Raw genomic sequence first — 56,991 nt, 5'->3', positions numbered from 1 at the left:
TTGGATGTATTTTCGGGTAATTTCAGAGAAAACCACCGTTTTTCCACCTCCCGTTGGTAGTTGGTACAGGATGTTGGTGCCTTCGGGGAGGTCATTCAGGTGCTTGAAGATTTTTCTGAGATCTTCTTGCTGATAATCGTATAATGTTTTCTTTCCTACTGCTCTTTTTACCTCCAACTGAAACGGGTTATAAAGTTATCAACTAACAAACCTTGCAAAATTAGTAGATTTTTAAACTACCGAAAGTAGATATTGTTGGATTTCTATTAAGATTCTATCAACAATGTTCCGAATATAAAATCTTCTTGGAAAGATGCTAATAACATTTTGATAACAATAACATTTCCCACTTGGAAAATTATCTTTTATGCAGTATAATGTATGCTATAATCACCTGAAACTAAATATACAAATGAGGCAGTTAAAAATCATTAAGCAAGTAACCAACCGAGAATCCAAATCCCTAGACAAATACCTGCAAGACATTAGTAAGATTGATTTGATCACTGCCCAAGAAGAAGTTGAACTGGCCCAACGTATTAAAGCTGGAGACCAAGCTGCCCTAGAAAAATTGACCAACGCGAACCTACGTTTTGTGGTTTCCGTTGCGAAACAATATCAGAACCAAGGACTAAAGCTCCCAGATTTGATCAACGAAGGGAATTTGGGATTGGTGAAGGCTGCGCAACGCTTTGATGAAACCCGTGGGTTTAAGTTCATTTCCTATGCGGTATGGTGGATCAGGCAATCCATTCTGCAAGCCTTGGCAGAACAATCGAGAGTGGTGAGGCTGCCTTTGAACAAAATTGGTTCCATCAACAAAATCAAAAAAACATTTTCCTATTTGGAACAGGCACATGAGCGCCCACCTTCTGCCGAAGAAATTGCAAAGGAGTTGGACATGACCATTTCAGAGGTGAAACAATCACTTTCCAATACCGGTAGACACGTTTCCATGGATGCACCTTTGAAAGAAGGGGAAACTTCCAGTCTTTATGACGTTTTAAACTCTGGGGATTCACCAAAACCAGACAATGGGTTGATGCATCAATCCTTAAATACTGAAATCAATAGGGCCTTGGATACTTTGTCGCCAAGGGAAGCTGATGTGGTGCGTTTGTATTATGGTATTGGAGACCAACCCTCCATGACCTTGGAGGAAATTGGTAGTGCTTTTGACCTTACGCGCGAGCGTGTGAGACAGATACGGGAAAAGGCGATCAGGAAATTGCGGCATACCTCAAAAAGCAAGATTCTGAAATCCTATTTGGGATAAGCAAACAAAAAAGGGAATGTTTCAAAAACATTCCCTTTCTCATGATATCTTAATGCAACGCAACTGTTATGGACGGCTCAGTTGGTTGATTTCGTAGTTCACCAAGATGTTGTTCAAATCCTGGATAAAATTTAAATACGCTGTGTTTTCGTTATTCATATTTTTCATGGGATAAACGTTTTGGGGTGGTTTAAAGGTAATCCAGTTCAACAAGTTCATTAACGCTTAAAATCTCATTTAAGTCCTGTAGAAAGGCCAAATATTCTTCTCCGTAGGTGTCGTATAACATGATCTTATTGGGTTTACTGTTCGGGTCTTAATTACTAACGTAAACCTATTAGAAACATTATAGTTTGGCAATAAATTGTGGTGAAATGGCCTGATTTGGTTGTGAAAAAGATGAAACACAAATTGGTTCGATGAACGGACTACTCCTCAGATTCGAAAATATCAAGGCCTACTTCAAAATCCACTTCCAAATCATCATCAACAGCCGTGGGGCGTATGTTGAATTCATCATAAATGAAGCAGAGACTCATGGGATAACGCTTGTTTTCATCGCTAACAGGAAGCTGTAGTTTTTCCAGCAGTTCTTTTTTTACCTGGGTAGCAAGTTTCTGTATTTTTTGATGCTCGTGGGACTGCAACAACTCTAAAAGAGGAATGTCTTTTTCATCTCCCAATTCCAAAATTTGTTCTAGGAGTAAAAGTTGGCAATCTAAATCAGAGGCGTGTTCAAACAACTGATGAAAGATACTTTGATGGTATGCCGGCAAGGTTTGATCTTCCATGTGTTTTAATTTTTACCTACATTTCTTTGAGTGCTTTGATTTCAAAATCCACCAAAGCTTCCACATTGGGATATTCATTCAAAAATTGTTGGTAGAGAAATTCTAGGTATTTGACATCCTTATCGTTTTTACAGGTAACATCAATTTGTTGAAGAATGTTCAACAATTCAATGGTGTTCATCATCCTAAGACTTGGAATCACTTTTTGGCAGCAAACCCGTATTGCTTTAAAATCTTCTAGTTGCAGATGTATTTTCATGCCACCAATGAACTCCATGATATTGAGTTTATAGATTTTCACGAATTCTTCCAACAGTTCCATTTGCCCAAGACACTCTTCCAAAACGGGTTTTAGATTCACCTTTTGTGTGGAAAAATTAGATTCCAATGCCTTTTCCTTGTCAATATCATCCGTGTTGGAGAGGCTGGATTGCAATTCTTCTCCCATCAACTTCAGCTCATTTATAATCCCTTTCTGAACTTGTGAGAGATCGGTTTTTTCCAAAGTTTCGATGAGCTTGAGCAGTTGTTCGGTTTTATCCAAATCGGTTACAACTGAATCTTCATCTTGTCCGGTGCTTCCTTCAATGCCCACGTGATCATAAATGACCTGCAATTGTTCCATTTCTGAAATACCAAAAACTTTGTTTTCAAGTCCGTTCTTAAAAATCTCAAATGACTTTTTGAGTTCTCCAGCTTCTACCGTTCCCAGTTCTTCATAGGAGAAGCTGCTCAGTCCGATTTCCAATTTTTCCAAATAGCGAAGTAGTTCCCTTGCCTCCAAACTTCCTTTTTTAAGGTTATAATCCTTCTAAAATGTGGATTAAAGGAAGTGCACACAATTTATTGTTCTGTAAGTCTCATATTTTGTTGTCAAATGGCCTAATCTGTAGGTGTAAAAATCGATTGGTAAAAATTTGTATAAATCTAGTGCGGCAATCTTACAAATTTTCGACTGTCTGAAGAATTAGAGCATAGTAAAATTATGCCTTAAATACAGCAAATAACATAGGGTTTATTCCCTGCAAATTAGGAGCAGATAACGAATAGGTTTAGTGGCCTAAAAACTATTGACGAGGTATTTGGAATTGCAACTAGCGTTTTCCTTCTTCTTCCTCCTTTTCTTTTTGGGCCAATCGGTCCTTTACGTACTCAATCTTGGTCTTTCCATGGGCTTTGGGATTCCCTTTATCGTCCAAGTTGACCATTATAATATCATCCACAGTGACAATACTTTCGTGGGTCATTTTATTTCTAACCTCGCAATTAAGAGAAATTGAAGTAACCCCAAACTTGATGACATCTATACCAATTTCAATAACATCACCTTCTACGGCAGTGCTCATAAAATTGATTTCGGACATATATTTGGTCACTACTTTTTTGTTCTCCAACTGTATGATGCTGTATAGTACGGCTTCTTCATCTATCCACGCCAGCACCTTTCCTCCAAACAAGGTTCCGTTGGCATTTAAATCCTCTGGTTTAACCCATTTTCTTGTGTGAAATCTCATCTTGGAATTTTTTAGCAAATAATTTTGGTGCAAAGTTACGTTATATGCGCAATGAAGGTCTCATTTTGAGCTGGTTCTTCATCGAATTATGAAATTAAGATAATTGAACCTTTGAGAGTGCCAAGAATTAAATTTTGGGCAGCTTCAATCAAAAAAGTAGAATTTTACAGCCTCAGAATAACGTATCTTGTGATTTATTAAGAGTTTTGGGTATTACAAGGTCAAAATTCAACTCTTTATTGAGCACATCAATAAAATATGCAGATAACAAGGGGGATTCCAACTCCACATTTTGATGCACAAAAAAATGGATGTTCTCCAATCCCATTGCTTTCCATGCCGATAATCGTTGTACCCAGTCGTCCAAACGCGGATAATCTGATTGATGATTTGCACCAACATATCGAACAAAGGCTTCATTAGTGGTCAATCGCATATGCATAAGGTCCCTCCTACCTGCAGTATCCACCAAAACATTGGTGATACGGTTTTCCTGTAATAAATGATACAGTTCTTGGGCAACTTTTTCATCATTGAACCAATCTGTGTGTCTAAACTCCATGGCCAGAGGAAACTCTTTGGGCCAATATTGGACAAATTTCTCCACTCTGTCCCAATTCTTTGGTCCAAAATTATTGTGCATCTGCAAAAATATGGTACCCAACTTCTCCTTTAGTAAGGAAGTGACTTCCAAGTAACGATCCGCTACTTCATAGACCTTATCGTTAAGCCTTCTCAAATGGCTGACCTCATTGGTCATTTTGGGAAAGAACTTGAATCCTTCTGGTGTTTTGTCCCGCCACTTTTCATATTGTTCTGCAGGAAAGATTCTATAAAAAGTAGCATTCAACTCAATACAATTAAATTGTGTGGAGTAATAAGCCAGTTCATCTTTGGTGCCCCTTGGGTAGAAATTCTTTAAATCTTGTCGGTTCCATTTGGCACAGCCCACAAATGCTTGTGTAATTCCATTGGTTTTTTGTTCGGAGAGCACCACACTAGTATCTGGATGATCTTTTGGGATGGTGAAATCTATATGTTCAGGATGGTCAACTTTTCCGAATTTCATAGGATTAAATTAGTAGGTTATTTTCATCTTTATCCTCTCATAACAAAATTCCATGAAAGGTATTTGATATTTTACAGCTCCCTGATTTTAATATTCCTGAACCAAACATCAAAATACCAGTTTTGCAGCGCTATTTTTCCTGCCGTTGATTTACCAAATTCTGGATGCTTTTTAAATCCGGAAGATGCTACTTTATCTTTCCATGCTGGCGATGTAAAGTCTTCTGTTGACGTAAGGACTCCGTTTAAATAGAACTCAATTTTCCCATTGAGTTGTTTGATTCTGGTGTGGTTCCACTGCCCCCCTTGTTTGGTTGTGGCCTTGTTGGTTTGTGGTGAGAAGCCATATAAACAACCTGATTGTTTCGTTGCCACATCGGAGTCCATATGGTCGGGATCCAACAACTGGTATTCAGGTCCACTTTGCCATGCAGCGGTCAATTCTGGTTTTTCTTGTACATTAATGAAGATGCCACTATTGCCACGACCAGAGATTTTCCAATCTAAAGTCAACTCGTAGTTTTCATAGGCTTTGTCGGTGATCAAATCCCCATGTTTTCTAGTTTCATCCTTAGCATTACAATACAGGATTCCATCATCGACTTTCCAAACCGATGTAGAGTCAGGATAGTTATACAAATGCCAACCATTGAGGGTTTTACCATCAAAAAGTAATTTCCAACCTTGTTTTTCTTCGATTTTGAGCAATTCGTTGTGTTTGGCATTTTCTTGTGCCAATTTTTTTGTTCGCCAGATTTTGGATTCCTTTTTATCGCTCATGTCTTTACAAGCGTATACAGAAAAAATCAAAAACATGTAGCACAAATATTTTAAATACATTGGTATTGGGTATGATTATGTTGATTCTGAATAAAAATACTCAAATTGAATTTCAATCGGATAAGATAAAAGTTAGATTTTAAATCCTTGATCAAATGTCATTTCGATGGGAGATGTTCATAACATCGTTAAAAACTATTGTCGTAGTGAAAATTGCACAATTTTTGATTGTGTAATTTTATTAAAACTCTATGACCATGGATTCACGATCCAAAAGTCTTCTGGACATTCGTCCGGAAGTAAATCAAGCCGTTTTGCATATAAATATGAGTGATGAAGAACGTTTTCAAAACGAAACGTTGCGTCCAGTCATCAAAATGCAAAATCTCTTATTGGTAGAAGCTTTCAAGAATTACGTAAACAAACACAAAGGTGTTTTTTATGAACTTTCACTGGAAAAGCGACTGGAATATATAGAACGAGCCATTCAGAAGGATATTAAATTCCGAAACTCTTTGAAGGGAATGGTAATCGGTCAATTTACCATTGAGGAATATCAAGTTTACATTCAAAATAGTTCTGCGCTGAACAAACGAATGATGAATATGGTTATTGAACGGCTCAAAGACCAAGTACAATTATTGGAAAACGGAATTTTAATCCAAGATAGACTCTCCGTTTAAATTGGTCGTCAAAATATCACTCATCAAATCAAAATAGGGTCTAATGGCCTTAAAGGCATTATCCACTTCAGATAAAAATGAGCTGGATAAGACTTCTTTGTCAGTGAAGTTTTTTACAAAGATGAATTGTTTCTTTTTGATCAAATCAATATCGGGATGTTCTTTGCTAAAACCTTTAGGAGCAGTTTTCACCCCCTCGCCTACTAAATCTCCCCAAGTTTTCTTAAAAGAAGGTTCGTTAATTACATTTCTAAAGTCCGAAGCATCCATTTCAAGTTCTTTTCGAATTCGGAACAAATCCTCTTTATTGGGTTCCCAAAACCCAGTGGCCAAAAAAGATTCTCCTGGTTTAATATGGATATAATAACCTCCCCGTAAATGGGCTCCCAATCTTGAAAATGAGGCAGCCAAATGTGTTTTATAAGGGGTTTTATCTTTGGAGAACCGAACATCCCTATAAATCCGGAACATTTTCATTTTTTCTATCTCATCGTGTTGGTTCAAATGTTCTTGAATGTTCTCGAAAAAGGATTTTACATCAGCCTCATGAGCTTTAAAAGTAGTTTTGTGCTCATGAAACCATTCTTTATTATTGTTTTTAGATAGTTCTTTAAGAAAATCTATAGCACCTTTAGAAATTGTTGAATTGCTCACGGCTTTATGTTGATGTGTTATTTTTAAGCTAAAGTTAGCCATTTATATGAGCGTGTGGTAAGGATTTGGCTAATTTTAAAACATTATTCAACAGCATGGACAAACAAAAAATCATTGCCGAACTACGTAGGCATAAAAAACAACCCTATTTAGACTATAGGTTAAAGCAAGAAACAGAAAGCTTTACCGATTTACTTTTTTACACTTTGTTTGATGTGAACACTCCGGTAGAAGAAAATTTGGATGTTTTGGAGAAGAAGTTCAACAGATTGGTGGATTTGGCTTGTTGGGAGTTGGAAAGACCTTGTACCAAGGTTTGGGAAAACTATGTTGTGTTGTTGCCTCAAATTTTGGAAAAGCTCAATTTGGATGCTGAGGCCATTCTTAGTTGTGATCCTGCTTCATTGTCCATTCAAGAAATTTATATGGCCTACCCTGGATTTTATGCCATTGCTATTTATCGTTTGTCCCATGAGCTTTATGTTCAAGGTTTTCCGTTGGTTCCCCGTTTGATGACAGAATATGCGCATAGACAAACAGGCGTGGATATCAACCCCGGAGCACAAATAGGAAAGTCAATTTTTATTGACCATGCCACTGGCGTAGTCGTTGGTGAAACTGCGGTAATTCATGATAATGTCAAAATTTATCAAGGGGTTACTTTAGGAGCACTTTATGTGGATAAAAACCTGCAAAAGATAAAAAGGCATCCAACCATAATGTCCAATGTTACCATTTATGCCAATGCCACTATTTTGGGAGGAGAAACTGTGATTGGAGAAAACTCTGTAATTGGGGGTAATGCTTGGGTAACTGATTCAGTGCCTGCTAATTCCACCGTTTTTCATACTCCAGAAATTAAAATAAAAACCGCTTCCAGCGATGTCCAATAGCATACTCGATCTTATAGGCAATACTCCTTTAGTGGAATCCAAAGTATTGAACACAAATCCCAATGTAAAACTCTTTTTTAAACTGGAAGGTCAAAATCCAGGAGGTAGTGTCAAAGACAGGCCCGCTCTAAACATGATAAAAAGTGGTTTGGAACGTGGTGAAATCACCAAGGAATCAAAATTAATAGAAGCTACTAGTGGAAATACAGGTATTGCTTTGGCAATGATTGCTGGGATTTATGGGTTGGACATAGAGTTGGTCATGCCAGAAAACTCAACAAAAGAGCGTGTACAAACTATGAGAGCGTATGGTGCAAAGGTAACATTGACCTCTTCTGATGTTGGTATTGAAGGTGCTAGGGACTATGCTGAAGCCAAAGTAAATAACGAAGGCTATCAAATGATCAATCAATTTGCCAACGATGACAATTGGAAAGCCCATTATAAAAGCACAGGCCCTGAGATTTGGAATGACACGGAAGGACAAATCACCCATTTTGTTTCAAGTATGGGTACTACGGGAACCATAATGGGGACATCGACCTTTTTGAAAGAACAAAATCCAGAAATTCAAATTGTTGGGGTTCAGCCAACAGATAACTCAAGAATTCCAGGAATCCGTAAATGGCCCGAAGCGTATTTGCCAAAAATCTTCAATCCTCGTAAAGTTGATACAGTTATGGAAGTCAGTCAACAAGATGCTGAGCAGATGGCCAAAAGGTTGGCTAAAGATGAAGGCATTTTTGCGGGAGTAAGTAGTGGTGGTGCAGCTACTATTGCCTTAAGACTGGCTGCATCCTTACAACAAGGCACTATAGTCTCAATTGTTTGCGATCGTGGCGATAGATATCTTTCGTCCGATTTGTTCGACTAGTTATTGCAAAATAGCTTTTATATTTTTCCAATACGCATCAAAAGTATTGAGATTGTTGTGCTCGCCATTTGTAATGGTAAACATTTTTTTATTGTTATGCGGGATTGATTCAAAGAGTTTTTTCCCTGATTCATACGATACTACTTCATCAGAAGTGCCATGAAAAATATAAATGGGCGTTTTGACTTCTTGGAGAAATTCAAAAGAAGGAATTTTATATTTTAGAAGATATTTTGTGGGTAAAAAAGGAAAACGTTCGTCTGCCACATCTTTTAAACTGTAAAATGGGGTTTCCAAAATCAAGAGTTTACAATTTTTGACAGAAGCCAATTGTGAAGCAATACCAGTTCCCAATGAACGACCATAGATGATAATGGTAGTATGGCCAAAATCTTTCATTGCTTTTTCATAAAGGAGTGATGCATCTTGGTAAAGTGCTTTTTCACTGATTTTTCCCGTACTTTTCCCGTATTTGCGATAATCCATTATCAAAACGTCATATCCTAAATCCGTAAATGGGACAACAATTTCTCCCCACCTGGAAAGATTTCCAGCATTACCGTGGAAATATATGATTAAACCTTTAGGGTTTTCAGCATGAAAATGAAGAGCATTCAATCTTGCACCATCAGTAGTATCCAAAAATAATTCGGTAAACGGTGTTTGAAAAGAATAGCTATAGTCTTGGGGCAATTTTGTAGGTAGAAAAATGAGTTTTTCTTGTAAAAAGTAGAACATAACTGTTATCAGTGCTAAAAAAAATAGGCAGTAAGAGACAATACGTTTAAGCTTTTGCATTCGCTCTTTTTGAAGAATGTCTCACATTGATGCTGGAACCTTCCAAATTCACTTTCTTAGGCCTTGTTGTCATAATTTCTTCCAACATTTTGTGATAAGATTCAAAATTGTTCAGGTTTTTATGCCCCCCGCCAATTACCGTATATAGCTTTGTAAGTTCGGGTTTTATTTTGGATAGTTTCACACTGGTTTTATAAGGAATCAATCGATCATCTGTTCCATGAATAATATGAATGGGGCAATTGACATATTTTAACCATTTATACGTAGGCATCGGGAATTTTATGAGTAGAGAAAGAGGCATAAAGGGAATATATTTTTTGGCAACCTTGCTCAAACTATAATAAGGCGCGTCCAAAATGAGCATTCGCGGATTGTTCATGGAAGCTAACTTGGCAGCAAAACCTGAGCCCATGGAACGCCCGTAGAGAATGATGTATTTTTCGGCCACTTTTTCTTTGATTTTGTTGTACACCACCTGCATGTCCCGTTTTACAGCTTTTTGGGTTCTTCTGCCCGTGCTTTTTCCAAAGCCTCGGTAATCCACCATGATCACATCATAGCCATGCCGGGTGAAATCTACAGCAAATTTGCCCCACCCTTTTATACTTTTGGAATTACCTTTTAGATAAAACACCACTCCTTTAGGGTTTTGGGATTTAAATCGAAGTCCATTGATTATGGCCCCATCCCGAGTTTCAAAATTATATTCCTCAATTGCCTGATTATCATAATAAAATTGAAAGTCCTTGGAAAGCTTCTCAGGTTTGAACAAAAAATAATCCTGAAGAAAATAAAGCAATACACTAATTAGAATGTAAATTCCTATTACAAGCAATACTATGTAAAGCCAATTTGGCATGAGTTCAGCGTTTCATCCAAAATACAAAAAATCCGAAGATGTCAAAGTATGATCATAATAATCAAATAATTAAGTGTGTGGGAATAACCTGAATTCTAACAATTACCTGCTTATCCAACTTTGTTGAGCTTTTATCGAATAGTTAAATAATGAACAAAAAAAAGTTACGTTCTTTGAAGCGAAATATTTAATTCCCAAATCAAATTAAATAGACATGAACCTACTATCTAAAATACTTACCTGGAAATTAAACGGTATAGTTATCTTAATTACTCTTTTGGCTTTGGTTGTATTGAATTTCTATGGAATCTACACCAATAGATTCTATTTCTTCAAACCGGATAATTACATTTTTCCAATTTTAAGCTTGATTCATTTTGTATACCTCTATGTAGTTTGGTTTAAGATTACGGAACAAGAATTGCCCGATCCGAAGATGAGGAATTTGGAATATGGACTATATGCTGTAACGGTGGTCTACCTGTATAAAATTTATGACAGTGTTCAGGTATATGCTTCTTTTTCAGAATATGAGCAACATGTAATTCCACCATCGTTTGAGCCTATTGCTATCGTCACCATTGTATTGTACAGCTTGTTGGCCGTCCTAACTATATTCTCTTTCTGGCAGCGAAAGCAATATGTAGGAGTTTATAATTTTGAGGATTATAACAACAATCTTAATATTTGGCAATAAGTGACGGTACTACGGTCTATAGTCCACTGATATAACTGCCGTACAAATCCTTAAATTGAAACCCTTGAACAAAACGTTGTTTGCTCAGTTTATTGTGGGCAACCAGTCCCCAGAGCAATAATTCTTTCATAAAATAGGAATCTTCTTTTGAAATATCTGATTGGTGTTCGTTCAATAAATCTTGCAATGGACGTACGGAATCCAATTTAGATTTATATTCAGCATCGGTGTCATCATCCAGAAGCTCAAATCCTTCACCATTGAAGAACCAACTTATTACATCGTCGTAAACTGTTTCAGCATCTTTGCGTTGTAGTTTATCAATCTTTGGGAAATAGTTGGGAAACAAAGATTTTATGGCGTCCTCAATGAGCGTTTGGGCCACAAAACCAGCTCCCTCCTGCTCTCCTTCATATACCAATTCAATTTTTCCAGTAATGGATGGGATTACCCCCATAAAATCACTTAACCGTAATGTGGTTTTGGATTCACCCGCGAGCATGGCCCTTCTTTCCGCAGTACTTAGCAAATTTTCAAATGCGGTAATGCTCATACGTGCACTTACGCCACTTTTGGCATCTACATATTCACTATTTCTAGCTTCAAAACTGATTTGCTCCAACAAATCCATGGCAATATTGGGCACATACACGGCATCTGACTGGCGTTGGTCCAATTGAGCCTCTTGTAGGGTTATCTTCTTGGCGATTTCAATACTTTCCGGGTAATGAGTTAAAATTTGAGAACCAATCCTATCTTTTAAAGGGGTTACAATACTCCCACGATTGGTATAATCTTCAGGATTTGCTGTAAACACAAATTGAAGGTCCAGCGGAAGTCTCAATTTAAACCCACGAATTTGAATATCACCCTCTTGCAAAATATTGAAAAGTGCCACTTGAATCCTGGCCTGAAGATCAGGAAGTTCATTGATGACGAAAATACATCTATTGGCTCGGGGGATCATACCGAAATGAATGACCCGGTCATCTGCATACGACAATTTTAGATTGGCAGCCTTAATTGGATCTACATCACCAATTAAATCAGCAACGGTTACATCTGGTGTGGCCAATTTTTCATAGAATCGCTCATTTCTATGAATCCATTTTATTGGAGTTTCATCTCCTTTTTCCTGAATCAATTCCATGGCGAATCTGGAAATTGGGTTCAATGGGTCATCGTGAACTTCAGAACCATCAATAATCGGCATCCATTCATCCAAAAGTTGCACCATCAATCTTGCCAACCGGGTTTTGGCCTGCCCCCGCAATCCTAATAAATTGATATTATGGCGAGATAAAATGGCACGTTCCAATTCTGGTATCACCGAATTTTCATAACCCCAAACACCGTGAAAGGTCTCTTTACCACTAGCTATTTTTCCCAAAAGATTTTCACGCAGCTCATCTTTGATACTTTTACTTTGGTATCCAGCTGCTTTTAAATCTCCAAGTGTCTTTATTTTATTTTGATTCAATTTCATGTTTAAAAATTGCTATCCTTTGATTCGTTTTCTTCTATTTTGTTCGTAATCTTCAAAAATCATTTCCCCCAACCCTTTTAATCCGGTGTACAAAGCTTTTCCCTTGTTGGCCTGAGTAAATTCCCGTACAAATTGCATGAGGTAAGGATCTTGAGCAATCATAAAGGTAGTAATGGGGATATGCAGTTTTCTGGCTTGTTGGGCCATGGCATAACATTTCTCTACAATATAATCATCCAGGCCTACACTATTTTTGTAGTATTCCCCGTTGGGAAGCCTCAAACATGAAGGTTTACCATCGGTGATCATAAAAATTTGTTTATTGGTGTTCCGTTTTCTGCGGAGCATATCCATGGCCAATTGCAACCCTGCAACTGTATTGGTATGATAGGGCCCTACCTTTAGATAGGGCAAATCTTTAATGGGAATGGGCCAAGCATCGTTGCCAAAGACCAAAATATCCAAAGTGTCTTTTGGGTATCGAGTGGTAATCAATTCAGCTAATGCCATGGCTACTTTTTTGGCGGGGGTAATTCGATCCTCACCATATAGAATCATGCTATGGCTGATGTCGATCATCAAAACCGTGCTCATTTGCGCTTTGTGCTGGGTATCTTCCACGACCAAATCATCTTCATTCAAGGAAAATCCATCCAAACCATGGTTGATCTGGGCATTCCGAAGACTTTCCGTCATGGAGATGTGTTCTAAAGAATCTCCAAAACGATATTCCCTAAAATCCCCTGTATGCTCATCTCCTCGCCCTGACTTTCCCGTCCTATGGGTACCAGAACCACTTCTTTTGATTTTGCCAAAGATTTGGTCTAGAGCTCTTTGACGCAGCATCCTTTCCAATTTGGCAGTAATGGAAAATGTTCCATTACCGCTACCATCATCGTCTTCTCCTTCTTCACCTTCGCCAAGTTCTCCATCATCCATATCAAATTCCTCTCGAATAAATCCTTTGGCCTTTAAATCTTCAATAAAGTCATCAATGGTATAATCGTCATCAGTAAGTTCATACTCCTTGTCCAATTCCCGGAGCCAATCCAGTGCTTCTTCCACATCACCAGAAGTATGTGTGATGAGTTCTTGAAAAATCTCGAAGAGTTTTTCGAATGGAGTTTGGTCAGGAGCTTCGTAGGTGGTAAACCGAAACCCTTTTCTTGTGTTCATAGCCATTACATAAAATTAAGGTATTTCCCTGTAAAGGCTGGGCATTTAAAAAAAACTTAACGCTCTTGTTTAAGTTGTGCTATTTGTGCCGCTTTTGTAGTGTTTGTACTATATCCTCCAATTTGAACCCCTTGGCCTGTAGCAAAATCAAATAGTGGAACAATAGATCGGCACTTTCGTTCAAAAACAAGGCATCATCGTTATCTTTTGCCTCAATAACGGTTTCCACAGCTTCCTCCCCTACTTTTTGTGCAATTTTATTGATTCCTTTTCTAAACAAAGAAGCCACATAACTATCTTGGTTTTCAGGATTGCTTTTTCTTGATTCGATTACTTTTTCCAAATCTGAAAGGAACCCATACTCCTGAACATTTTCTTGTGCCCAACACGTATCTGTTCCTGTGTGACACGTTGGGCCAATAGGATTCACGGAAATCAATAAAGCATCACTGTCACAATCACTTTTAATGTCGATCAATTCCAAAAAGTTGCCGCTTTCCTCTCCTTTGGTCCATAAGCGGTTCTTAGATCGACTAAAAAATGTCACTTTTTTGGTTTGTTGCGTAACATTCAATGCCTCTTGGTTCATATAACCCAACATCAAAACAGTTTTGGTCTTTGCATCTTGAATAATGGCAGGAACAAGTCCATCCGTATTTTTCGAAAAATCTACTTTCATGGTTACAGTCTTACAGGAATTCCTTCCTTTTTCAATTCTTTTTTCAAATAATTTATTTCTATTTCCTTAAAGTGGAACACACTGGCCGCAAGAGCGGCATCAGCTTTTCCTTCTTTAAAGGTATCCGTAAAGTGCGCTACAGCTCCAGCTCCCCCAGAAGCAATAATGGGAATATTGACCATTTGTGACAATTGGGCCAAAGCAGTATTGGCAAACCCATTTTTGGTGCCATCATGATCCATGGAGGTGAACAATATTTCACCTGCACCTCGTTTTTCAACTTCCAAGGCCCATTCAAATAAATCGATTTCCGTAGGAACCTTTCCACCTACCAAATGTACTTTCCATTGTCCATCAATCTGTTTGGCATCAATGGCCACTACAATACATTGGGAACCGAACTTGGCCACGAGCTCATTGATCAATTCTGGTCTTTTTACCGCTGAAGAGTTGATGGACACCTTGTCTGCACCATTTTTCAGTAAAATTTCAACATCCTCCACGGAGGATATTCCACCTCCCACTGTAAATGGAATATTAATGGTCTCCGCCACGTGATAGACCAATTCTGCCAAGGTCTTTCTTTTTTCCTCCGTTGCGGAAATGTCCAAAAAGACCAGTTCGTCCGCTCCCTCTTCAGCATAGATTGATGCCAGTTCTACCGGGTCTCCTGCATCACGAAGGTCTACAAAGTTTACGCCTTTTACGGTCCTTCCATCTTTGATGTCCAAACAGGGTATGATTCGTTTTGTTAACATAAATTGAATTTAGAGTTTAGAATGACGAACTATGATTTTGATTGATAGACCCTTTTACGAACTGTATTGATTGAACTAACCGTTATGGCTAGAAGTTCATTGGCTTCACTCCATAAGTTTTGAATAATCTCTTGATGTTTCACTTCAGTCTTTTTCAACATTTCCAACCAAAACATACTTTCATCCACTTCTTCCTCCACTATTTTCAACTTATTGATGAAATCCTTATCCGATTTAGCTCTGCAACCTGCTCTATAATTTGCACCGACAGAACTTGAACTTCTGATCAGTTGTCTCACCCAAGCATCATATTCCCTAGATTTTGGGAAATTTTTACAAAGAGACCAGCAATTAAAGGCAAAGTCTTGGGTACGTTTTTTTAAGTTACTCATCCCTATATATTCTACATTCTAAAATCGTCATTCATCATTTAGTGTATTTAAATCAACTCCATCATAAAAACCTAAATCCGAATTGTTCAATATTTTGGTCCATAATGCAATCTGTCCCGTATGGTAGGACAAATGTTCTGTTACATGGATGATGTTTCCAATACCAGAGAATTCAAACCCTTGTACGGAACGTTTACGAAGTAATTCCTCCAAAGGAGTTTCAACAAAGGCATTTTTGGCTTCTGTGATGGTATCATTTAATTTTTGAAGCAATTCATCTTTGTTGTATCCAGAGGATGCTGAAAATTCTTCATCCCTTTTTCGGTCATCGTCCAAATTCCGAAGTGAAGCGATTCCGTACTGGGTGATGTTGCCACACAGGTGCAAAATCAAGTTTCCAATGCTATTAGTGGATTCGTTAGGTTTTTGCCAAACTACTTTTTCGGGGAGTTTATCCAAACATATCTTGATCATACGAAGACTCTCTTCCATACGGTAGGCAGCATTTCCAATCAATTCTTTTAAGAGTTGTTCTTGCTTATCCATTTCCCAATATATAGTTTTCAAGCTGCTTTAAACTGATTCTGTTCTCATAAATCGCCTTTCCAATAATGACCCCTTCGCATCCAATTTCTGCAAGTCTGGGAAACTCATCAAAAGTTGAAATACCACCACTTGCAATAAGATTCACACCTATCACCTGTTTATCTTCTACACCACTTCCAGAAATGGTGGTTTTCCATTGCATGGTTTTGTCCAGAATCTTTCGATATAGATCAAAAGAAGGGCCTTGTAACATACCATCTTTGCTGATATCGGTACAGATGATATATTGTATTCCTTTTTGTTGATAGGTCTGAATAAAAGGCAACAATGCTTTATCTGATTCTTCCTGCCATCCGGAAACGGCCACTTTTTCATTGTTGGCATCTGCTCCAAGTATTATTTTTTCAGAGCCATACGTTTCCAACCATCCTAAAAAAGTCTCTTCATCCTTAACTGCAATGCTACCTCCTGTAATTTGATTTGCGCCACTTTCAAAAGCAATATGTAAATCTTCGTTGGTTTTCAATCCACCACCAAAATCAATCTTCAAGTTAGTTTTGGAAGCTATGTTTTCCAACACGTTATGGTTGACAATATGTTTTGATTTTGCTCCATCCAAATCTACCAAATGCAAGTATTGAATTCCGTGGGCCTCAAACTCCTTGGCCACCTCAAGCGGGTCTTCATTATATACTTTTTTGGTGTTGTAATCGCCTTTGGAGAGCCTTACACACTTCCCTTCAATAATATCAATAGCTGGAATCACTCTCATGTTAATCGTATTTTGCTTTGTCCAACGCCATCCACATATCAGAATTGCCTACTTTATGAAACCCAAAGGGTTTATACAAACCGTGAGCATCTTTTGTCTTTAGTGCTACGGTTTGTACATTTTTGATTTCTGGCAGGTTCAAAATATGCTGCACAAATTTTTTTCCAAGACCTTTCCCTTTGTAAGGTTCAAAAATGATCACGTCCATGATATAGGCAAAAACCACTTTATCGGTCAATACCCTGGCGAATCCCAATTGTTCTTCTTCTTTGGAATAGATACCAAAGCATATGGAATTTTCAATGGTCTTAACGGTCATTTCTTCAGTTCTATAACCTCCCCAATAGCTGTTTTTAATCTCTTGGTGAATTTTTGCAACATCCAACCTGTTTTTATCCGTGGAAATATCAAAATCCATATCAACAAAGGGTTAAAAAGTTTTTTAAAATGTCACTCCCCACCTCGCTACTCTTTTCTGGGTGGAACTGCACCCCATAAAAATTGTCTTTCTGTAGTGCTGCACTATAGCTCAATCCATACTCGGAAATGGCAATGGTCTCCTTTCCCAAAGGGGCATAAAAGCTGTGTACCAAATAGATGTGGGATTTATCGGGTATTGTTTGGAACAAGTTGGAATTTAGCCCTGAAATTTGGTTCCAACCAATTTGCGGCACTTTCACAGTGTTGGGGAACTTCACCACGTCCAAATCAAAAATACCAAGACCTTGGGTATGGCCTTCCTCTGATGAATTGCACATGAGCTGCATGCCCAGACAAATCCCCAAAACAGGCTGTTTTAGCTTAGGAATCAACTTGTCAAGTCCGGTTACCCTTAATTTTTTCATGGCCGAACTTGCTTCGCCCACCCCGGGAAAAATGACCTTGTCCGCATTCTGGATTTCCTCGACATCATGACTTAAACTTGCTTCAAACCCCAACCGTTTTATGGCAAACTTGATGCTTTGGATGTTTCCAGCTCCGTAATCAATAATTATAATATTCATTTTAAGTCCATTTGTCATTTCGAACGAAGTGAGAAATCTAGATTTCTATGTCCATTTTGACTGCGCTCAATATGACATTTACAATGATTTTATTTATAACATTCCTTTTGTTGAGGGTAATACCATTTTCTCCGTATCCCTTTTCACCGCCATTTTGATGGATTTTGCAAAGGCCTTGAAAATAGCCTCAATTTTATGGTGCTCATTGGTCCCTTCGGCCTTGATGTTCAAATTGGCTTTTGCACCATCTGAAAACGATTTGAAGAAGTGTAGAAACATTTCAGTCGGCATGTCCCCAACTTTTTCTCTTTTGAATTCAGCGTCCCATACTAACCAGTTCCTCCCCCCAAAATCCAGTGCCACTTGTGCCAAGCAGTCATCCATGGGCAAACAAAACCCGTAGCGCTCAATCCCCAATTTATTCCCAAGAGCCTTGGAAAATACCTCACCCAATGCAATGGCCGTATCCTCTATGGTGTGATGCTCATCAACCTCAAGATCACCATCAACCTTTATTTCCAAATCCATTTGGCCATGCCGTGCCAATTGGTCCAACATATGGTCAAAAAAGGCCAAACCTGTGCTGATTGTGCTTTTCCCTGTTCCATCCAAATTCAATTTAATTTGGATATCAGTTTCGTTGGTTTTTCTTGCGATTTCCGCCACCCGATTTTCCAACTTCAAAAACGCATAGATTTTCTCCCAATCGTTGTTTTCCAGAGCGATAAACGCATCCAATTCTTCTCTTTTGACCGTAATCTCCGATGTTCCCAAATGGGTTTCATCATTGATGAAAATTCCTTTGGAACCCAAGTTTTTGGCCAATTCCATATCGGTCAACCGATCTCCTATCACAAAGGAGTTTTCCAGATCATATTCTCCTGAAAAGTAGCCCGTGAGCATTCCTGTTCCCGGTTTACGGGTATCTGCATTGTCATTGGGGAATGTACGGTCAATGAAAACCTGGTCAAATACCACCCCTTCATTTTCAAAACTTTTCAGAATGAAATCATGCACAGGCCAAAAGGTATCCTCTGGAAAAATGTCGGTGCCCAGACCATCTTGATTGGTTATCATGACCAATTCATAATCCAGTTCCTTGGCTATTTTCCCTAAAAAGGTAAAGGCCTTGGGATAGAACGACACCTTTTCAAAAGCATCTATCTGCTCATCTGAAGTCTCTTTGATGATAGTTCCATCGCGATCAATAAAAAGTACTTTTTTGCCCATTATTTTAATTCTTTGAGAATAGCTATTAATTTTTTGTTTTCCTCTGGAGTCCCTACGGTAAATCGCAATGTGTTTTCACAGTGAGGCTGGCTTCCCCTGTTCCTTACCACTACGCCCTGTTGCAGTAATTGTTGATAACGCTTATCGGCATTATCTACTTTTGCCAGTACAAAATTGGCCTGCGTAGGATACGTTTGCAGCACAAAATTAAATTCTTCCAACGCCTTGATCAAAGTAGCACGTTCTTGTAAAATGGATTGCACTTCATTTTGGACCGATTCAATATCCAGAACCCTTTCCAAAGCTTTTCCCTGGGTCAACTGATTGACATTATAGGGTGGTTTGATCTTGTTCAAGATAGTAATGATCGCTTCCGAAGCACAACAAATGCCCAAACGAATACCGGCCATGCCATAGGCTTTTGACAAAGTTTGGGTAATAATCAGGTTTGGATACACCTTTAAGCTAGACACCCAACTTTCCTCATTTGAAAAATCGATGTAAGCCTCATCAATAACTACCAAACCGTTGAAGGATTCCAAGAGCGTCCGAATATTCTTTTTTTCAAAAATGTTCCCCGTGGGATTATTGGGAGAGCATATAAAGATCAACTTGGTGCTTTCATCAACCGCATCTAAAATTTTGGTCGTATCCAAACCAAATTCCGTTGTCAAAAGCACCTCCCTGTTTTCCACCGCATTGATGCCAGCCAATACCTTGTACATGCCATAGGTGGGCGGTAAAGTGATGATATTGTCCTGATTGGGTTCGCAAAATGCCCTGAAAATAAGATCTAGGACTTCATCGCTACCATTTCCCAATAACATTTGGTTTTCCAAAACTCCCTTTTGTTGGGCAAGAATACTTTTTAGGCTTCGTTGTTGAGGGTCTGGATACCGATTGACACCATTTTCAAATGGGTTTTCATTGGCATCCAAGAAAATCATTTGTGAACCATCTGAAACATATTCATCCCGAGCGGAAGAATAGGGTTTCAAACCGATTACGGATTTTCTAACAATTGTATTTATATCGAATACTTTTGTCATTCTTCGCTATTTAACCGTAACGTTACCGCATTTTTGTGCGCCTGTAATCCTTCAGCTTCCGCCATGATTTCAACCGCCCTTCCAATTCCTTGGATGCCTTCCTTGGTTATCTTTTGGAAAGTCATGCTCTTCATGAAACTATCCAGATTGACTCCACTGTATTGCTTGGCATAGCCATTGGTAGGTAAGGTATGATTGGTGCCTGAAGCATAATCCCCAGCACTTTCTGGAGTATAATTTCCAATGAAAACTGAGCCTGCATTTTCAATGTTTTCCAGATAATAGTCATCATTGGTAACACAAACTATATAGTGTTCTGGGCCATATTGATTGATCAGATTTACTGCGGTCTTATCATCTTTAACCAAAATCAACTTGCTGTTAGCAATGGATTTTTCGGCGATTTCAACTCTTGGAAGAGCTTTTAGTTGTGTTTCAACTTCTTTTTCCACAGCATTGATCATGGCCTCAGAGGTAGAGACCAAAATCACTTGACTATCGGTTCCATGTTCTGCCTGACTTAATAAATCTGAGGCCACAAAAGCAGGATTGGCAGTATCGTCTGCTGCTACGAGCAATTCACTGGGCCCGGCCGGCATATCAATGGCAACTCCATATTTGGTGGCCAATTGCTTTGCAACCGTGACATATTGGTTTCCTGGCCCGAAGATTTTATACACTTTTGGAATGGATTCCGTGCCAAAGGTCATGGCTGCTATGGCCTGAATTCCACCGACTTTATAAATTTGGTTCACTCCACAAAGCTGTGCCGTGTACAAAATAGCCGGATTAACTTCTCCTTTTTCATTAGGAGGGGTACAAAGCACCACTTCTTTGCATCCTGCAATCTGAGCGGGAACGGCCAACATTAATATGGTAGAAAACAATGGGGCCGTACCTCCGGGAATGTATAAACCTACTTTTTGAATGGGCCTTTTTTCTTGCCAGCACAATACTCCGGGCAAGGTTTCCACTTCGACTTTTGTTGTTTTTTGGGCAGCATGGAATTTCTGAATATTGGATTTTGCCAAAGTGATGGCTTCCTTCAGTTCTTTGGAAATTTGCTCCGTAGCTCTGCTGATTTCCTCTTCTTCTACCTCAAAATCATTCAGTTCCACACCATCGAATTGCTTAGTGTATTTTTTAACGATACCATCTCCGCTACGCTGTACTTCAGAAAAAATACGACTAACAATATCTTCAATATCAGCTACGGTTTGAGTAGGTCGTTCCAAGAGCTTTTCCCAATCTTCTCTCTTTGGATATATTACTTTCTTCATGACTCTTTCAAAATTTCTTTTGATAGTGATATCCCACAAGTTTGTATCCTTGTTTTTCCCAAAATCTGCGTCCAGCTTTGTTATCCACATAGCAGTTCAATTCGGTTCCATTACATCCAATGGACTTTGCATAATTGAAAATCCATTCCATCATCAAATTACCGATTCCCTGACCTTGATATGCGTTGGAAATGTAAACGTTGTCCGGTTCAACATGTTTCCCGATATAATATTTGGTCAACACCCATAATCCAGAAATACCAATCAATTTATTCCCATCAAAAACGCCCACGCATTGGTATCCATTTTGAAACATCATGGTCAATCGCTCTTGTAATGTTTCTTCGGTGATTGTTGGATCCAACTTTTTTAAAAATGGAACTATACTATCCTTTTCTTCCTGTTTTAAAAATCTGATATCAAACATTAGAGCACCATTTTTTCTATAGGACAGACTAGAATTCCTTCTGCACCAGCAGCTTTCAATTCATCAATCACCTCCCAAAAAGAGTTGCTCTTGATCACGGAATGCACCGAGCTCCAACCTTCTTCAGCGAGCGGTAAAACTGTGGGGCTTCGCATTCCTGGTAAAATGGATATAATTTTTTCCAGCTTATCATTGGGAGCGTTCAAAAGCACATATTTATTTTGTCTTCCTTCAAGTACCGATTGTATCCTGAACTGAATTTTTTTGAGAATTTCTTTCCGCTCTTCGGATATTTTAGGGGAGACCGCCAATACCGCCTCACTCTTTAAAATAACTTCAACCTCCTTTAAATTGTTTTTGAAAAGTGTACTACCGCTGGAAACAATATCGCAAATGCCATCGGCCAAACCTATATTGGGAGCAATTTCAACGGAACCGTTAATAATATGGATGTCCACGTTTACTCCTTTGGAATCCAAATAGTCTTTTACCGTATTGGGATAGGAAGTAGCGATTCTTTTCCCTTCAAAATCCTGCACGGACTGGTATTCCATGGTCTTGGGTACGGCCAAGGAGACTCGACACTTTGAAAAATTCAATTTTTCAGCAATGGCAATACCCTTTCCTTTTTCAATCAAAACATTCTCACCAATAATGGCAATATCCACTACCCCATCTTTGAGATACTGCGGAATATCTCCATTTCTTAAATAAAAAACCTCTAAGGGAAAGTTTCTGGCCGTCGCCTTGAGTTGGTCTTTTCCATTATCGATTGAAATACCACAATCCTTAAGAATTTTTAAGGAGTCTTCATTCAATCTTCCACTTTTCTGTACAGCAATTCTAATTTTTGTCATCTTGTTATCAAGTTTTGTTTGGAAACCCAACAGGTCTGAAAAACAAAACCCGTTTGATTTCTCAAACGGGTTAGAATATATTTTACAAACAACAATACATCTCTATCTCGCTTGAGGGCAAGTATAAAAATGATGATGTGTGTTCTTATTTCTCATTACAGCATCAAATGTAGAATATATTTTTATATCAAAAAAGGGTTATTTAGTTATTTCCCAAAATTAAGGGCAGGCCATCATCTCCAGATCCCACCACAACCACTTTGGAATTGGGTGATTGGGCCAATTTAAGCGTAGCTTCAATTCCTTTGTCTTGAAGAATCTTATCTGTAAGGGAAGCACTTAATATTTTGTTGGCATCTGCCTTACCTTGGGCTTCAATACGTTGTCTTTCTGCTTCTTTTTGGGCGGTGACCAATCTAAATTCATATTCCAAAGATTCCTGTTCTTGTTTCAATTTCCGCTCTATGGCCTCTTTTATGGTAGGTGGCAAGGTGACATCCCTTACCAAAATCTCATCCAAAACAATGTATTGGTTGTCCACAATTTTCTTGGTCTCTTCAAAAATCTCCTGTTGGATCGCGTCCCTTTTACTGGAATAGAGCTGTTCTGGCGTATATCTTCCCACTACACTACGGGCGGCAGATCGTATTGTGGGTAGGATGATACGCTGTAGATAGTTCTCCCCGATTTCTTGGTGCAATTTCCCCAATTCGTTATAACTTGGTTGGTACCAAGCGGAAGCATCCAATTGAATATCCAATCCGTTTGATGACAATACTTTCATTTTTTCAAAAATCTCTTGTCTCCTTACTTCATAAATATAGACCCTATTCCAAGGGGCCACAAGGTGAAATCCTTCATCTAATGGTGGTTTTTCGGTTACAACACCACCACCAAAAGTTTTATAAAGCACACCAGCCTCACCAGAGCCAATGGTAACTGCTGATTTTGAAATAATAATAATTAGAAAAATAATGACTGCAATTGCGGGCAGTGCAATTTTTGGTAATCTATCCATTTTAAAGTTTGTTTTATATTAATCCGTTGTATTTTCTGATAAACCATTCTAAGGAAAGTGCCAAGGCAATCAATCCGAGCAGTAATCGAAAATCAATTAAAGATACGACATTTTCAGTGCTCTTTTGAACGGGGCGGTATTGTTCTGAAGTTGTTAAATAGGTTATCAATTCGTCAATAGATTCAGGTACATATACAGTACCCGTGGTGTTGTCTGCCAATTTTTTAAGTTTATTATAATTGGAGGATAGCAATTGCTTTTCAGGATTAAAATCAAGTATTTTAAATGTTCCAGAACGTTGCAACCCCTTTTCACTTACGGTAACGGTAAAAACATATTCTCCAGCATCCAAATCACTAAGGTCAACTTCATGGTAATTGCCTTTCAGCAACATTGGAGACTCCCTGACAAAGTCATTATTTTTACCTTGAACTGATATTGTGAGCGTTGCATCAGAGTCAAACTGAAAGCTTTCATCAAAATACTCAGCTCTAATTTTTGCAAGTCCAGCGTTTTCAAATACTCTTTCAAAGTCTACATCCAATCGGGCTCTCTTGCTATCAGCAGTAAGGTATACCATTAGCTTTCCTATAAAATCATCAAAAGATTGAAAGCTTTGGTTGTTGCGATATGTTTGCGCCCGCCATTTCCAGATGTTTTCTCCGAACAAAACAGCGCCTTTTTGTTGTTTTGAAGTCAAAATGGTAAAAAGCGGGGCATCTAAATCTACGCCACGAATGCGCTGTGAAATAATAGTTTCTGAACTTTCTTTTATTTCAATATCGCCTAAAGTACTTTCCAATGGAGGAAAATCGTCCGTTTCAAAATCCCCCAGGCCATAAATTCCAAATGCTTTATTGAGATTAGGAAGGATTTCTTCCGTTTGATTAACATTTTCCTTAAAAAAACTGTTTTGAGCTTGATTCAAAAAGTACCAGTCGGTTGCTGTGCCAGCAATGGTAAAGGAACTTGCTTTTGACTGTGCTAAATACTCATAAAAGATCTTGAAATTTCTATTGGGCTGGTATAAAATGAAGATGTCGAAATCTTCTGGGTTACTTAATTCATTAGGTTTTACAACTTCTACTGACCGTTGTTCATTCGCTTCAATGGATTTTTTCAAGGCCCCAATATCTGGATGGAGCATATCAGCTACAATGGCGACATTTGTTTTTTCATCGATTACCTCTATGGCGGTCTCTTTGTTATTGTTGATTACATTACGTTCATTATCCAACGGTTCTACACTAACATTAATGGATTTATAACCAATGCTTTTGGCTTCTACCAAAATATGAAGTGTTTGACTATTGTTATTAGAATCAAAATCCAATCGCTGTCTATGCACAAGATTTTGGTCTAAAGTTATAGTTACGGTTTTGGCTACTGATTCTTTTCCGGTGTAAACGATATTGGTTTCAATGGGAAACTTATTTCCTAAAAAGGCATAAGTGTTTGTATTGATGAGATGGATTGAAATATCATCATAAGAGGTTGTGTCCCCAATAACAATAGGATTGACTGCCATGTTTTTTCCAAGATTGACAAAGGAGTAATCTCGACCCAAGGTTTGATTTCCATCTGTAACCAGCACAATGGCATTGTTTTCACTACCTACATAAATTTCATCGATTGTGGACAGCGCACTATAAATATCCGTATTACTTTGATTAAATTTTAGAGAGTCCAATGTCTGTATTGATGTCCCAAAAGCATAAGAATTGATGGAATACTTTTGTTGTATTTCGTTATCTCCAACAATTTTAGTTATGATTTCATCAACAGACCTACCATTTGAGGGTTCTGACATAGATTCAGAATCATCTATCAATAAAATTAGATTAGCCTTTTCAAGAAAATAATCGTGTTTAACGAATTTTGGATTGATCAATAACAACAATCCGCAAAAAAACGCAATGAACCGTAAAAAAGCAAGATAGATTCTGAGTGAACCTTTTTTTGGGTTTTTATAAAAGTATTGATAGAAAACTATGATTAGCGCGGCAATCGCTGCAAGAACAATAAGGAGTACCGTGCGTATTTCCATTCAGTTTATGTTAACATGCCACCGTCCACGTTAAGTACTTGTCCGGTAACATAAGCTGATAGGTCAGAACCCAAGAATAAGCAAGCATTTGCCACATCTTCTGGACTTCCGCCTCTTTTTAGTGGGATGGCATCTCTCCATCCTTGAACTGTCTTTTCATCTAATTTTTCGGTCATTTCTGTTTCGATGAAACCAGGTGCAATAGCATTACATCTAATATTTCTGGAACCAAGTTCCAAAGCAACAGATTTGGTAAACCCAATCATTCCAGCTTTGGATGCAGCATAATTGGTCTGACCAGCATTTCCTTTGACTCCAACTACACTGCTCATATTAATGATTGATCCTTTGCGTTGTTTTAGCATGGTTCTTTGCACAGCTTTTGTCATATTGAAGACCGATTTTAAGTTGATTTCGATGACTTTGTCAAAATCTTCCTCTCCCATCCGCATTAGCAAATTGTCCTTGGTAATTCCTGCGTTGTTGATCAAAACATCAATGACCCCATCAAAATCCTCTAAAACTTGTTTTACCAATGCTTCAGATTCAGCAAAGCTGGCAGCATTGCTTTTGTAAGCTTTTGCCTTAACACCCATGGCTTGCAATTCTTTTTCCAGTTCCAATGCAGGAGCTTCACTAGAACTATAAGTGAAAGCTACATTTGCCCCATTTTGACCAAATACTTGAGCTATTCCTTTTCCAATTCCTCTACTTGCTCCAGTGATGATTACATTCTTGCCTTCTAACAATTTCATAGTTGGTTTGTTTGGATGGTTATCCATCAAATATAGAGTTGTTTTATGTTTTGAGTAAAAAAAATCCCGTTTTTGCACGGGATTTAGAATAGTTTTAACGGTTGGTTACCCAACTACCTCTTTTACTTTAGCACCAATTTCTGCCGGGGAATCCACTACGTGGATACCACATTCAGCCATGATGCGCTTTTTGGCCTGGGCAGTATCATCGCTACCACCTACAATAGCACCAGCATGCCCCATGGTTCTACCTGCAGGAGCAGTTTCACCGGCAATGAAACCTACAATTGGTTTTGTGCTACCACTTTCTTTGTACCATTTGGCAGCATCACCTTCCAACTGACCTCCAATTTCACCAATCATTACAACACATTCAGTTTCTGGGTCATTGATCAATAACTCTACAGCTTCTTTTGTTGTTGTACCGATAATAGGATCTCCACCAATTCCAATAGCTGTTGTAATGCCCAATCCTTGACGTACTACTTGATCAGCCGCCTCATAAGTAAGGGTTCCAGATTTGGACACAATTCCAATATTCCCTTTTTTGAAGACAAATCCGGGCATGATACCCACTTTGGCTTCCCCGGGAGTGATTACCCCTGGACAGTTGGGCCCGACCAATGTGCAGTCCATATCTTTTATATAGTCATTCGCTTTCACCATATCGGCTACAGGAATGCCTTCTGTAATAGTAATTATAACTTTAATTCCAGCACTAGCAGCCTCCATAATGGCATCTGCAGCAAATGCCGGTGGAACAAAAATGATCGTTGTATCCGCTCCAACTTGATTAACAGCTTCTTCTACAGTATTAAAAACAGGTTTGCCCAGGTGTTCTTGACCACCTTTACCAGGAGTTACACCACCAACAACATTAGTTCCATATTCAATCATTTGGCTTGCATGGAACGTACCTTCGCTTCCGGTAAAACCTTGTACAATTATTTTTGAATCTTTGTTTACTAAGACGCTCATATGTTAAAGTTAATTAGGTGCAAAAATATACTTTGCGATGGGTTTTTGTCTATTGATTTCTTATTTCTTTTTCAATTTTTGTAGAATTTCTGGAATCTGCTTTGCATGTGCCATTTGTTTTAGTTTTTCCCTGGCTTCTTCCGCAGGACTTCCAAAGTAGGTTTTTCCGCCTTCCAATGATTTGGATATACCTGATTGAGCTAAAATAACAGCTTTTTTCCCGATGGTTATTCCGCTGATTACACCAACTTGTCCCCAAAGGGTCACTTCATCTTCTATTACCACACAACCCGCTATCCCCACATGGGAAGCAATCAAACATTTTTTACCAATCACTGTATCATGTCCCACTTGAATTTGATTATCCAATTTAGAACCTTCTTTTATTGTGGTGTCACCAGTTACCCCTTTATCAATGGTACAAGAAGCTCCAATATCCACATGGTCTTCAATGACCACTCTACCTCCAGAGCGGAGTTTGTCAAAACCTTCGGGTCTATTTTTATAGTAGAAAGCGTCGGCACCGAGTACCGTACCACTATGAATGGTCACATTATTCCCAATAATACATCCATCATAGATGGAAACATTGGGGTGAATGATACAATTCTTTCCAATTTTTACATGGTTTCCAACAAAAACATTGGGTTGAATAATGGTACCTTCCCCTATTTCAGCAGTTTCAGAAATTGAACTGTTGGCACTTTCAAACGGTTTAAAAAATTGGGTCAATGTGTTGAAATCCCTAAAGGGATCATCAGAAATCAATAATGCTTTTCCCTCTGGACAATCGACTTTTTTGTTAATCAACACAACTGTTGCATTGGATTGCAATGCCTTGTCATAATACTTGGGGTGGTCCACAAAAACAATATCTCCCTGCTGTACCACATGGATTTCATTCATGCCAAGCACAGGAAAATCTTCCTTACCAACAAATTCGGTATTGATGATTTCGGAGATTTCTTTTAAAGTGTAAGCTCTAGGAAATTTCATTCCCTATTATTCTTTGGCACGTTCTATATAAGCTCCTTTTTCCGTATCCACCTTAATTTTGTCTCCTTCATTGATAAAAAGCGGCACATTGATTCGTGCGCCAGTCTCAACAGTGGCGGGTTTGGTAGCGTTTGTAGCGGTATTTCCCTTAACACCCGGTTCTGTATGAGTTACTTCCAAAATTACACTGGCGGGCATTTCAACAGAAAGTGGCATACTATCTTCTGTATTGAATATAATGGTCACAACTTCTCCTTCTTTTAATAAATCCGGAGCATCTAAAGAATCTTTTTGCAAAGAAATTTGATTGTAATCATCTGTATTCATGAAGTGGTAAGTGTCTCCTTCGGGATACAAATATTGGTATGAACGGGTTTCAACCCTTACATCTTCAATTTTATGCCCTGACGAAAAAGTATTGTCAATTACTTTTCCTGAAGTGACACTCTTTAGTTTTGTTCGAACAAAAGCAGGTCCTTTACCTGGTTTTACATGCAAAAACTCTATGATTTTATAAATATCATTATTGTATTTGATGCACAATCCTTTTCGTATGTCTGAAGTATTTGCCATAAGTTGTTTAGTTTGAACTAAAATAACCTTTCATAATTCCACGCTGGGAGTCCCTGATGAACTGAAGGATTTCATCTCGTTCAGGTGTAGCTTCCATTTCTGCCTCAATGATAGAAGCGGCTTGGGAGTTATTATAGTTTTTTTGATATAATATTCTGTATATATTTTGAATTTCGCGGATTTTCTCAGCCACAAATCCTCTTCTACGTAATCCGATGGAGTTGATTCCAACATAGGAAAGAGGTTCCCTTGCGGCTTTCACATAAGGAGGAACATCTTTTCTAACCAAAGACCCCCCAGTTACAAAAGCATGGTTGCCTATAGAAACGAATTGGTGTACGGCCACCATCCCGGCTAAAACAACATTTTCACCTATGGTAACATGTCCAGCCAATGTAGAATTATTGCTAAAGATGCATCCGTCACCCACAAAACAATCATGGGCCACATGACAGTAAGCCATGATCAAACAATTATTCCCAATGACCGTTTTCATTCGGTCAGCAGTTCCTTTATTTATAGTGGCACACTCTCTTATTGTGGTATTGTTGCCAATATGAACCGTTGTTTCTTCTCCTTGATATTTGAGATCCTGTGGCATTGCAGAAATTACTGCTCCTGGAAAAATGTTACAATTTTTTCCAATCCGCGCACCCTCCATTATAGTCACATTGGAACCAATCCAAGTACCCTCTCCAATAGTTACGTTATTGTGGATTGTAGTAAATGGTTCTATGACCACATTTTTGGCAATCTTGGCACCAGGGTGCACATATGCAAGGGGTTGATTCATATTAGTCTCCTTTTACTTTTATAATTTGTGCCATTATTTCGGCCTCAGAGACAAGTCTGCCATTGGCATATGCTCTTGCCTGCATTTGACAAATTCCACGTCTAATGGGTGTCATTAAATCCAATTTAAAAATCAATGTATCTCCGGGAACAACTTGTTGTTTGTAACGAACATTATCAATTTTCAAAAGATAGGTCAAATAATTTTCAGGATCGGGAACAGTGCTCAAAACCAATATTCCTCCTGTTTGTGCCATTGCTTCCAATTGCAAAACTCCTGGCATAACAGGTGCTCCTGGAAAGTGTCCTACGAAGAAAGGTTCGTTCATGGTCACATTCTTAATCCCTATTACATGTTCATCAGATAGTTCCAAAATACGATCTACCAACAAAAATGGAGGTCTATGCGGAAGCATTTGCATTATTTGGTTGATATCCTTTACTGGAGTGGCATGTAAATCCACTTCGGGAACATAATTTCTTCGTTCTTGTTTGATAATTTTCTTTAACTTTTTGGCAAACTGAGTGTTTACAAAATGTCCAGGTTTGTTGGCAATTACCTTACCGCGTATTCTGGTTCCCGTTAAAGCCAAGTCACCTATTACATCTAAAAGCTTATGTCTGGCAGCTTCGTTAGGGTGATGAAGCGTAAGATTATCTAAGATACCATTAGGTTTTACAGATAACTTTTTTTTGTTGAAAGCCTTCTCCAATTTTTTCATTGTGGATTGGGATATTTCCTTGTCCACATAAACAATGGCATTGTTAAGGTCACCACCTTTTATTAAGCCATGTTCCAAGAGCATTTCAAGCTCATGCAAAAAACTGAAGGTGCGTGCTTCGGCAATTTCAGATTTGAAATCTGAGATTTGTTCTAAGGTAGCATTTTGTGTTCCCAATACCTTAGTGCCAAAATCCACCATGGTGGTTATCTGATAATTTTCTGAGGGAATCACCGTGATTTCACTCCCAGTGGCTTCATCTCTATAGGATATGACATCTTTTACCACATACTCTTCACGGTCCTGCTCTTGCTCCACAATCCCAGCTTTTTCCAAAGCTTTCACAAAAAATTTGGAGGAACCGTCCATAATTGGTGGTTCTGGGGCATCCAACTCAATCAGCACATTGTCAATATCCAGACCGACCAAAGCGGCAAGAACATGCTCAGATGTTTGAATCTTAACGCCATTTTTTTCAAGATTGGTGCCTCGTTGCGTGTTCACAACATAGTTAGCATCTGCCTCGATGATAGGTTCTCCTTCTAAATCAATTCTCTTAAACGCAAACCCGTGGTTCTCCTTTGCAGGTACAAAAGTCATGGTTACGTTTTCTCCTGTATGCAACCCTACTCCTTGTAGCGTTACATTTTCCTTAATGGTACGTTGCTTATTGCTCGTTTTGCCCACCCTCAATACTTTTTTCTATGTCGGTGATTTTGTTTACCAGTTTTGGTAAATTTTTAAAGTGTACGTAAGATTTATTGTAATCACCGTAATTTAATGCTGGTGATCCTTGTAGCACTTCATCATCCTTGACATTTCTGCCAATTCCTGATTGTGCTTGTATTTTAACTCTGTCCCCAATTGTAATATGTCCAACAATACCTACCTGCCCTCCAATGAGACAATTTTTCCCAATTTTTGTTGACCCTGCAATTCCGGTTTGAGCTGCTATTGCAGTATGTTCACCAATTTCAACATTGTGTGCAATCTGGATTTGATTATCCAGCTTCACTCCTTTTCTAAGTACGGTGGAGCCAAGTGTTGCCCTGTCAATCGTTGTTCCAGCACCTACATCCACATTGTCTTCTAAAATAACATTGCCCGTTTGGGGTACTTTGCTGTATTCACCGCTACTGTTGGGTGTGAATCCAAATCCATCAGCACCAATGATGACTCCGCTATGAATAACACAACTATTTCCTATAATAGATTCTGAATAAATTTTAGCCCCTGCAAAAATCAATACGTTGTCACCGATGGTTACATTATCCCCGATGTAAACATTAGGATAGATTTTCACATTTTTGCCAATTTTCACATTTTCACCTAAATAGGAAAAAGCACCTAAATAGAATCCTTCATCATATGTAGCGCTTTCAGAAACAAAAGATGGATTTTCTATTCCAACTTTGTTGCTTTTTACTTGATTGTAATATTCCAGTAATTTGGAAAAGGACTTATAGGCATCCTCTACCTTAATTAAGGTTGTTGAAAGAGACTGTTCAGGCACAAAATCCTTATTGACAATGGTAATCGAGGCTTTTGTGGAATAGATATAGGAAGTATATTTTGGATTTGCCAAAAAGGTAAGTGAACCTTTTTCGCCTTCTTCTATCTTGGATAGTTTATGAACAGCTATTTGAGGATTTCCCTCAACTTCTCCCTCTAAGATTCCGGCAATTTGGGTAGCTGTAAATTTCATTTGGTGCAAAAGTAACAAAATTTGTCAAACGGCTTCTTTGGGGTAACAAACGTAATATTTAGTCACAGTTTTGGAAAGGGCTTTAAGGCTTAGCTGATCAGACTCTTTAAGAACGTCGGTGACCTTGCCATTTTTTTTAAGTATTCTGATGGCTTGACGGTTACCATTGTAGGCCTTGTTGTGAATTTCCCCCTCAAAAACAAAAAAAGAAGCTTCTTCAACTGATAGATTGCGCTTTTGCATGACCTCCTGTAATTTTTCCCTGTACTTAATGGGGTCGATAGGTTTCTTTTTCAATTTTACATGCAGCAATCTTCTGTTCAAGAGCATCTGACTTATTTGCGACAATACATAATCTTCATGGAATTGCCATGATTTGATGGCTCCAAGAATGTCCACATCATCCAACTGCGCAAACTTTTCCAAAAAATCTGAACCTAATGTTTGCCATTCATTTTCTCCAAGGAAAAATAAGATTGAAGCACTTCCCTCTAGTTTTGCACCTTGTGAGAGTAGCTGCCTTGCCCTTTTCATAATGCGAACCAACAATTGCTCAGCTACCAAACCCGTTTTATGAAGGTAGGCTTGCCAATACATAAATCTGCGGGCCATCAAAAATTTTTCAACAGCATATATCCCCTTCTCTTCCACAACAAGATTACCATCAATTACATTGAGCATAGAAATAAGGCGTTCAGAATTTATGTTTCCTTCGGTAACACCGGCATAAAAACTATCCCTTTTTAGATAGTCCAATCTGTCCATGTCCAGCTGACTGGAGACTAGCTGATTCATAAAAGGTTTTGGATACTCTCCCTTAAAAATAGAAATTGCAGTTTCTAATTCTCCATTGGACTGCACATTCAGCTCCTTCATAAATTCCAAGGAAAGCCTTTCATGACTGTACCCATTAACGACAAACCCCTCTAGAGCATGGGAAAATGGACCATGTCCAATATCGTGCAGCAAAATGGCACATAAGAGTCCATTTTCCTCGTCAGGTGTTATTTCAACTTTCTTTTGTCTAAGGATTTGAATAGCTTTTGCCATCAAGTGCATACAGCCCAATGCATGATGAAAGCGTGTATGATGTGCTCCGGGATAGACCAAATAAGACATCCCCATTTGAGAAATTCTACGTAAACGTTGAAAATAAGGGTGGCCTATCAGATTAAAAATAAGTTCATTCGGAGTTCCAATAAAACCGTAAATTGGATCGTTAAATACTTTGAGCTTATTGGTTTCTGCCAAGGGCGTTGAATTTAATTCTGCAAAGATAACCACTATATGAACAAGATTACAATTCTATGGGTCGATGATGAAATAGACCTATTAAAACCCCATATCCTTTTTTTAGAAAATAAAGATTACAAGGTAGTTACCAGTCAGAGCGGCCAAGATGCTCTGGAAGAAATCAAAAAATCTTTTTTTGATATTGTTTTTTTGGATGAGAACATGCCCGGTATTTCTGGCTTGGAAACTTTGAATGAAATCAAAAAACTAAACGCTTCCATCCCTGTGGTCATGATTACCAAAAGTGAGGAAGAGTACATCATGGATGAGGCGATTGGCTCTAAAATTGCCGATTACCTTATCAAACCAGTAAATCCAAACCAAATTTTATTATCCCTCAAGAAAAGCTTGGATAATTCTCGTTTGATTTCAGAAAAGACCACCTCTAACTATCAACAGGAATTTCGGAAAATAGCCATGGATCTTTCCATGGTCAACTCGTGTGAAGAATGGGCAGAACTCTACAAAAAGCTCATATATTGGGAATTACAGCTTGAAGAGATCGAAGACAGTGGAATGTTTGAAATTTTGGAATCCCAAAAGGTAGAAGCCAATCTACAGTTCAGCAAGTTTGTGGACAAAAATTATCAATCATGGTTTCATGATGGTGAAGGCCCCATAATGTCGCATACGCTTTTCAGAAAAAAAATACAGCCTGAATTGGAGGACTCGAAAACTCTTTTGGTAGTAATTGACAACTTACGTTATGACCAATGGCTTGCTTTTGAAGAAACCTTGGGCATACATTACAAAAAGAAACAAGAGGGTTGTTATTTCAGTATACTTCCGACCGCCACCCAATATGCTAGAAATGCCCTCTTTTCTGGCCTTATGCCTTTGGATATGGAAAAAAGATATCCGAATTGGTGGAAAAATGATACTGATGAAGGAGGCAAGAATCTTTTTGAAGCTGAGTTTCTGGGAGAGCAGTTGAAACGTTTGGGGTTGGATTTGAAATGGGAGTACCATAAAATCAATAATTTGCGCCAAGGCAAGCAATTGGCCCAAAATTTCAAAACGCAAAAAGACAATGACCTTACCGTTGTTGTATATAACTTTGTAGATATGCTCTCGCACTCCAAAACCGAAATGGAGGTTGTTAAAGAATTAGCTTCTAACGATAAAGCATACCGATCACTTACTTTAAGTTGGTTTAAAAATTCACCATTATTGGAGATTATCCAAAGGGCCCAAAATCTTGGTCTGAAATTGATTTTGACCACGGACCACGGTACTATAAATGTGAAGCAGCCTTCAAAAGTAATTGGTGACCGGGAGACAAGTCTTAATTTACGGTACAAAACAGGTAGAAGTTTAACGTATGAAAACAAGGATGTTTTGGCCACAAAGAACCCTCAAGATATCCATTTGCCAAATATAAATCTGAGTAGTAGCTATATCTTCGCCAAGAATGATTTGTTTTTTGCATACCCCAATAATTATAACCATTATGTGAGCTATTACCGAAATACATATCAACACGGAGGGGTTTCTTTGGAAGAAATAATCGTTCCTTTTGTAGTTTTGGAAGCAAAATAATCACTCTTGAAAACAATATTTCAAATAAAGGATATTGGTAAAGTTGCCAAAGTAATAATTGATGCAGTTCCAAATAAGACACTTTGTTTCTATGGAGATATGGGTGTAGGTAAGACCACTTTTGTTAAATCCATAGTAAAAGAATTGGGAGGAGTTGATGAAGTCAACAGTCCAACTTTTGGCTTGGTAAACGAATATTTAGGAGAAAATGGTGAGATTCTAGCGTATCATTTTGATTTTTACCGTATTGAGGAAGAAATGGAAGCTTTGGATATGGGAGTGGAAGAATATTTCTATTCTAATAAATGGATTTTTATAGAGTGGCCAGAAAAAATAGCAACACTTTTGCCAGAAAATGCTGTAAAGATTTCCATGCACTTTATCGACGAAAATACCCGTTCAATCGAGTTTAATTAGGATTGAACACGAATCCATCTATCTTTTTGCTGCTGTTCGATGAACTGCATTGTAGTCGATGAAAAGAAGTGTTTTTAAGTTAAAATGCCAATTTTATCGATGAAATGCATTGTAGGTTGGGAAATTTTCCTACATTTGTTCTAGAATGAATTCATTTATTAACCAAAAACTCTTTTACGATGAACACTAAAAGACTATTTTTTGGATTATTGGCTATTGGTTTCTTGGCTATGACTGCAGTTTCTACTGACGTAATTAAGGTTGACCAAGACCAAACAGTTCAAATTGACAAGAAGAAGATTGTTAGAGAGAAGTAATTCCTAACAATTTTAACTTTTCAACAAGCCCTTTCTTTTGGAAGGGCTTTTTTTATTACAATAAATCTTGGCATTTGCAGTTATGCTAATACCATGAAGGAGAGAAAAACAATTAGAACCAAGCTGATAATAGAAGGATTTCTGGCTTTGATCATAGCATTGACACCCATTATTTTCTATTCGCATAAATATGTTTCAGATGGAGAGGAGAACATTAGCTTTCTATTTTTTACTATAAGTGCAAATGGTTTTGCTGATGCAGGAACCGCACTTTATTATTACCTAACAAAACTAGTCCCTTTAGTTCTTTTGATTTTTTGGTTCGTAACATGCAAAAATTGGTGGTACCATGCCATACTGATTCCTATCGCTATGTATGGATTTCAGCTATATTCTGCATTTACTTCTGACTCTGTTAAAGTAGATGAAAATGAGGTCCTCTACGTTGTAGCTGTTACCATGGTAATAGTACCGGTTGTATATTTTGTACGGATAAAGTTATTTGATAAACACGTTCATGGCATCGATTTGGACTCTATGGATACTGAATTGCAAATCCTTAAGGAAAAAGAAGAACTACGTAAAGAAAGGGAGAAACTGGAGCAACGCCACCACACCCTTTCAAAAAAAATGTAAATTTGTTTTTGATCCCTTTCAACGGGCACTTACATTTTACATTGTATGAACCAGCCATCTTCCCCGTTTAGTAAACAACAGCTTTTACCCCAAGAAGAAACTTTGGAAATCCTCAAACAGAAGGGGGAGCTTTTTATTGGCATTCCCAAAGAGAACCAATACCAAGAAAAACGTATATGTCTTACGCCAGATGCTGTAAATGCAATTACTGCTCATGGACACAGAGTGCTTATTGAATCTGGGGCCGGTGACGGGGCCAATTTTTCGGATATGGATTATACAACTGCCGGTGCCGAAATTACCAGGGACATTAAAAAGGTTTTTTCATGTCCAATTGTACTTAAGGTAGAGCCCCCTACCCTTTCTGAAATTGATTTACTGAATCCGCAGACCATAATTATCTCTGCATTACAGATAAAGACACAGAACAAAGAGTATTTTGAAGCCATGGCCAAAAAAAGATTGACAGCCGTGGCATTTGAATATATCAGGGATGAAGACGGTAATTATCCAGCCGTTCGTTCCTTGAGTGAAATTGCCGGGATTTCATCCATACTTATAGCTTCGGAACTTATGGCGGCTACCAATCAAGGCAATGGTTTAATGTTTGGTAATATCAGTGGTGTACCTCCTGTTGAAGTTGTAATTATTGGTGCTGGCACAGTTGGGGAATTTGCCTCACGCTCGGCATTAGGCCTAGGTGCCAATATAAAAGTGTTTGATAATTCCATTACTAAACTAAGAAACCTCCAGACCAATCTTAATAGAACCATTTACACATCAACCATACAACCAAAAAATCTTTTGAAGGCGCTAAAACGTTGTGATGTTGCCATTGGCGCAACTCGCGGTAAGGATCGTTCTCCTGTTGTAGTTTCAAGTGGTATGGTTGAAAATATGAAGAAGGGAGCTGTCATTATAGATGTAAGTATTGATATGGGTGGCTGTTTTGAAACCTCAGAAATCACCAGTCATAATAAACCCACAGTGGAAAAATTTGGTGTGATCCATTATGGGGTCCCCAATATTCCTTCAAGATACCCTAGAACTTCTTCAATATCTATAAGCAATATTTTTACACCTTATTTACTGAAAATCGGAGAAGATGGGGGCTTAGAACATTCACTTAGGTTTGATAAAGGCCTGCGCAATGGATTGTACATGTATCATGGTATTTTGACCAATAAATCTGTAGGTGATTGGTTCGGATTGAACTATAGCGATATTAATTTTCTTATTTTTTGATATAAATGGCTTTTTTACGACGATTGGGATGGTACTTAGTAGGACTATCCATAGGTGTTGTTTTTTTAGTTTTTTTTCTAAAGAAAAAAGGAGGTGAAAATGGCATTGAGTTTTGCTATTTTCCAAATTGCAGGGTACTTAAGGACATGCGCTCAAAACCATTGGTGTTTGGGGAGGAACTCCCATTAACCTATCAAGATACGTTACTTATACAATCTTTTCTTCAGGATGGGGATATTGATTTCGGGGAAAGTGACACAAAATCAAAACCTTGTAAAACCTATCATGTTTCAAAAGAGCAGGATGGTAAGAATTTAGTTCTAATTATGAAAAATTGTGAATCAAAGGTTATTGCTGAGAGCGTTATTCGGGATTAGCTACTTTCTTCCCTCCGTTTTTTTTCAGTTTGAAGCAATCCCAGTTCTCTTGTGGTCTGTCCGGCAACCGAAGTATTTTCCTCTGCTCTTCTTATTAAATATGGCATAACATCCTTTACTGGTCCATAGGGTACATACTTGGCAACATTGAATCCATTTTCCGCTAGGTTAAATGTTATGTGGTCACTCATGCCAAAAAGTTGTCCGAACCAGATATTTGGATGGTTCACTTCCAAGTTTTTAGCTTGCATAAAATTTACAAGCTTTAAACTACTTTCTTCATTATGGGTCCCTGCAAATATTGAAATCTGGCCTAAATGACCCATGATATATTCCACAGCAGCATCAAAATTTTCGTCTGTTTCTTTTTTGGACGCACAAATTGGGCTTTTATAACCAAGTTCCTCTGCCCTTTTATTTTCCTTCTCCATATAGGCACCGCGAACAACTTTCAATCCAATTTTGAATTTTTCCAAACTTGCTGTTTCATATAGTTCCCTCAGGTATTCCATTCTATCCCAACGGTACATTTGAATGGTATTGAAGACCACGGCCTTTTTCTTGTTGTATTTTCGCATCATTTGAAAGGCTAAATCGTCTGCAGCATCTTGCATCCAACTTTCTTCAGCATCAATTAACAAAGCCACATCCAAATCATATGCTTTTTTGCATACCTGGTCGTATCTATTAAGTACTCTTTCCAATTCTGCGGCTTCATTATCATTTAATTTTTCACCAGAGCTAAGTTTTTCATACAAAGCAAAGCGTCCAAAACCAGTGGGTTTAAACACCGCAAAAGGCATGGCATCTTTTTCTTTTACAAAGTCCAAAACCTCCAAAGTTTTATGCAATGCAAAATCAAACTGGTTTTCAATCTCTTTTCCTTCAACAGAATAGTCCAAAATGGAGGAAACTCCTTTTTCGTACATTTTGGCAATAATAGGTAAACAGTCTTCTTCATTGACCCCACCGCAAAAATGGTCAAATACAGTGGCTCTTATCAATCCTTCAATGGGAAGGTGTGCCTTAATTGCAAAATTGGTGACCGCAGTTCCTATCCTTACCAATGGTTCATTGGCAATCAATTTGAATAAAAAGTAGGCACGTTCAAGCTCAGAATCGGTTTTTAACTGAAACGCAATTGCGGTATCCTCAAAATTTGGGTGCATTATTACAAATCTTTTAAAGAATCAAATATAAGTAGGTATGCTAGAAGATTATCTATAAAAATAGTCTTTATTTTGTGTTTCAAATTGAATTATGGATTCTGTTAAATCCCACGCTTACGACGTACATTTAGAGGAGTTGGCTGTAGCTGCCCTCAGACAACATATAACCAAAAATCAGTACTCCAAAGTTTTTTTATTGGTGGATGAAAACACCAAAAAATTGTGTCTCCCAATATTCCAAGACATACTTGATTCTAATGTGGATCAAATTTTAGAGATCAAGTCTGGGGAAGAGAACAAAAATATTTCCACTTGCCTGCAATTATGGGAGGAACTTTCCAATTATGATGGTGACAGAAAAAGTCTTCTGATCAATCTTGGTGGTGGTGTACTGACTGACATGGGAGGTTTTGTTGCCTCTACTTTTAAAAGGGGCATAGATTTTATCAATGTGCCCACTACGTTACTTTCCATGGTCGACGCATCCATAGGTGGAAAAACGGGGGTAGATTTAGGAAGTTTAAAAAATCAAATTGGGGTCATCAATCAACCTCAAATGGTCTTGATTTTCCCAGAATTCCTAAAAACCCTTGATCCAAGGCAGGTAAACAGCGGTTATGCCGAGATGCTCAAGCATGGCCTTATAAAGGATAGCAATTATTGGGAGGATCTAAAGGAAGCAGATCAATATGCCAATGCAGCATTCATTCAAAAGTCCATTGCAATTAAAAATGATGTGGTACTGCAGGATCCTACTGAAAAAGGATTGCGCAAAATTTTGAATTTCGGACATACTTTAGGGCATGCCATAGAATCTTATTTCTTGGAAAATCCGGACAAAAAAACTTTGCTTCATGGTGAGGCTATTGCTATCGGAATGATTTTGGAAGGTTATTTATCACATGAACTCAAAGGCTTGTCAAAACTTTCCCTGCAAGACATCAAGCACACTTTTCTTAATTATTTTGAAAGAGTTGAGTTTGATACTGATGATATTGATGCTATTCTTAAACTTCTTAAGTATGACAAAAAAAACTCTCATGGCGACATCAATTTTGTGCTGTTGCAATCTATAGGAGAGGCAGTTACAGATGTTAAAGTCCCTGAGGAACTTTTCAACAAGGCATTTGCTTACTACAAAGAATAAGAACTACGTATACTAAAATGTAGCGTTTACAACTCTTTGGAAATACCAAATCCAAAAATGTATAGTTTAGGATGGAAATCAAAAATAACACCATCCACTATGAAACGCATACTTATCGATTACAAAAAACTAGATCACAAAACTGCTGCGGTTTTGATTGATTCTTACCCATACGGTTATGGGGATGACGATATCATCACTCTAAAAAAACCAAATGGAGAACTTATTGAAGCAGTTGAAGTAAGGACTGAAGAAGCTATATATTTGGTGAAAATCAGTAAAAGCCTTTCCAATTTCATTTCCAACTTTGAAGAAAATATTGAAAAGGAATTGGACAAAGGTCTTGCAAAAGAAGCTGTTTTAGATGAAAATGAATCTCAAATGAATGAATCTGACTTTGAGACCGATAACGAGCAAGAGGACGAAAATATTTACTAGACTTTACATCAAAGATATCGTTCTCGAATAATTTTTAGGTGATGGGCCTGGTGTCCACAGATGACAAACCCCATTGCTCTAGTACTCATGTCCGAACCGCTGGCAACTCCAGCCCTTTTAAGGGCTTTCTCGTCAAAAGTATTGAATAAGACAATGGTAGATTCCCTTACAGCTTTATACTCCTCAACAATATTTTTTTTAGTTCTTGAATCAGCTCCGCTGTTCGGAACATAATCATTCTGCTCAAAACCTGGTAAGGGCGTCCTATCATTTCTTGCAAAACGCAAGGCCCTATATTGAAATACCCTTTCTGTATCAATGATGTGTATGAGTAGTTCTGCCAAAGTCCATTTGTCCGCTGCATAAGCAAAGGTCATTTTGCTATCAGGAATGCTATCCAGGAGCTTTAAAAATTCATCCCTTCCATCTACCAATCCTTGCTTTAGGGTAATATCACCTAAAGCAAGGATATAGTTGTGATAGAAGGGATTATATTCCGATGTCTGTAAATCAGAACGTTTCATCTCTATTGAAACCGCTTTTTACAATTCATTGAAAATGGTGTGCATCAGACGTTTTTTGTCGTTGATGCTTTCCTCCAATGAAATCATAGTCTCAGTTCTAGAAATACCATCAATGTCATCTATTTTAAAGATAATATTCTTAGCGTGTGTTGTATCTCTTGCCCTGATCTTACAAAAGATATTGAACTTTCCTGTTGTAATGTGCGCTACGGTAACATATGGTATTTGGTTAAGACGCTCCAAAACAAACTTGGTTTGATGGGTCTTTTCCAAAAAGATACCTACATAAGCGATGAAAGAATAACCCAGTTTCACATAATCCAAAGTCAATGAAGACCCTTTGATTATCCCTGATTCTTCCATTTTCTTTACCCTAACATGTACAGTACCAGCCGAAATCAACAACTTTTTGGCAATATCGGTAAAAGGGGTTCGGGTATTGTCAATCAACATATCCAGAATCTGGTGGTCGATTTCGTCTAGTTTTACTTTGCTCATACTATTGAAATTTTCAGCAAAATTAGTTAATTAAGAAAATTTACGTAATAAAAATGCTTTTTTTTTAAATAAAACGCAAGAAATAATTAAAAACATAGTTGTTATTTCGCTTCACGGACCAACTCAAGTATTTCTTCCTTGGAAACCAAGGCTTTAAAATCCTCTGGCTTACTACAATTCAAATATTCATGTCCGTACTTACCCTTAAGATTTCCAACAGCTGCAATTTCAGGGATAAATTGAATCGTATTTTCATTTAATTCCTCCCTATAACTTATTCCTATTTGCGCTTCGCTGCTAAGTTTTGGATTGACCATGTGAGGACTTTTCACGAAAATGTCATAAAACAGCTTTTGATTTTCTGGAATATCAAAATAGTGAGAGGTTTCAAATTCATCTATTTTGTCCATAGCAATGGTCTTAAGACATTCTACCAAGGATTGAAAAATATACTCCCGTGTTTTTTCGCGCTCATAATCTTTTGGATGGTGTCCTGCTTCAAAAAGAATGGTAGGCACATTCATCATTTGAAAAGTATCTCCGACACAATTGTCATTAAAGGAGTCGTCGTATCTTCCAATTTGTCCCGGAATCAAAGATTGCAGATTTTGGGACATTGCCACAATTAATTTCATGGCAACCTCTCTTGCTGGTGTAATATCTCGTTCTGGATTGCTCGAAGGCGATAAAAATGAAACGGTTGCTGGTTTATCTGTATTACCAGCACTAAAAAGAGTTCTTTGGCCATGCAGATTAAGACAAAAATCAGGCTCAAATGTGTCGAAAATTTCCCTTAAGACTTTACTTTCAGGTTGGGTTTGATTTTTTGCATCCCTATTAAGGTCAACCTGATTGGCGTTTACGCGTGTGTATGCGTTGGAACCATCAGGATTCAACATTGGAATAATACAAAGAGTGCAGTTATCAATTATAGTATTTGACAAAGGGTTATTACTCCCTAAAAAGTTGATAAGATCCATAACGGCTTTGGTGGTCGTGGACTCGTTCCCATGCATTTGAGACCACATTAAAACCCGCTTTATTCCATTTCCTAAAGTTATACTATGGATTGGTCTTTCCTCAACAGATTTTCCCACAACCTTTATGGTAGGTCCGTTTAAATGACCTAACCACTTTTCAAATAGAATTCTCGGCGAAACATACCTTCCTTGTACTGAATGATGTCTATAGGTTGAATAATTCAAATAACTATCTTTTTTGATTTTGATTACAAAAGTAAACTATAGTCAGGTTACAATTGTAATTAACTAATTTCTACTTGCATATTACATCTGTAACGTTCTTGTGCTACATTAATCTGAGTGATATTACATCCTTAAAACTCGTATTAGATTTATCTATGTCGTTTTATTTACTTGTTAATAATAAGGATATAAGCTTATGTTAACTACTACGGTGATTTAAGTATGTTGATAACAAATTTTTGATATCACCTCATAAATGCAATTATTAATGGTTAACTTTATGAACATATAATTTACATTTGTGAACAATACTATAGTAGCTAGGATCAAGTCGATTATTGGACATTATGATTTGTCTGTTTCTTCTTTTGCCGATCAGATTGGAGTACAACGATCTAGTGTGTCTCATTTGCTCAGTGGCAGAAACAAACCCAGTTTGGATTTTGTGATGAAATTGATTAAAGCTTATCCAGAGGTTAATTTGTATTGGTTGCTGGAAGGCAAAGGAAGTTTTCCTGCTTTGAAAAATACAATGCATGCCCCCACTCTTAATTTTGATGAAGATACGTTAGCATCAAAGCAGCAAGAACCAGAAAATCATACGCCTGAAATATCTATAAACTCAAATAAGCAACCTGTACGTGTTCTACTTTTCTATGGAGACGGTACTTTTGAATCTTTCGAAACAAAAAAATAATTGTGCGTTATTCCAAATCCATTTCTTTCCCCTTACTTTGCAAACATGACCAAATTTTATTTCTTAGGGTTAGTTTTCTTTGCTTTTTGGGCTTGTCAAAATCCTCCTCAACGCAACTGTAGCGATTTTAAAACTGGTGAGTTTTCTTTTTCCACAATAATTGATGGGGAAGAAAAAATTACCACTTTTATACGGACCTTGGAAAGAGAAATAGATTATTATGAGGGGAAACAAGATACCTCTTCTGTTCGTTGGATCAATGATTGTGAGTACGTCCTAAAGAATATTAATCCAAAGAATAAGGCAGAGGAGAAATCAATCCATATAAAAATATTGACTACAACCGATTCTTCTTATACTTTTGAATATAACGCTATTGGCGATACGAAAAAATTTAAAGGAACAGCACATAAAATACACTAACCATGTTTGAAATTTTGACAAGTCCAGATGCCTGGATGGCACTGTTGACGCTTACTTTTTTGGAAATTATTCTCGGTATCGATAATATTATTTTCATTTCCATTGCTGCTGGAAAACTTGAAAAAAAAGACCGAAGAAAAGCTACAAATCTTGGGTTGATTCTGGCAATGGGTATGCGTATTTTGCTATTGTTTGGAATTACGTGGCTTACCCGAATGAAAAAACCATTTTGGGTTATTGATGAATCTTGGGTTACAGGCGGCATAAGCTGGCAAGCACTTATTCTTTTCGCAGGGGGTATTTTCTTGCTGTACAAAAGCACCAAGGAAATTCATGAAAAAGTTGAGGATAGAGGTCACGATGAGCGGGAGGTAACTAAATCCAGATCATCTTCCTTGGTCAATGCCATTGTTCAGATAACCGTTATCAATATTGTTTTTTCTTTTGATTCTATTCTTACGGCTATTGGAATGACAAATGGAATTTCACCTAATCCAACAGACGCCCTTGTTTTGATGATTATTGCCGTTGTGGCTTCTGTAATTATTATGATGTTGTTTGCCAACCCAGTAGGTGAATTTGTAAATAAGCACCCTTCAATTCAAGTATTGGGATTATCATTTCTTATACTGATTGGTTTTATGTTGATTACAGAAGCGGCACACTTATCACACCTTGTCATATTTGATAATGAGATAGGTGCTATACCTAAAGGGTATCTTTATTTTGCTATTGCTTTCTCCTTAATGGTGGAGTTTTTAGATCTTCGAATGAAGAGAAATAAAGAACGGCATCAAGATGTGACCGAAGACAAATAATCTCTAGTTTGGTCTTTGATAGGCCATTTCTGGATTCATTTTTTTCTGTTTTCTGAAGTGTTTTTGCTGTTGTTTTACAGTCATGGTACTTCCATCATGGCTCCACCCTGGAGGGCCAAAAATATACATGAACTTGTGTGAAAGTTTACTCGACTTCTTTACGTCGTTCCAAATATCTTTGAATTCATGGGTTAGGATAACGATGGGATTGTACGAATCTGGTGAATGAATAACGCCATATTTTACGTCAATGGAATCATCGAGTTCTTTCCACGTTCCGAACATTTTATCAAAAATATTTAGGAACCCACCATGGTTTTTATCCAAGTACTCCACGTTTTGGGCATGGTGAACTTGATGCATCGTGTGGGTGTTCATGAATTTTTCTAAAAAGCCCAACTTTGGGATATACACTGAATGTAACTGAAATTGCCAAAGGGCTTCAATTCCCAAACATATCAAAACCATTTCTGGTGGAAAACCAATGGCTGGCATCCACATATAAAAAAGAGGTTTATATAAAATAGTGAACCATCCATTACGAACAGCGGTGCCAAGGTTATAATTATCAGAGGAATGGTGTACAATATGTGCAGCCCATAATATTCTTATCTCATGATTGGCCCTATGAAACCAATAGTAGGTAAAATCGTCTGCGATTTGACACAACAACCAAACATACCAAGCAAAACCAAAAGATTGGTATCCTAATAAGTTTTGTCGCACACCATCAACCATAGGGTTACAAAATTCATAGACCAAATCAAAAAGTACAATGGCAAAAACTACTTTGAATAATGGGCCTAAAATGGCAGAACCTACCCCCATGAATCCACTTGCGGCTAAATCTTTCCAGTTATATAAATGATCATCTCCGTGCGTTTTGCTATACGTCAGTTCAACTAGAATGAAAGCAATAAAGACCGGTACGCCGTATACCAGCGGGTTTGTGAAATCCATAAAAATGAGGTTATATTATGATGGTTAGTTATTTACAACAATATTGTCGTTTTTAAATCTAGGTATAATAATGCATTAAAACAAAGAGGTTTGGTCAGAACTCTCATCTTTTAAGTTTATATTGTTATCAGTCGTGTCTATGGATTCCTCATCCACAACTTCCATTTCTTCTGGAATTTGCTCTTCTGGTTCTTCAAAAGGTAAGGGTTCCAACGCATTGATGTTTTTAACTTTTTCTGCAGTCAACTGATTACCAATGGCTTTAATGCCTTTAATGGCGATGAAATTTTCTATATCGACTTGCTGATTTGGTTTGGCTTCTTTTCCTCTTGGTTTGGGAAATTCTATTTCAATTAAGGGTCTCCAATCCGTGGATACTAATTCCATAAAAGATTTGGGATGTTCAGAAATCACCAATTCTTCCTTTTGTGGATTTTCAACCAAGAATCTTTTTAAGTAATACCGTTCTTTTTCTCCTGCATAATGTATCACGGAAATAGGTTTCTTCGGATTCCATTTTTCCAAAACTATCATGTCATCATTGAATCGTGTCAACAAATCGGGCGGAATCGTCTTCACTTTTCCGCTTTGTTCCACTATCAATAATAAGTCATCTCCTTTGAAATCACCCAACAACTCTCCTCTTCCATCAACATTCAATCTATTGACCACATCATCAAACCAAATTTTTCGGGGTTTAAGCGTGGATACTCCTTTTTCTTTGAGTTCTATTCGTTTTACAGGATATTTTGTAACTAAGTTTCCTTTGGAAGCTCTGCCTTTAATCAAAACATCGGCAAAATCTAAATCCCATTTTAATTTTTTAATGCTTCCGGATTGCCTCAACATTACTGTAATTACTTCAGCTTCGCCATTGAGATTGGCAGTGAAGTAAAGCACATCTGCGCTTGCTTTGGTGCCAGCTAGATTATAAATTTTGTCACGAGTCACCCCGGTCACATTGAATCTCTTGACATAACTTGAGCCGCCTTTTCCGTCTTTGTAAACCATATTGTAAGTGGTGCGGCTATCTTTCTTTTTAAAGACCCCAACATGGATAATGTGCTTTCCAATAAAGGTTTTCGAGTCAACCTTGGTGACCATCATTTCTCCTTTTTTGGTAAAAACGATGATGTCATCAATATCACTACAATCGGTGACATATTCATCTCTACGAAGGGATGTTCCAATGAAACCTTCCTCTCTGTTAACGTAAAGCTTGGTATTTCGTATGACTACTTTTGTGGCTTCAATATCATCAAAAATCTTGATTTCAGATTTTCGTTCGCGGCCTTTACCATATTTCCTTTTTAGCTCTTTGAAGTAATCAATGGCGTAGTCTACCAAATGCTCCAGGTGATGTTTGGTTTCTGCTATACGTTCTTCCAAACTATCAATAAGCTGTTGTGCTTTTTCAATATCGAACTTTGAGATTCGTTTGATTCGAATTTCTGTCAAGCGCACAATGTCTTCTTCGGTTACTGCTCTTTTTAGATTTTTGACATGTGGTTTCAGTCCCTTGTCAATTGCCGCAATTACCCCTTCCCATGTTTCCTCTTCTTCAATATCCCGATAAATTCTATTCTCAATGAAGATACGTTCCAAAGAAGCAAAATGCCACTGTTCCTCTAATTCACTTAATTGAATTTCAAGTTCTGCTTTAAGCATTTCCACGGTATTCTCAGTGGAACGCTCTAACATTTCTTTTACGCCAATGAACAAAGGTTTGTTGTCTTCAATAATGCACCCTAATGGCGAAATGGATGATTCACAAGATGTAAAGGCGTATAGGGCATCTATAGTTTTGTCTGGAGATATGCCGCTGGGTAAATGCACCAAAATTTCTACTTCCGCAGCCGTATTGTCCTCAATTTTTTTGATTTTGATTTTGCCCTTGTCGTTAGCTTTGAGGATGGAATCAATTAAAGAAGAAGTATTGGTTCCATAGGGTATTTCATTGATAATCAGTGTATTTTTATCTAAAGTGGAAATCTTGGCCCTAACCCGTATCTTTCCACCTCTCATACCTTCATTATAGTTGGTGACATCTATAATGCCAGCGGTTGGAAAGTCAGGGAATAGTTTAAAACGTTGTCCCTTTAAATGTTTGATGGAGGCATCAATAAGTTCATTGAAGTTATGTGGAAGAATTTTTGTTGAAAGTCCAACCGCAATCCCTTCTGCTCCTTGAGCCAGCAATAAAGGAAATTTAACCGGGAGATTAACAGGTTCTTTTTTTCTGCCATCATAAGATAATTGCCATTCTGTGATTTTTGGGCTGTAGACCACATCCAAGGCGAATTTGGAAAGACGGGCTTCAATATATCTAGAAGCAGCAGCCCCATCACCTGTCAAAATATTGCCCCAGTTCCCTTGAGTGTCAATAAGCAGGTCTTTTTGCCCAATTTGAACCATGGCATCCGCAATACTGGCGTCCCCATGCGGATGATATTGCATGGTGTGGCCCACAACATTGGCAACTTTGTTGTAGCGGCCATCATCCAGCTCTTTTAGAGCGTGCATTATTCTACGCTGAACTGGTTTGAATCCATCTTCAATGGCTGGAACGGCACGTTCCAGAATCACATAAGAGGCATAGTCCAAAAACCAGTCCTTGTACATGCCGGTCACCTTGGTGAGCGTATCTTGGCTTTCTAAACCTTCTTCATTCAATTCTTCGTTCTCTTCCATCTAGAAGGAAATCTATTTATTTGATTTTAAGTTATTTTTCTTCTATTAAATCAAGTTCAACTTTAAGGTTGTTGATGATAAATTCCTGTCTATCGGGAGTGTTTTTACCCATATAGAATTTCAACAGGGTGTCAATACTCATGGCTTTATCCAACATAACAGGTTCTAAACGGATATCGTCACCTATAAAATGTTTGAACTCATCTGGTGAAATTTCACCAAGTCCCTTAAATCTGGTTATTTCAGGTTTTCCTGTGAGCTTATTAATGGCATTTCTTTTTTCCTCTTCGCTGTAACAATAAATGGTCTCCTTCTTGTTCCTTACCCGAAATAATGGAGTTTGAAGAATGTACAGATGATTTTCCTTAATCAATTCTGGGAAAAATTGAAGGAAAAACGTAATCAGCAAAAGCCTAATGTGCATTCCATCTACATCAGCATCCGTAGCAATTACAATATTGTTGTAGCGTAAATCCTCCATGGATTCCTCAATATTCAATGCTGCTTGCAAAAGATTGAATTCTTCATTTTCATACACAATCTTTTTGGACATTCCGTAGGAATTGAGGGGTTTTCCACGCAAGCTAAACACAGCCTGGGTGTTTACATCTCGAGATTTGGTAATGGATCCGGAAGCGGAATCACCCTCAGTAATAAAGAGTGTTGTCTCCAATCTGCGGTCTTTTTTCATATCCTGTAGATGGACACGACAATCCCTCAATTTTTTATTGTGCAAGCTTGCTTTTTTAGCTCGTTCGCGAGCCAACTTTCGTATGCCAGAAAGCTCTTTACGTTCTTTTTCAGCTTGAACTATCTTGCGTTGTAAAGCTTCAGCGGTTTCTGGATTTTTGTGGAGATAGTTATCCAAATAACGACCTACAAAATCGTTGACGTATGTGCGAACAGTAGGTAGGTTGCCCCCCATATCCGTAGAGCCTAATTTTGTCTTGGTCTGACTTTCAAAAACAGGCTCCATCACTTTAATTGAAACCGCTGAAATTATTGATTTTCTGATGTCTGAAGCATCGTAATTTTTACCGTAAAAATCCCTGATGGTTTTAACAACAGCTTCCCTAAAAGCAGCTTGGTGCGTACCGCCCTGGGTAGTATGTTGACCATTGACAAAGGAATGGTATTCCTCGCTATATTGGGTCTTGCTATGTGTTAAGGCTACTTCTATGTCCTCACCTTTCAAATGAATGATGGGGTATAGAAAATCTTCTGAATTGTTGTTATCCTCCAATAAATCCTTCAATCCATTTTCTGAATGGAATTTTTCGCCATTAAAAACAATGGTGAGTCCTGGATTTAGGTAGACATAGTTTTTGAGCATGCGCTCTACATACTCATTTCGATATTTATATTTTTTGAAAATGGTTTCATCCGGAACAAAACTGACTTTAGTTCCCCGCCTTCTGGAAGAGTCTTCCAAATCTTCATTTGTAAGGTTGCCCATTTCAAACTCGGCCGATTTGGATTTTCCATCCCTATTGGATTCAACCCGAAAATACGTGGACAATGCATTCACTGCTTTTGTCCCTACCCCATTCAATCCAACAGATTTTTTAAAGGCACGGGTATCGTATTTTCCTCCAGTATTCATTTTGGAGACCACATCAACCACTTTTCCCAAAGGAATGCCCCGGCCGTAATCCCGCACGTGCACGGTATTTTCCTTTATGTTGATTTCTATGGTTTTACCGGCACCCATGACAAACTCATCAATACAGTTGTCAATGACCTCTTTGAGCAAAATATAGATACCATCATCAGCAGAAGAACCGTCACCCAATTTTCCAATATACATTCCTGGACGCATACGGATATGCTCCTTCCAATCCAGCGAACGAATATTATCCTCAGTATATTGGGTTTGTGCCATTGGTTAAGGGTTAATCCTTGCTAATATAAAATTTAGGGAGAAAAATATAAGTAATCACCCAAGAAAGTAATCAACAAGAGGTGTTGATATAGAATGAAATTATATATACGGCACTAACACGTAGTGCATTTTATTATTTTAATAATGAAAAGGTATTTAATATCCGTGTGATGTTAATTATGGAGCATCCTTTTTGTCACCCTGAATTTATTTCAGGGTCGCATTCTATGTGTTTCGGACAATGAATGGATAATGGGATACCGAAACAGGTTCGGCATGATGCAATTTTCCAAGATTATTTGAAAATGCATCAAGGGTATTGTGCAAATACTTAGACATTAAACCTAAAATGCATCACGTCTCCGTCTTGAACAATATATTCTTTACCTTCCACACGGATTCTCCCAGCTTCTTTTACTTTGGATTCGCTACCGTGTTGCACGTAGTCGTTATATGAAATGACCTCTGCGCGGATAAAACCTTTTTCAAAATCGGTATGGATTACCCCGGCAGCTTGTGGTGCAGTTGCGCCAACCGGAATGGTCCACGCCCGTACTTCTTTTACACCAGCGGTAAAATAGGTTTCCAAGTCCAAAAGTTTGTAGGCTCCCCGAATCAATTTTGCGGAACCTGGTTCTGAAAGCCCTAAATCTTCTAAAAACATTTGACGCTCTTCGTAGGTTTCCAATTCTGTAATATCAGCTTCTGTACCTACTGCCAAAAAGATAACCTCTGCATTTTCTTGAGCAACCGCTTCTTTTACTTTTTCAACATAAGCATTCCCAGAAACAGCCGATTCTTCGTCCACATTACAAACATACATTACGGGTTTGTCCGTAATCAATTGAAGGGGTTTTACAAACTCCAATCGGTCATCTTCGCTAATTTCAATCGCTCTTACCGAAGTTCCAGCTTCCAGTCCATCTTTTAATTGTATTAGAACTGCCTCTTCTTTTTGCGCTTCTTTGTTTCCAGTTTTGGCTGCACGTTTTACCTTATCCAATTTCTTTTCCACACTCTCCAAATCCTTCAACTGTAGCTCCATATCTATAGTTTCCTTATCTCGAATGGGGTCTACAGAACCATCTACGTGCACCACGTTATCATTATCGAAACAGCGCAATACATGAAGAATGGCATCGGTTTCGCGAATATTGCCCAAAAATTGGTTGCCCAACCCTTCTCCTTTACTGGCACCTTTTACCAATCCAGCGATGTCCACGATTTCAACGGTTGCCGGAATCACCCGTTCTGGATTTACCAATTCTTCGAGTTTTTCCAATCGGGTGTCAGGGACGTTGACCACTCCAATGTTGGGTTCTATGGTACAAAATGGGAAGTTGGCACTTTGTGCCTTCGCATTGGATAAGCAATTGAACAAGGTTGATTTTCCCACATTGGGCAATCCTACAATACCGGCTTTCATGAACTAGATTTCAGATGTTAGATTTTAGAATATGAGATTTCAGAAAACAAACGTCAGACAATAGATTTCAAGTGCCAAATCATTGATTGGAGATGACTCTTATTTGTTCATTGCTGATTAAAAACTCATTTAAGGGTGCAAATATAAGTTGAAGTTTTCTATAGCCATGATGTAATGTCGGATTAAAAACCGTTGATCAACAGATAAAAACCAATAACAAAAATTGCCATAATCCCTAAAATGGCAATCAAGGAAAGAATACAGCCCAGCTGTTTCCAAAAACCATTATATTCTTTTTCTTTCTTTTCCATAAAAAAACCCGAACCATTGAGATCCGGGCTAAATTACATGTTTTTTACTCGTTACCCATCTGGATGCATAAAGCGTTGTTTGCCCAACAGTTCATCTTCGGTTTCTACTCGGTCCTCATCGGGCACACAGCAATCCACCGGACATACAGCAGCACATTGAGGTTCTTCATGAAAGCCCATGCACTCGGTACATTTGTCCGGAGCAATATAATAGATTTCATCACTGATAGGCTCTTGCACATCATCAGCGTTCACTGCATTTCCGTTTGGGAGTACAACATCGCCGATCAAGGAGGTACCATCACTGTATCTCCACTCGTCCGCTCCTTCATAAATAGCTGTATTGGGGCATTCTGGCTCGCAAGCCCCACAGTTGATACATTCGTCAGTTATAATAATGGCCATAATTTTCTTTTTCAGTTATGCTGAATTATTTCAGCATGCTTACATTTGGCAAAAATAAACCCTACTAAATTAGTGTACAAATATAATGAAGGGCTACCAGCACATATTGAAAGCTTTTGTTAAACTGGGAAGTTTTATCGATGAATTTTGTGAAAATGTTAATGATTCCAATGCTGAAAAGTTCGTTGTTTTCCATAAAACAATCAGAATTGCAGAACAGCAAAATGGATGGTTTACCAAGGAAAACATCATGTATTGTCTACAGGAATGGGCAACTTTGCTCACAGAAGCCAACCTGACCAATTGGCTTACCAAATATAATTTAGAGCAAAATAGACCTTCAAAAACAATTGGTATTGTCATGGCAGGCAACATCCCTCTAGTTGGATTCCATGATTTTTTGTGTGTTCTCTTTTCCGGGAATAAGGTGTTGGTCAAACTTTCTTCCAATGATAAAGTGCTACTCCCATTTTTAACTGACTTTCTGCTTCAGCAAGAGCCTTCGCTTAAAGAAAAAATACATTTTACTGATGGTAAATTTGAAGGTTTTGATGCTATCATCGCCACGGGCAGTAATAATACAAGTCGCTATTTTGAATATTACTTTGGAAAAAAGCCCAACATCATCCGAAAAAATAGAAGTTCCGTTGCGATTCTATCCGGAAACGAAACCAAAGCACAATTGGCTTTACTAGGAGAAGATATATTTAGATATTATGGATTGGGTTGCCGTAATGTATCCAAAGTATATGTGCCAAAAGATTATGATTTAAGTACACTCTACGAAGCAATCTTTAACTTCAAGGATATCATCAATCAGCACAAATACGCCAACAATTATGATTACAATAAAGCGGTTTATTTGATGAGCGATTTTAAAATTTTGGATAATGGATTTCTCATCTTAAAAGAAGATGATGGGTTTTCCTCCCCTATTTCAGTATTGTTTTACTCCTATTATGAATCCGAGAGTGAATTAAGAGGCTCATTGGAAAAACACAGCGATACGATTCAGTGTATTGTCGCTTCTGGTGAATCTGAAGGTGATATTGCCTTTGGACAAACCCAAAAACCGCAATTGCATGATTATGCCGATGCTGTGGACACGATGGAATTCTTGCTGCAGCTTTGATAAATTTTACCTGAAATCCCAACATATTGTAATCAAAGAATTTTTAAGACCTTTGCCCCGAAATTCAACCCAATGAAAAAACACAATTTTAGCGCAGGACCTTGCATTTTGCCTCAAGAGGTAATGCAAAAAGCATCAGAAGCCGTAGTGGAACTGGATGGTATTGGACTATCACTTATTGAGATCTCACACCGTAGCAAAGAATTTGTGGCCATTATGGAAAAGGCCCGATCGCTTGCTTTGGAATTGTTAGGCTTAGAAGGGAAGGGCTACCAAGCCTTGTTTCTTCAAGGCGGTGCAAGCACCCAATTTTTAATGGCCGCTTATAATTTTTTGGAAAAGAAAGCAGGATATGTAAATACTGGAACATGGAGTCTAAAAGCAATAAAAGAGGCCAGATTGTTCGGTGATATTATTGAAGTTGCATCTTCACAAGAACAAAACTTCAATTACATACCCAAAGGGTATACCATTCCCGGAGATTTGGATTATCTGCATTTGACATCCAACAATACTATTTTCGGAACACAGATCAAAGAATTTCCAGAAACGGGTGTTCCCTTGGTATGTGATATGAGTTCTGATATTTTTTCCAGACAACTGGATTTTTCAAAGTTTGACTTGATTTATGCCGGTGCGCAAAAAAATATGGGGCCGGCAGGAACTACTTTGGTTGTTGTAAAAGAGGATACCCTTGGAAAGGTTTCCAGAAAAATTCCATCCATGTTGGATTATAGTGTACATGCCGGCAAGGATAGCATGTTCAATACACCACCAGTTTTTGCCGTTTATGTTTCCATGCTGACCATGGAATGGTTGAAGGATTTGGGAGGTATTGCTGCCATTGAAGAAATCAATGAGAAAAAAGCAAACCTTATTTATTCTGAAATAGAATTGAATCCTGTTTTCTCTGGATTTGCAGCTAAAGAGGATAGGTCTACAATGAATGCTACATTCAATATCACTGATGACACTCTTAAGGACATCTTTGATGAAAAATGCAAAGAAGCAGGAATAAATGGTATAAATGGCCACCGTTCTGTTGGCGGCTATAGAGCTTCAATGTACAATGCTCTTTCATTAGAAAGTGTTGGTGTGCTTGTGGATATCATGAGTGAAATGGAAAAGAAGGGATAATTTATGGTGAAAGTTTTAGCTAATGATGGACTGTCCCAGTCCGGGGTAAATGCTTTTGAACAAGCTGGTTTTGAGGTTTTGACTACACGAGTTGCACAAGAGCAATTGGCGAGTTTTATCAAGGACAAGGACATTAGCGTTCTTTTGGTAAGGAGTGCTACTGAAGTGAGAAAGATTTTAATTGATGCCTGTCCCAACTTGAAAGTAATCGGTCGTGGCGGTGTTGGTTTGGATAATATTGATGTAGATTATGCAAAATCAAAAGGAGTCCATGTCATCAACACACCAGCTGCATCATCAGCATCGGTTGCAGAGTTGGTTTTTGCACATTTATTCAATGGGGTGCGTTTTCTGCACGATTCCAACAGAAATATGCCCTTGGATGGTGACAGTAAATTCAAACAACTCAAGAAAAGCTATGCTGGCGGACAAGAATTAAGGGGCAAGACCTTGGGGGTCATTGGTTTCGGAAGAATAGGACAAGCTACAGCAAAAATGGCACTGGCACTAGGAATGAAAGTGCTGTATACGGATCATCATACGGAGAAAGCTTTATTGGAACTTTCATTTTTTGATGGACAGTCAGTAAAGTTTGAGGTGGAAAGTGACACCCTTGAAACAGTACTGAAAAACTCTGACTTTATTAGTGTTCATGTTCCTGCCCAAAACGGATATCTGATTGGCAAGAAAGAATTTGGGTTGATGAAAAAAGGCGCAGGAGTAGTAAATGCATCAAGAGGGGGTGTTCTGGATGAAGTAGCTTTAGTGGAGGCTTTGGACAAAGACCATATTGCCTTTGCGGGGTTAGACGTATTCGAATCGGAACCAAGCCCTGAAATCAAGATTTTAATGCATCCCAAAATATCCCTGACGCCACATATTGGTGCTTCCACTATTGAAGCGCAAGAACGCATAGGCATTGAGTTGGCAAATCAAGTCACCAAATTGTTAAATTAACTTTTTTAAAAAGAAAAAGGTTTTTTAGACTTTCCTTTTTTGTACATTGTCTGCCTAAACTAAACACTAGTATAATGTCAGGATTATTAGATTTATTGAATAGCCCAATGGGCAAACAATTGATTAGTGGAGTAGCTGGTCAAACTGGTCAATCAGAAAACAAAACTGCTGACGTCTTGAGTATGGCCATGCCACTTTTAATGGGCGCCATGAAAAGAAATGCTTCCACGCAATCTGGAGCAGAAGGATTGATGAATGCACTCTCCTCTAAACACGATGGTAGTATTTTGGATGACCTTGGAGGTCTTTTCGGCGGTGGGGTCGACCAAAGTGTTATGGATGATGGAGCCGGAATATTGGGACATATTTTTGGTTCCAAACAAAATCAAGTAGAAAATGCTTTGAGCAATAAATCAGGAATTGATGCTAATTCCATTGCTCAAATCTTGAAGATTGCAGCTCCAATTATATTGGGGTATCTTGGAAAACAGACCAGACAGCAAAATGTAACCCAACCTGATGCCCTTACGGGTCTTTTAGGTGGTTTAATGGGTGGAGGAAGTTCTGCCAATAAACAACAATCCCTAATTGAGACTTTCTTGGACTCTGACGGTGATGGTAGTGTTATTGACGATCTTGCTGGAATGGTTTTGAGTGGAGGAGGTCAGAAAAAAGGCGGACTTGGAGGTCTTTTAGGAGGTCTTTTTGGAAAATAAAAAAACCATCTTAACTATATTTTACGAAGCCATTTGAAATTTCAAATGGCTTTTTTTGTATCTTAAGGATATGAAAAAGAAGATATTATCAATTAGTGCTACTTTAATTTTGTTGCTTGGACTTATGATTTCCTGTACCGCAACAAAAGAGTCCTTGAACATTTCTGAGGAAGAACAAGCGGTATTCAATTCATCTGGCGAGGAAGAAGTCGAAATCAAAGATGAAGAGACCGAATACGAAATCATTATTATTGAACCTGGTTTCTTTGCTTGGTTACAAAGTATTGCAAGACCTGAAGGCTATTATTCCCAACCATTTTTGGAAAACAGGAATATGCTAATGGTCATGGAATGGAACAGGCGTGTGATGCAACCAACTCAGTTTAGTCCAAATCTGTATGAAATGCAAATCAACTACGAACCTGGGATTGATTATGGCTATGAGGTAAACTACAAGTTGTACAACTACTTTATTTATTTTCAGCGTAAATATAAACAA

64 protein-coding genes (2 of these 64 cut by a window edge) are annotated in these 56,991 nt (G+C 38.1%); 21 read left to right on the top strand and 43 right to left on the bottom strand.

Features of this window, described 5'->3' with window-relative positions; translation table 11 throughout:
• Window positions 1-177, bottom strand: partial view of a DEAD/DEAH box helicase gene (locus HJC33_RS12920; protein ID WP_171659238.1) — the 5' portion only. Its footprint begins 1,335 nt before the window's first position; 177 of the gene's 1,512 nt are visible here — the first part of the coding sequence; it begins with the start codon at window positions 175-177; its stop codon lies off the left edge, out of view.
• 235 nt (window positions 178-412) lie between these two features.
• Here HJC33_RS12920 and HJC33_RS12915 point away from each other — a divergent pair, with 235 nt between their 5' ends.
• On the top strand, window positions 413-1,276 hold the full coding sequence (locus tag HJC33_RS12915; protein WP_171659237.1) for a sigma-70 family RNA polymerase sigma factor: 864 nt from the start codon (window positions 413-415) through the stop codon (window positions 1,274-1,276).
• Window positions 1,277-1,704: 428 nt separating this feature from the next.
• On the opposite strand, the gene HJC33_RS12910 is transcribed toward HJC33_RS12915, so the two are convergent.
• From HJC33_RS12910 to HJC33_RS12890, 5 genes are all read right to left on the bottom strand, one after another.
• Window positions 1,705-2,067: a hypothetical protein gene (locus HJC33_RS12910; RefSeq protein WP_171659236.1), complete on the bottom strand. Its 363-nt coding sequence runs from the start codon at window positions 2,065-2,067 to the stop codon at window positions 1,705-1,707.
• Between the two features lie 16 nt (window positions 2,068-2,083).
• Window positions 2,084-2,851 carry a hypothetical protein gene (locus HJC33_RS12905; protein WP_171659235.1) on the bottom strand — a complete coding sequence of 256 codons (768 nt, stop codon included), beginning with the start codon at window positions 2,849-2,851 and terminating at the stop codon, window positions 2,084-2,086.
• 310 nt (window positions 2,852-3,161) lie between these two features.
• Window positions 3,162-3,581, bottom strand: a complete 420-nt coding sequence (locus tag HJC33_RS12900) for an acyl-CoA thioesterase (RefSeq protein WP_171659234.1) — start codon at window positions 3,579-3,581, stop codon at window positions 3,162-3,164.
• A gap of 172 nt (window positions 3,582-3,753) precedes the next feature.
• Window positions 3,754-4,650, bottom strand: a complete 897-nt coding sequence (locus HJC33_RS12895; RefSeq protein WP_171659233.1) for a DUF72 domain-containing protein — start codon at window positions 4,648-4,650, stop codon at window positions 3,754-3,756.
• A gap of 71 nt (window positions 4,651-4,721) precedes the next feature.
• Window positions 4,722-5,429 (bottom strand): 3-keto-disaccharide hydrolase, encoded by a 708-nt coding sequence (locus HJC33_RS12890; RefSeq protein ID WP_246245550.1) that lies wholly within the window; start codon window positions 5,427-5,429, stop codon window positions 4,722-4,724.
• A gap of 257 nt (window positions 5,430-5,686) precedes the next feature.
• Here HJC33_RS12890 and HJC33_RS12885 point away from each other — a divergent pair, with 257 nt between their 5' ends.
• Window positions 5,687-6,112 (top strand): glyoxalase, encoded by a 426-nt coding sequence (locus HJC33_RS12885; protein WP_171659231.1) that lies wholly within the window; start codon window positions 5,687-5,689, stop codon window positions 6,110-6,112.
• Here the strand turns inward: HJC33_RS12885 and HJC33_RS12880 are convergent.
• The gene (locus HJC33_RS12880; RefSeq protein ID WP_272620383.1) at window positions 6,086-6,766 is read right to left on the bottom strand and encodes a DUF2461 domain-containing protein; all 681 of its coding nucleotides are present in this window, start codon (window positions 6,764-6,766) and stop codon (window positions 6,086-6,088) included. The two genes, HJC33_RS12885 and HJC33_RS12880, sit on opposite strands and share 27 nt — an antisense overlap.
• A gap of 95 nt (window positions 6,767-6,861) precedes the next feature.
• On the opposite strand from HJC33_RS12880, the gene epsC reads away from it, so the two are divergent.
• Both epsC and cysM read left to right on the top strand, forming a co-directional pair.
• Window positions 6,862-7,659: a serine O-acetyltransferase EpsC gene (gene epsC / locus HJC33_RS12875; protein ID WP_171659229.1), complete on the top strand. Its 798-nt coding sequence runs from the start codon at window positions 6,862-6,864 to the stop codon at window positions 7,657-7,659.
• Entirely contained in the window at window positions 7,649-8,533 is an 885-nt protein-coding gene (gene cysM / locus HJC33_RS12870; protein ID WP_171659228.1) for a cysteine synthase CysM, read from the top strand. Before epsC ends, cysM begins: the two co-directional genes overlap by 11 nt.
• Here cysM and HJC33_RS12865 read toward each other — a convergent pair whose 3' ends face one another.
• Window positions 8,534-9,331: an alpha/beta hydrolase gene (locus HJC33_RS12865; protein ID WP_171659227.1), complete on the bottom strand. Its 798-nt coding sequence runs from the start codon at window positions 9,329-9,331 to the stop codon at window positions 8,534-8,536. It lies immediately after the preceding gene.
• Entirely contained in the window at window positions 9,318-10,193 is an 876-nt protein-coding gene (locus HJC33_RS12860) for an alpha/beta hydrolase (protein ID WP_171659226.1), read from the bottom strand. Before HJC33_RS12860 ends, HJC33_RS12865 begins: the two co-directional genes overlap by 14 nt.
• A gap of 214 nt (window positions 10,194-10,407) precedes the next feature.
• Here HJC33_RS12860 and HJC33_RS12855 point away from each other — a divergent pair, with 214 nt between their 5' ends.
• Window positions 10,408-10,890, top strand: a complete 483-nt coding sequence (locus HJC33_RS12855; RefSeq protein WP_171659225.1) for a hypothetical protein — start codon at window positions 10,408-10,410, stop codon at window positions 10,888-10,890.
• Window positions 10,891-10,906: 16 nt separating this feature from the next.
• Here the strand turns inward: HJC33_RS12855 and HJC33_RS12850 are convergent, their stop codons facing one another.
• The 24 genes from HJC33_RS12850 to HJC33_RS12735 form a co-directional block, all read right to left on the bottom strand.
• Window positions 10,907-12,376, bottom strand: coding sequence for a MoxR family ATPase (locus tag HJC33_RS12850; protein ID WP_171659224.1), 1,470 nt, complete (start codon window positions 12,374-12,376; stop codon window positions 10,907-10,909).
• Window positions 12,377-12,388: 12 nt separating this feature from the next.
• Window positions 12,389-13,558, bottom strand: a complete 1,170-nt coding sequence (locus tag HJC33_RS12845; RefSeq protein ID WP_171659223.1) for a vWA domain-containing protein — start codon at window positions 13,556-13,558, stop codon at window positions 12,389-12,391.
• A gap of 73 nt (window positions 13,559-13,631) precedes the next feature.
• Window positions 13,632-14,231, bottom strand: coding sequence for a bifunctional phosphoribosyl-AMP cyclohydrolase/phosphoribosyl-ATP diphosphatase HisIE (gene hisIE / locus HJC33_RS12840; protein WP_171659222.1), 600 nt, complete (start codon window positions 14,229-14,231; stop codon window positions 13,632-13,634).
• Window positions 14,232-14,233: 2 nt separating this feature from the next.
• Window positions 14,234-14,989, bottom strand: coding sequence for an imidazole glycerol phosphate synthase subunit HisF (hisF, locus tag HJC33_RS12835; RefSeq protein WP_171659221.1), 756 nt, complete (start codon window positions 14,987-14,989; stop codon window positions 14,234-14,236).
• Between the two features lie 29 nt (window positions 14,990-15,018).
• Window positions 15,019-15,381: a four helix bundle protein gene (locus HJC33_RS12830; RefSeq protein WP_171659220.1), complete on the bottom strand. Its 363-nt coding sequence runs from the start codon at window positions 15,379-15,381 to the stop codon at window positions 15,019-15,021.
• 27 nt (window positions 15,382-15,408) lie between these two features.
• Window positions 15,409-15,927 (bottom strand): DinB family protein, encoded by a 519-nt coding sequence (locus tag HJC33_RS12825; protein WP_171659219.1) that lies wholly within the window; start codon window positions 15,925-15,927, stop codon window positions 15,409-15,411.
• The gene (locus tag HJC33_RS12820; protein ID WP_171659218.1) at window positions 15,920-16,699 is read right to left on the bottom strand and encodes a 1-(5-phosphoribosyl)-5-[(5-phosphoribosylamino)methylideneamino]imidazole-4-carboxamide isomerase; all 780 of its coding nucleotides are present in this window, start codon (window positions 16,697-16,699) and stop codon (window positions 15,920-15,922) included. Before HJC33_RS12820 ends, HJC33_RS12825 begins: the two co-directional genes overlap by 8 nt.
• Window position 16,700: 1 nt before the next feature.
• Window positions 16,701-17,117: a GNAT family N-acetyltransferase gene (locus HJC33_RS12815; RefSeq protein ID WP_171659217.1), complete on the bottom strand. Its 417-nt coding sequence runs from the start codon at window positions 17,115-17,117 to the stop codon at window positions 16,701-16,703.
• 1 nt (window position 17,118) lies between these two features.
• Window positions 17,119-17,703 carry an imidazole glycerol phosphate synthase subunit HisH gene (hisH, locus tag HJC33_RS12810; protein WP_171659216.1) on the bottom strand — a complete coding sequence of 195 codons (585 nt, stop codon included), beginning with the start codon at window positions 17,701-17,703 and terminating at the stop codon, window positions 17,119-17,121.
• Between the two features lie 93 nt (window positions 17,704-17,796).
• The gene (hisB, locus tag HJC33_RS12805) at window positions 17,797-18,933 is read right to left on the bottom strand and encodes a bifunctional histidinol-phosphatase/imidazoleglycerol-phosphate dehydratase HisB (protein WP_171659215.1); all 1,137 of its coding nucleotides are present in this window, start codon (window positions 18,931-18,933) and stop codon (window positions 17,797-17,799) included.
• Window positions 18,933-19,982 carry a histidinol-phosphate transaminase gene (gene hisC, locus HJC33_RS12800; protein WP_171659214.1) on the bottom strand — a complete coding sequence of 350 codons (1,050 nt, stop codon included), beginning with the start codon at window positions 19,980-19,982 and terminating at the stop codon, window positions 18,933-18,935. Before hisC ends, hisB begins: the two co-directional genes overlap by 1 nt.
• Complete coding sequence (gene hisD, locus HJC33_RS12795; RefSeq protein WP_171659213.1) at window positions 19,979-21,262, bottom strand: histidinol dehydrogenase; 1,284 nt, start codon at window positions 21,260-21,262, stop codon at window positions 19,979-19,981. Before hisD ends, hisC begins: the two co-directional genes overlap by 4 nt.
• A gap of 7 nt (window positions 21,263-21,269) precedes the next feature.
• Window positions 21,270-21,689: a GNAT family N-acetyltransferase gene (locus HJC33_RS12790; protein ID WP_171659212.1), complete on the bottom strand. Its 420-nt coding sequence runs from the start codon at window positions 21,687-21,689 to the stop codon at window positions 21,270-21,272.
• Window positions 21,689-22,546, bottom strand: coding sequence for an ATP phosphoribosyltransferase (hisG, locus tag HJC33_RS12785; protein ID WP_171659211.1), 858 nt, complete (start codon window positions 22,544-22,546; stop codon window positions 21,689-21,691). Before hisG ends, HJC33_RS12790 begins: the two co-directional genes overlap by 1 nt.
• Window positions 22,547-22,748: 202 nt before the next feature.
• Entirely contained in the window at window positions 22,749-23,564 is an 816-nt protein-coding gene (locus tag HJC33_RS12780; protein WP_171659210.1) for a prohibitin family protein, read from the bottom strand.
• Between the two features lie 13 nt (window positions 23,565-23,577).
• Window positions 23,578-25,611: a vWA domain-containing protein gene (locus HJC33_RS12775; protein WP_171659209.1), complete on the bottom strand. Its 2,034-nt coding sequence runs from the start codon at window positions 25,609-25,611 to the stop codon at window positions 23,578-23,580.
• A 5-nt stretch (window positions 25,612-25,616) separates the two neighbouring features.
• Window positions 25,617-26,366 carry a 3-oxoacyl-[acyl-carrier-protein] reductase gene (fabG, locus tag HJC33_RS12770; RefSeq protein WP_171659208.1) on the bottom strand — a complete coding sequence of 250 codons (750 nt, stop codon included), beginning with the start codon at window positions 26,364-26,366 and terminating at the stop codon, window positions 25,617-25,619.
• Between the two features lie 105 nt (window positions 26,367-26,471).
• Window positions 26,472-27,344 (bottom strand): succinate--CoA ligase subunit alpha, encoded by an 873-nt coding sequence (gene sucD, locus HJC33_RS12765; protein WP_171659207.1) that lies wholly within the window; start codon window positions 27,342-27,344, stop codon window positions 26,472-26,474.
• Between the two features lie 60 nt (window positions 27,345-27,404).
• The gene (locus HJC33_RS12760) at window positions 27,405-28,340 is read right to left on the bottom strand and encodes a UDP-3-O-(3-hydroxymyristoyl)glucosamine N-acyltransferase (RefSeq protein WP_171659206.1); all 936 of its coding nucleotides are present in this window, start codon (window positions 28,338-28,340) and stop codon (window positions 27,405-27,407) included.
• A gap of 6 nt (window positions 28,341-28,346) precedes the next feature.
• Window positions 28,347-28,913 (bottom strand): elongation factor P, encoded by a 567-nt coding sequence (efp, locus tag HJC33_RS12755; RefSeq protein ID WP_171659205.1) that lies wholly within the window; start codon window positions 28,911-28,913, stop codon window positions 28,347-28,349.
• 7 nt (window positions 28,914-28,920) lie between these two features.
• Window positions 28,921-29,706, bottom strand: coding sequence for an acyl-ACP--UDP-N-acetylglucosamine O-acyltransferase (gene lpxA / locus HJC33_RS12750; RefSeq protein ID WP_171659204.1), 786 nt, complete (start codon window positions 29,704-29,706; stop codon window positions 28,921-28,923).
• A gap of 1 nt (window position 29,707) precedes the next feature.
• Window positions 29,708-31,114, bottom strand: a complete 1,407-nt coding sequence (locus HJC33_RS12745; protein ID WP_171659203.1) for a bifunctional UDP-3-O-[3-hydroxymyristoyl] N-acetylglucosamine deacetylase/3-hydroxyacyl-ACP dehydratase — start codon at window positions 31,112-31,114, stop codon at window positions 29,708-29,710.
• On the bottom strand, window positions 31,095-32,132 hold the full coding sequence (lpxD, locus tag HJC33_RS12740; RefSeq protein WP_171659202.1) for a UDP-3-O-(3-hydroxymyristoyl)glucosamine N-acyltransferase: 1,038 nt from the start codon (window positions 32,130-32,132) through the stop codon (window positions 31,095-31,097). The genes HJC33_RS12745 and lpxD overlap by 20 nt, the downstream gene beginning before the upstream one ends.
• Window positions 32,133-32,156: 24 nt before the next feature.
• Complete coding sequence (locus tag HJC33_RS12735; protein ID WP_171659201.1) at window positions 32,157-33,383, bottom strand: HD domain-containing protein; 1,227 nt, start codon at window positions 33,381-33,383, stop codon at window positions 32,157-32,159.
• 36 nt (window positions 33,384-33,419) lie between these two features.
• Between HJC33_RS12735 and porX the strand changes: the two genes are divergently transcribed.
• From porX to HJC33_RS12705, 6 genes are all read left to right on the top strand, one after another.
• Complete coding sequence (porX, locus tag HJC33_RS12730; RefSeq protein WP_171659200.1) at window positions 33,420-34,964, top strand: T9SS response regulator signal transducer PorX; 1,545 nt, start codon at window positions 33,420-33,422, stop codon at window positions 34,962-34,964.
• 6 nt (window positions 34,965-34,970) lie between these two features.
• Window positions 34,971-35,381, top strand: a complete 411-nt coding sequence (gene tsaE, locus HJC33_RS12725; RefSeq protein WP_171659199.1) for a tRNA (adenosine(37)-N6)-threonylcarbamoyltransferase complex ATPase subunit type 1 TsaE — start codon at window positions 34,971-34,973, stop codon at window positions 35,379-35,381.
• 179 nt (window positions 35,382-35,560) lie between these two features.
• A complete protein-coding gene (locus HJC33_RS12720; protein ID WP_171659198.1) occupies window positions 35,561-35,698 on the top strand; it encodes a hypothetical protein in 138 nt (45 codons plus the stop codon).
• A gap of 93 nt (window positions 35,699-35,791) precedes the next feature.
• Window positions 35,792-36,334: a hypothetical protein gene (locus HJC33_RS12715; protein WP_171659197.1), complete on the top strand. Its 543-nt coding sequence runs from the start codon at window positions 35,792-35,794 to the stop codon at window positions 36,332-36,334.
• A gap of 45 nt (window positions 36,335-36,379) precedes the next feature.
• Window positions 36,380-37,579, top strand: coding sequence for an alanine dehydrogenase (locus tag HJC33_RS12710; protein ID WP_171659196.1), 1,200 nt, complete (start codon window positions 36,380-36,382; stop codon window positions 37,577-37,579).
• A gap of 5 nt (window positions 37,580-37,584) precedes the next feature.
• Entirely contained in the window at window positions 37,585-37,956 is a 372-nt protein-coding gene (locus HJC33_RS12705; RefSeq protein ID WP_171659195.1) for a DUF4258 domain-containing protein, read from the top strand.
• Here the strand turns inward: HJC33_RS12705 and HJC33_RS12700 are convergent.
• Entirely contained in the window at window positions 37,953-39,125 is a 1,173-nt protein-coding gene (locus HJC33_RS12700) for a proline dehydrogenase family protein (RefSeq protein WP_171659194.1), read from the bottom strand. The two genes, HJC33_RS12705 and HJC33_RS12700, sit on opposite strands and share 4 nt — an antisense overlap.
• A gap of 91 nt (window positions 39,126-39,216) precedes the next feature.
• Between HJC33_RS12700 and aroB the strand changes: the two genes are divergently transcribed.
• The gene (gene aroB / locus HJC33_RS12695) at window positions 39,217-40,272 is read left to right on the top strand and encodes a 3-dehydroquinate synthase (protein WP_171659193.1); all 1,056 of its coding nucleotides are present in this window, start codon (window positions 39,217-39,219) and stop codon (window positions 40,270-40,272) included.
• Window positions 40,273-40,371: 99 nt separating this feature from the next.
• Window positions 40,372-40,710, top strand: a complete 339-nt coding sequence (locus tag HJC33_RS12690) for a hypothetical protein (protein WP_171659192.1) — start codon at window positions 40,372-40,374, stop codon at window positions 40,708-40,710.
• Between the two features lie 8 nt (window positions 40,711-40,718).
• On the opposite strand, the gene HJC33_RS12685 is transcribed toward HJC33_RS12690, so the two are convergent.
• The 3 genes from HJC33_RS12685 to HJC33_RS12675 form a co-directional block, all read right to left on the bottom strand.
• A complete protein-coding gene (locus HJC33_RS12685; protein ID WP_171659191.1) occupies window positions 40,719-41,234 on the bottom strand; it encodes a DinB family protein in 516 nt (171 codons plus the stop codon).
• Between the two features lie 18 nt (window positions 41,235-41,252).
• A complete protein-coding gene (locus tag HJC33_RS12680; RefSeq protein ID WP_073176813.1) occupies window positions 41,253-41,732 on the bottom strand; it encodes an Lrp/AsnC family transcriptional regulator in 480 nt (159 codons plus the stop codon).
• Window positions 41,733-41,833: 101 nt separating this feature from the next.
• Window positions 41,834-42,937, bottom strand: a complete 1,104-nt coding sequence (locus HJC33_RS12675; RefSeq protein ID WP_216366701.1) for a M14 family metallopeptidase — start codon at window positions 42,935-42,937, stop codon at window positions 41,834-41,836.
• 301 nt (window positions 42,938-43,238) lie between these two features.
• Here HJC33_RS12675 and HJC33_RS12670 point away from each other — a divergent pair, with 301 nt between their 5' ends.
• Genes HJC33_RS12670 through HJC33_RS12660 form a run of 3 tightly spaced genes read left to right on the top strand, consistent with a single transcriptional unit; the run spans window position 43,239 to window position 44,875 of the window.
• Window positions 43,239-43,634: a helix-turn-helix transcriptional regulator gene (locus HJC33_RS12670; protein ID WP_171659190.1), complete on the top strand. Its 396-nt coding sequence runs from the start codon at window positions 43,239-43,241 to the stop codon at window positions 43,632-43,634.
• Between the two features lie 45 nt (window positions 43,635-43,679).
• On the top strand, window positions 43,680-44,057 hold the full coding sequence (locus HJC33_RS12665) for a DNA topoisomerase IV (RefSeq protein ID WP_171659189.1): 378 nt from the start codon (window positions 43,680-43,682) through the stop codon (window positions 44,055-44,057).
• A gap of 2 nt (window positions 44,058-44,059) precedes the next feature.
• Window positions 44,060-44,875 carry a TerC family protein gene (locus HJC33_RS12660; protein WP_171659188.1) on the top strand — a complete coding sequence of 272 codons (816 nt, stop codon included), beginning with the start codon at window positions 44,060-44,062 and terminating at the stop codon, window positions 44,873-44,875.
• Between the two features lie 3 nt (window positions 44,876-44,878).
• Here the strand turns inward: HJC33_RS12660 and HJC33_RS12655 are convergent, their stop codons facing one another.
• From HJC33_RS12655 to HJC33_RS12635, 6 genes are all read right to left on the bottom strand, one after another.
• Window positions 44,879-45,835: a sterol desaturase family protein gene (locus HJC33_RS12655; protein WP_171659187.1), complete on the bottom strand. Its 957-nt coding sequence runs from the start codon at window positions 45,833-45,835 to the stop codon at window positions 44,879-44,881.
• Between the two features lie 75 nt (window positions 45,836-45,910).
• On the bottom strand, window positions 45,911-48,526 hold the full coding sequence (locus HJC33_RS12650) for a DNA gyrase/topoisomerase IV subunit A (protein ID WP_171659186.1): 2,616 nt from the start codon (window positions 48,524-48,526) through the stop codon (window positions 45,911-45,913).
• A gap of 31 nt (window positions 48,527-48,557) precedes the next feature.
• On the bottom strand, window positions 48,558-50,408 hold the full coding sequence (locus HJC33_RS12645; protein ID WP_171659185.1) for a DNA topoisomerase IV subunit B: 1,851 nt from the start codon (window positions 50,406-50,408) through the stop codon (window positions 48,558-48,560).
• A gap of 331 nt (window positions 50,409-50,739) precedes the next feature.
• A complete protein-coding gene (gene ychF / locus HJC33_RS12640) occupies window positions 50,740-51,834 on the bottom strand; it encodes a redox-regulated ATPase YchF (RefSeq protein WP_171659184.1) in 1,095 nt (364 codons plus the stop codon).
• A 182-nt stretch (window positions 51,835-52,016) separates the two neighbouring features.
• A complete protein-coding gene (locus HJC33_RS17455; RefSeq protein ID WP_262888111.1) occupies window positions 52,017-52,145 on the bottom strand; it encodes a hypothetical protein in 129 nt (42 codons plus the stop codon).
• A 51-nt stretch (window positions 52,146-52,196) separates the two neighbouring features.
• Window positions 52,197-52,550 carry a 4Fe-4S dicluster domain-containing protein gene (locus HJC33_RS12635; protein WP_171659183.1) on the bottom strand — a complete coding sequence of 118 codons (354 nt, stop codon included), beginning with the start codon at window positions 52,548-52,550 and terminating at the stop codon, window positions 52,197-52,199.
• Window positions 52,551-52,635: 85 nt separating this feature from the next.
• On the opposite strand from HJC33_RS12635, the gene HJC33_RS12630 reads away from it, so the two are divergent.
• The 5 genes from HJC33_RS12630 to HJC33_RS12610 all read left to right on the top strand — a co-directional run.
• A complete protein-coding gene (locus HJC33_RS12630; protein ID WP_171659182.1) occupies window positions 52,636-53,682 on the top strand; it encodes an acyl-CoA reductase in 1,047 nt (348 codons plus the stop codon).
• Window positions 53,683-53,754: 72 nt separating this feature from the next.
• Complete coding sequence (serC, locus tag HJC33_RS12625; RefSeq protein ID WP_171659181.1) at window positions 53,755-54,819, top strand: 3-phosphoserine/phosphohydroxythreonine transaminase; 1,065 nt, start codon at window positions 53,755-53,757, stop codon at window positions 54,817-54,819.
• 6 nt (window positions 54,820-54,825) lie between these two features.
• Window positions 54,826-55,776, top strand: coding sequence for a D-2-hydroxyacid dehydrogenase (locus HJC33_RS12620; RefSeq protein WP_171659639.1), 951 nt, complete (start codon window positions 54,826-54,828; stop codon window positions 55,774-55,776).
• Window positions 55,777-55,850: 74 nt separating this feature from the next.
• Window positions 55,851-56,492, top strand: a complete 642-nt coding sequence (locus HJC33_RS12615; protein WP_171659180.1) for a DUF937 domain-containing protein — start codon at window positions 55,851-55,853, stop codon at window positions 56,490-56,492.
• Window positions 56,493-56,562: 70 nt separating this feature from the next.
• On the top strand, window positions 56,563-56,991 hold the 5' portion of the coding sequence (locus HJC33_RS12610; protein WP_171659179.1) for a DUF6146 family protein. It continues 30 nt past the right edge of the window; only the first 429 of its 459 coding nucleotides appear in the window; it begins with the start codon at window positions 56,563-56,565; its stop codon lies beyond the right edge, outside the window.

It is taken from the genome of Flagellimonas amphidinii, assembly GCF_013090115.1.
GTDB lineage: Bacteria > Bacteroidota > Bacteroidia > Flavobacteriales > Flavobacteriaceae > Flagellimonas > Flagellimonas amphidinii.
Note: the sequence above shows the minus strand (reverse complement) of the source record. Positions and strands in the feature narration are given on the sequence as shown.

Excerpts from the sequence above, each read along its gene's own strand:
- HJC33_RS12915 (WP_171659237.1), top strand. The coding sequence starts at position 413 with ATGAGGCAGTTAAAAATCATTAAGCAAGTAACCAACCGAGAATCCAAA.
- HJC33_RS12910 (WP_171659236.1), bottom strand. The coding sequence starts at position 2,067 with ATGGAAGATCAAACCTTGCCGGCATACCATCAAAGTATCTTTCATCAG.
- HJC33_RS12900 (WP_171659234.1), bottom strand. The coding sequence starts at position 3,581 with ATGAGATTTCACACAAGAAAATGGGTTAAACCAGAGGATTTAAATGCC.
- HJC33_RS12895 (WP_171659233.1), bottom strand. The coding sequence starts at position 4,650 with ATGAAATTCGGAAAAGTTGACCATCCTGAACATATAGATTTCACCATC.
- HJC33_RS12890 (WP_246245550.1), bottom strand. The coding sequence starts at position 5,429 with ATGAGCGATAAAAAGGAATCCAAAATCTGGCGAACAAAAAAATTGGCA.
- HJC33_RS12885 (WP_171659231.1), top strand. The coding sequence starts at position 5,687 with ATGGATTCACGATCCAAAAGTCTTCTGGACATTCGTCCGGAAGTAAAT.
- epsC (WP_171659229.1), top strand. The coding sequence starts at position 6,862 with ATGGACAAACAAAAAATCATTGCCGAACTACGTAGGCATAAAAAACAA.
- cysM (WP_171659228.1), top strand. The coding sequence starts at position 7,649 with ATGTCCAATAGCATACTCGATCTTATAGGCAATACTCCTTTAGTGGAA.
- HJC33_RS12865 (WP_171659227.1), bottom strand. The coding sequence starts at position 9,331 with ATGCAAAAGCTTAAACGTATTGTCTCTTACTGCCTATTTTTTTTAGCA.
- HJC33_RS12860 (WP_171659226.1), bottom strand. The coding sequence starts at position 10,193 with ATGCCAAATTGGCTTTACATAGTATTGCTTGTAATAGGAATTTACATT.
- HJC33_RS12855 (WP_171659225.1), top strand. The coding sequence starts at position 10,408 with ATGAACCTACTATCTAAAATACTTACCTGGAAATTAAACGGTATAGTT.
- HJC33_RS12850 (WP_171659224.1), bottom strand. The coding sequence starts at position 12,376 with ATGAAATTGAATCAAAATAAAATAAAGACACTTGGAGATTTAAAAGCA.
- HJC33_RS12845 (WP_171659223.1), bottom strand. The coding sequence starts at position 13,558 with ATGGCTATGAACACAAGAAAAGGGTTTCGGTTTACCACCTACGAAGCT.
- hisIE (WP_171659222.1), bottom strand. The coding sequence starts at position 14,231 with ATGAAAGTAGATTTTTCGAAAAATACGGATGGACTTGTTCCTGCCATT.
- hisF (WP_171659221.1), bottom strand. The coding sequence starts at position 14,989 with ATGTTAACAAAACGAATCATACCCTGTTTGGACATCAAAGATGGAAGG.
- HJC33_RS12830 (WP_171659220.1), bottom strand. The coding sequence starts at position 15,381 with ATGAGTAACTTAAAAAAACGTACCCAAGACTTTGCCTTTAATTGCTGG.
- HJC33_RS12825 (WP_171659219.1), bottom strand. The coding sequence starts at position 15,927 with ATGGATAAGCAAGAACAACTCTTAAAAGAATTGATTGGAAATGCTGCC.
- HJC33_RS12820 (WP_171659218.1), bottom strand. The coding sequence starts at position 16,699 with ATGAGAGTGATTCCAGCTATTGATATTATTGAAGGGAAGTGTGTAAGG.
- HJC33_RS12815 (WP_171659217.1), bottom strand. The coding sequence starts at position 17,117 with ATGGATTTTGATATTTCCACGGATAAAAACAGGTTGGATGTTGCAAAA.
- hisH (WP_171659216.1), bottom strand. The coding sequence starts at position 17,703 with ATGAATATTATAATTATTGATTACGGAGCTGGAAACATCCAAAGCATC.
- hisB (WP_171659215.1), bottom strand. The coding sequence starts at position 18,933 with ATGGGCAAAAAAGTACTTTTTATTGATCGCGATGGAACTATCATCAAA.
- hisC (WP_171659214.1), bottom strand. The coding sequence starts at position 19,982 with ATGACAAAAGTATTCGATATAAATACAATTGTTAGAAAATCCGTAATC.
- hisD (WP_171659213.1), bottom strand. The coding sequence starts at position 21,262 with ATGAAGAAAGTAATATATCCAAAGAGAGAAGATTGGGAAAAGCTCTTG.
- HJC33_RS12790 (WP_171659212.1), bottom strand. The coding sequence starts at position 21,689 with ATGTTTGATATCAGATTTTTAAAACAGGAAGAAAAGGATAGTATAGTT.
- hisG (WP_171659211.1), bottom strand. The coding sequence starts at position 22,546 with ATGACAAAAATTAGAATTGCTGTACAGAAAAGTGGAAGATTGAATGAA.
- HJC33_RS12780 (WP_171659210.1), bottom strand. The coding sequence starts at position 23,564 with ATGGATAGATTACCAAAAATTGCACTGCCCGCAATTGCAGTCATTATT.
- HJC33_RS12775 (WP_171659209.1), bottom strand. The coding sequence starts at position 25,611 with ATGGAAATACGCACGGTACTCCTTATTGTTCTTGCAGCGATTGCCGCG.
- fabG (WP_171659208.1), bottom strand. The coding sequence starts at position 26,366 with ATGAAATTGTTAGAAGGCAAGAATGTAATCATCACTGGAGCAAGTAGA.
- sucD (WP_171659207.1), bottom strand. The coding sequence starts at position 27,344 with ATGAGCGTCTTAGTAAACAAAGATTCAAAAATAATTGTACAAGGTTTT.
- HJC33_RS12760 (WP_171659206.1), bottom strand. The coding sequence starts at position 28,340 with ATGAAATTTCCTAGAGCTTACACTTTAAAAGAAATCTCCGAAATCATC.
- efp (WP_171659205.1), bottom strand. The coding sequence starts at position 28,913 with ATGGCAAATACTTCAGACATACGAAAAGGATTGTGCATCAAATACAAT.
- lpxA (WP_171659204.1), bottom strand. The coding sequence starts at position 29,706 with ATGAATCAACCCCTTGCATATGTGCACCCTGGTGCCAAGATTGCCAAA.
- lpxD (WP_171659202.1), bottom strand. The coding sequence starts at position 32,132 with ATGAAATTTACAGCTACCCAAATTGCCGGAATCTTAGAGGGAGAAGTT.
- porX (WP_171659200.1), top strand. The coding sequence starts at position 33,420 with ATGAACAAGATTACAATTCTATGGGTCGATGATGAAATAGACCTATTA.
- HJC33_RS12720 (WP_171659198.1), top strand. The coding sequence starts at position 35,561 with ATGAACACTAAAAGACTATTTTTTGGATTATTGGCTATTGGTTTCTTG.
- HJC33_RS12715 (WP_171659197.1), top strand. The coding sequence starts at position 35,792 with ATGAAGGAGAGAAAAACAATTAGAACCAAGCTGATAATAGAAGGATTT.
- HJC33_RS12710 (WP_171659196.1), top strand. The coding sequence starts at position 36,380 with ATGAACCAGCCATCTTCCCCGTTTAGTAAACAACAGCTTTTACCCCAA.
- HJC33_RS12705 (WP_171659195.1), top strand. The coding sequence starts at position 37,585 with ATGGCTTTTTTACGACGATTGGGATGGTACTTAGTAGGACTATCCATA.
- HJC33_RS12700 (WP_171659194.1), bottom strand. The coding sequence starts at position 39,125 with ATGCACCCAAATTTTGAGGATACCGCAATTGCGTTTCAGTTAAAAACC.
- aroB (WP_171659193.1), top strand. The coding sequence starts at position 39,217 with ATGGATTCTGTTAAATCCCACGCTTACGACGTACATTTAGAGGAGTTG.
- HJC33_RS12690 (WP_171659192.1), top strand. The coding sequence starts at position 40,372 with ATGAAACGCATACTTATCGATTACAAAAAACTAGATCACAAAACTGCT.
- HJC33_RS12685 (WP_171659191.1), bottom strand. The coding sequence starts at position 41,234 with ATGAAACGTTCTGATTTACAGACATCGGAATATAATCCCTTCTATCAC.
- HJC33_RS12680 (WP_073176813.1), bottom strand. The coding sequence starts at position 41,732 with ATGAGCAAAGTAAAACTAGACGAAATCGACCACCAGATTCTGGATATG.
- HJC33_RS12665 (WP_171659189.1), top strand. The coding sequence starts at position 43,680 with ATGACCAAATTTTATTTCTTAGGGTTAGTTTTCTTTGCTTTTTGGGCT.
- HJC33_RS12660 (WP_171659188.1), top strand. The coding sequence starts at position 44,060 with ATGTTTGAAATTTTGACAAGTCCAGATGCCTGGATGGCACTGTTGACG.
- HJC33_RS12655 (WP_171659187.1), bottom strand. The coding sequence starts at position 45,835 with ATGGATTTCACAAACCCGCTGGTATACGGCGTACCGGTCTTTATTGCT.
- HJC33_RS12650 (WP_171659186.1), bottom strand. The coding sequence starts at position 48,526 with ATGGAAGAGAACGAAGAATTGAATGAAGAAGGTTTAGAAAGCCAAGAT.
- HJC33_RS12645 (WP_171659185.1), bottom strand. The coding sequence starts at position 50,408 with ATGGCACAAACCCAATATACTGAGGATAATATTCGTTCGCTGGATTGG.
- ychF (WP_171659184.1), bottom strand. The coding sequence starts at position 51,834 with ATGAAAGCCGGTATTGTAGGATTGCCCAATGTGGGAAAATCAACCTTG.
- HJC33_RS17455 (WP_262888111.1), bottom strand. The coding sequence starts at position 52,145 with ATGGAAAAGAAAGAAAAAGAATATAATGGTTTTTGGAAACAGCTGGGC.
- HJC33_RS12635 (WP_171659183.1), bottom strand. The coding sequence starts at position 52,550 with ATGGCCATTATTATAACTGACGAATGTATCAACTGTGGGGCTTGCGAG.
- HJC33_RS12630 (WP_171659182.1), top strand. The coding sequence starts at position 52,636 with ATGAAGGGCTACCAGCACATATTGAAAGCTTTTGTTAAACTGGGAAGT.
- serC (WP_171659181.1), top strand. The coding sequence starts at position 53,755 with ATGAAAAAACACAATTTTAGCGCAGGACCTTGCATTTTGCCTCAAGAG.
- HJC33_RS12615 (WP_171659180.1), top strand. The coding sequence starts at position 55,851 with ATGTCAGGATTATTAGATTTATTGAATAGCCCAATGGGCAAACAATTG.